Origin of the sequence: Serratia sp. Res13-Sevr-LER1-36-b (genome assembly GCF_015673035.1) — a bacterium.
GTDB classification, from domain to species: domain Bacteria; phylum Pseudomonadota; class Gammaproteobacteria; order Enterobacterales; family Enterobacteriaceae; genus Chania; species Chania fonticola_C.
Genome location: NZ_JADACK010000018.1, coordinates 1 through 57671 on the forward strand (window position 1 = coordinate 1; position 57671 = coordinate 57671).

The following is a 57671-nucleotide window of genomic DNA, read 5'->3' on the forward strand; positions in this document are numbered from 1 at the left end:
CTCTCTGCCATCACCGTCAAGCTTGTCGTGATGGAGGCGACTGGCCGATATCACTCATTGCTGGCCGCCACGCTTGAGTTGGCCGGGTTACCCGTGGCCGTGGTCAATCCACGCCAGGTGAAAAACTTCGCTCGTGCGTTAGGGACTCTGTACAAAACCGACCCGAATGATGCCCGTGTCATCTGCGAGTTTGGCCGGAGAATGGAGCCCGAAGCCCGTCCCACACCGGACGAACAGACGCAGCGTCTGGCCGGGATGGTGACCCGCCGTCGCCAACTGGTCGATAACAGGACCATGGAGATAAACCGCTACAAAAGCTGCGATGATGTGGTGGTCTCAGTGGGCATCAAGCGACATATCGACTGGTTGACGGCTGAAATCCGGGATGCAGATGACGACATCGACAGGCAAATAAAAGTGATGCCGCTGTGGCGGGAAAAGGCGACGTTGTTGGAGGAAGTCAAAGGTATCGGGCCGACAACGATGGCGGTGCTTCTGGCGATGTTGCCGGAGCTGGGGACACTGAATCGGCACAAGATAAGTGCGCTGGTTGGTGTGTGTCCTTACGCCAATGACAGTGGAAAAATGAAAGGGAAGCGAAGTATCTGGGGAGGGCGAAGCGCAGTGCGTTCAGCGTTGTACATGGCGACCTTGTCAGCAGTGCGGTACAACCCGACAATCCGGGCGTTCTACGAACGCCTGATAGGGCGTGGGAAAGCGTTCAAGGTGGCGGTGACGGCTTGTGTGAGAAAGCTGCTAACTATCCTGAATGCGATGCTGCGGGATAATAAAAAATGGGTGACAAATTAATCATCACCCGTTGACTTTAAACACAGCTGCTCTCCCTGTGGGAGAGGGCTAGGGTGAAGGGCATCACTCTGCGATAAAGCGCTCAAGACGATGGCGTAGCTGAGCGTTCTCCCTGCGCAGCTGTTCAATCTCATCGAGCAACGTCAGCGCTACCGCAATGCCGGGCCAATCCAGAGCCAGTTCACGTTGCAGACGCTGGGCGCGATTAAACGCCGCCACCGCCCCATCATCAAACAGCCAATCATCCACCGTCAGATCGCGAGGCTGGATCACTCCCAACCCCACCACCTCGGCCAGTTCACTTTCCGTTACGCCGGTATGCAGGCAAAACTCGGTAATGGTGAGGGTTATCTGTAGCTTGGCCATTATGCTTTACTCCATTGCGTACGAGGATCGAAGGCCTGATTCGCCTCGGCCAGTCGTTGCCAGAGTGCGGCGCTGTCTGCATCAGGTTTGGCAGGCATGACAATCTTGATCACCGCATACAAATTACCGGTCTCTTTCTTACTGACCAGCCCTTTCCCTTTGACGCGAAGACGCTGCCCGGTCTGACTCCCCGCAGGGATGGTCAACAGGATATTGTCCGCCAGCGTGGGGACAGAAACCTTGGTGCCTAACGCCGCCTCCCAAGGTGCCAAGGGCAGAACGATTTCCAGATCGTGCCCGATCACCTCAAACAACGGATGCGGTGCCAACTGAATAATCAGGTACAAATCGCCATTGGCTCCGCCAGCCATACCCGGCACACCTTGGCCTTTCACGCGGATACGCTCCCCGTCTGCCACGCCCGCCGGGATTTTCACGTTCAGCGTTTTAGCGATCTCTTTCTCTGTCTGACCAAAGGCGTTGTACACCGGCACCTTATAGCTCAGGGTGCGAGTTTGCTCAGTGAGGGTTTCCTCCAGGAACAGCGCCACGCCGATCTCAACATCCTGCCCACGGGCCGCACGCGGTTGGCCCTGCTGGCGGCCACGCGCACGCTGGCCAAACATCGAGGAGAAGATGTCGGAGAAATCCTCGGCACCACCATACTCTTCACGCCGGGTCTGGCGGCCAAAGTTAGGCTCGTTATGATGCAGCCGCATTTGGTCATATTCCGCGCGGCGTTCGCTGTCTTTCAGCACTTCATAGGCTTCTGCGACTTCTTTGAAGCGCGTTTCGGCATCGGGCTCGGTACTGACATCGGGGTGATATTTGCGTGCCAGGCGGCGGTAGGCAGTTTTGATAGCCTTGATATCATCTGAGGGTTTAACCTCTAGAATGGCGTAGTAATCCTTGATTTCCATAATGCTATGGTCTCTTTACTGTGGCCGGAAAGGTGGATAGCGCGTTGATACGTGAGCAAGTTGAGGAGATAAGACTCATTGTAGCGCCATCAAGCAGTTAGTGCAGTATGCGCATCACTTCACGCGGTGATTTAGCGTTTCGGGCTGATTTGTTGCGGAACGTGCGGGAATTACCGTGCTGACAAAGTGTTGATGACTCGGCCCATATCTGAGCCGGTCAACAGGTTGCGAGTGAATTTCGAGTTAACATTGCAGGTTCCGGTTGCTAGCCAGTTTCACGGTTCTTCACCTCCCACGCCTTGTGTGTTATTGACCATCATCACTGGCATTGCCAGAAAAGCGGCGACGCCCACGATCACAAAAAGAGTAATAATCACTGTCATTAACATGCGATCACCCCATCAACGTAGCGTTGTTACGGCTGACTCTCTGTTTTGGTTAATTACATTGCTGGCCTAGACTACTTGGCATTTGCGGTAGCGGGCAAGTTCAGATTAGCTGGTTTTTCCGAATGCTGGCAAGCCCTGTATTGAAGCTTTTTTCTGCTGGATGTTGGGTCGGCCCGCCGTTCAGCGGTGGCACGGCTGGACCGACCTCAGTTTATTGCATCAGAACCAGGGGAATTGGCCCATGACGTTATGATAAAACAGCATACGCCCGACAATTTCCCCCGACACCATTGCCGCCCCGGCTATCACGGCCATCGATGGGGTCAAACGCGGGCGCAGGCTCAGCACCGCGAACAGCACACCACCCACCAACATGCTGCCAACCAGTTGCCACCAAAGCATGATCCCTTGAGCGCTGGCCCCGGCAATCTGGTAACGCCCCATCAACGTCGCCAGCAGCAACAGACAACCAGCCAGCAGGCCATAGCGAACCGTTCGCGTAACGGGCAAACCGCAGCAACTCAAATAGATCCCCAAGGTGGCGAATCCCAATAGTAACGCGGTACTCAGAAACGCCAATTGGGTCAGTGGCGTATGCCACAGCGGATGGCTGGCCATTTGGTAGTAGATTTGCGCCGAGACCAGAATGGCGGCAATCCCCACGACCGATGTGACGAGCCCTAATGCGGTGATCCAAGCCGACTTCTGCGGCCGCAGCCAGCAAGTTGCCAATAGCAGGAACAGGCTGATATTCACCAGGATAAAGGCGATCACCTCTCGGCTTAACCAAGAGTGCGGCAGGCCCAGCACCGCGCGATAGGCCCCAAACGGGCTCCCTAGGTGCAGCAGTGATAAACTGGAGCCAACTACCTCCACCAGCCACAATCCCAGGACCAGATATTTCAGTTGCTTAACGGACATCTGGGATGTTGGTCGCAACCGATAGAGCGTCAAGGCGATAACACCGCCAATGCCCCATTGGCAAAGCACGGTAAAAAACACCAACGGCAGTTCATATTCGTTCATGGCAGCACCTTTTTATTTGTCCGCTGGAATAATGACCACGTTCGGGCCGCTGATGCGATGGTCAGGCAAATGATATCTAGCCTCCAGTACCGCCCAATCCGTTGAGTGGATCTTCCTTAACTCCTCGATATCACCAAACTTCAATACGCCCGCCGGGCAAGACGCTACGCAACGCGGCGGTAATCCTTCATCCAAACGCTCGGCACACATATTGCACTTGCTGGTTTTACCTTCTTGCGGATCGAAGACCGGGGCGTTGTACGGACAAGCCATAATGCACATGCGGCAGCCGATGCATTTCTCGTGATCCTGCACCACAATGCCGTCCGGGCGCTTATGGTAAGTATCCGCCGGGCAAACCTTCATGCATTGCGGATCGTCACAATGGTTGCAGGACATCGAAATAAACCCTTCCGAGTTCGGGCCATCGGTTTCATACTCCCGCACACGCCGCCAAAGCACGCCGGGTGGCGTCTGATTCTCTGACTTACAGGCCATGGAACAGGTTTTACAGCCGTAACAACGCTTAATATCAATCAGAAAGCCATATTGTTTGGTCATGGGTTATCCCTCCGCCCGTACATCAACTAGTGTACTGTTACAGCAATGCCCGGTACCCAACGCCTCTACGGCGTCATTGGTGACGTGGCTGCTGCTGCCTCCCTGCTGTTCCCACCAGCCGTTATCCAGAGAAACTACGCCTCGTTTGATATGCGTCGTCACTACGGCAATCGCACGATGCTCTCCTCGCTGGTTAAATACGGTGGCCCAGTCGCCGTGTTTGATCCGGCGCTGTTGTGCATCCTGCGGATGGATCATCACATTAGGCTTATTGCGCTGCACCTCAAGGATCCATTCGTTCATGCCGTGGCTTGAGTGAATGCTGCGGGCCAGCTTGCGTTGTACCGCCATCAGCGGGTACTTGGCGGCCAATTCCGGCGAGCCTTGCGGCGATTCATTCACTCGCAGGTAAGTGACGACCGGCGAGAACGCCTTCTTCTGCCACTCTTCAATAAAGAAGTGGGCTTTACGAGTCGGTGTGCGGAACACCCCATTTTCAAATGGGATCCAGTCGCCGCTCACCGGTAGCACCGGCCCTTTTTTCAGCTGTTCCAGGGTGATACCGGAACCTTGCAGGCACGCATTGATGTAATGCTCAATTGGCTGATTAAACACGTCGCCAAAGCCAAAGCGTTCCGCCAGACGCGCAAAGATCCAATAATCCGGCTTGGCTTCACCCGGTGGCTCAACCGCTTGTTCCATCAGTTGCACATAGTGGCTACGCACACCCGCCATCAGGCTGACATCTTCAAAAATGGTCGTCACCGGCAGCACCAGGTCGGCATACAGCGCGGTAGAGCTCATCAGGTTATCGGCCACCACCACGAAGGGGACCTTTTCCAACGCCTTTCTGACCATATTTGTGTTAGGCAACTGGGTCATGACCCCCATGGTCATAATCCACCAGAATTTGATCGGGTAAGGCCGGTCATTGGCCACCCACTCACCTACCTTGGAAACCGGTATCGGTGTGATTTTCTTCACCGCAGGAGCTGGTGGAATGATCGGGCTGAACTTCGCCATTTGGCGTGCTCCGCCCGCGTCACAGATCCCCGCTCCCCGCTTGCCGATATTACCGGTGAGCAAGGCCAGGTAGAATTGGCTGGCGGCAACGTAGGTACCAAATTCGGTGCGCTGAGCGCCTGACATATTTTGCACAATCATCGCCGGAGCGGTGGTGGCATAGTCGCGGGCCAAACGCAAAATAGTGTGGGCGGGAATGTCGGTTTCAGCCGCAACCCGATCGAGGGTCCATGGCGCAGCCTGCTGGTACACGGTTTCGAACACGGTACGGTAGCCGCTGTCGGTTGGCAGTTGATGCTGGAACAGCGCCGGGGTGATACCCGCCTGGTCATGCCGCGCCAAGCTTTGGCTGGTGCAGTCATAAACCAGATAGCTTTCACTGTCGGTGGCATCGGCCCGCACCAATTGATCTTTGGCATCCACCAGATACACCGCGCCGGTATGCTGGCGCAGGAAATCCGCGTCAATATGCTGCTCTTCGATAATGATCTTCATCATCCCGAGCGCCAACGCCGTATCGGTGCCCGGCACAATCGGGATCCATTCGTCCGCTTTGGCGGCCGTTTCGTTGAAACGTGGGTCGATAACCACGATGCGTGCGCCCTGCTCTTGTGCACGCAGATAGTTTTTAAAATAGGCCTGCATGGTTACCGCTGGGTTGTTACCCCAGCAGATGATCAAACGGCTGTCGGCAATGGTGTCACGGGTATCGGCATAGCGTAGCCCCACCATTGGCATCATCGCCGCCGTCACAGCCGAGCAGCAGAGCGATCCGGCCTGTTTCACAGAACCGCCCAGATAGTCGAAGAACGCCTTGCCCATATCGTTCTTTATCGAGTCCATGTTGCCAGCATGGGTGGACAGCAGCAGCCCTTCGTTGCCCTGTTCCTTGATGGTGGTACGGATGTTCTTTTCGATTAAATCCAGTGCCTGTTGCCAGGTAATAGGCTCGAATTTGCCCTCACCTTTCTTGCCTACCCGCAGCAGAGGCGTCGTGACGCGCTGCTGGTGATAAACCCATTTGGTACGGCTGATGCCCCGCAGGCAACATTTCACATTAAAGCCTTCCGTCGCTTCAATCTTCATCAGCTTTTTCTGATAGACGTAAGCGGTCAGGTTGCAGTGCAGGCACTCCATCGCACAGGTTGAGCGAAAAGTTTGATAATCCGTCAGCTTTAGATGGATACGGCGTAAGGGTTCTTTTTGTTCGGATGTTAAGGAGAAAGCGCAAGGGGATATTGACGCCAGACCAATAACGCCCAGCCCTTTTAGCAAAGTACGCCGTTTGAGTCGGAGTGAAGAAAGTTCGTTCATAGTTTTTATCTCGGTAATTACACGCCCTGGTGTTCACTATAAATAAACCGAGTTAACCAATGGTATATTGAAGCAGATCAATCCACCTCAAAATAGTTAGTCCTTACGCGCTGAAAATGCTCCCGCTGAGGATGCCAGGATCTGGTTAACTGGGGCATTCACCGCCTTAAACTGGTAAAGTGATCGGATCGAGGTAATAGCAAGTAAGGTAAGCAGAATGTCGGAAGTTCAAGGCGTAAATTCGGTCGATATTGCCGTGTCGGTGTTAGAGAGTGTCACCGCATTGGGGGGAAACGCCCGCGCTTCGGATATCGCCAAACACAGTGGGCTTTCGAAAAGCCGGCTGCATAAATATCTGGTTTCGCTGTGCCGTAGCCAGATGTTGTATCAGGAGCAGGAAACCAGCCGCTACTCGCTTGGCAGCAAGCTGTTGGCGCTGGCCGCGGCGGCAGGCAAACAGCAGACGCTGGCGACAATCATCAATAATGCGCTATGTGAGCTGCGCGATGAGTTGAACTACTCCACTGGGTGGGCGGTGCGCCAAGGGGGTAACATCTTGCTGACGCGCTACAATCGCAGCCATAAAAATATTGATATCGATTACCTTGAAAACACCCTCATCCCCATGAATGCCAGTGCGGCAGGCTATGCCTATCAGGCGTTTGATAGCTCTATTACGCCACTGCTCGAGGCTAAAGAGCTCGAAAAGATCCGCCAGCAGGGCTATGCGGTACGTTACAATGTTACCGAAGGCATCCCTGGGGCGCGAGCGATAGCCTGCCCGATTATCAGCCAGGATAACGTCCTGTTGGGGATGGCGATCACTATGGGGTTTATTCCAGACGACCCGGCAGAGATTGTCCGTCTGGCAGATCGCCTGATGGCGAAGGTCAAAACGATCCCGCTTTAACCGGCACGAAGGTGACAACCCGGGGCCTGTAAGGTACGCTAAGTGAGCCTGCCGTAAGCTCTGCGCTGCGGTTAAACGACAAAATCAATTGGGTAAAGTTATTGATACAAGAACATCACCTCGCACTAGTCTGCGCACTCAGTAAATGGGTCGAAACCCACTTGGGACGAGTGATCCACCTTGAAGAGCTGGCCGAGTATTCCGGCTATTCGCTGTGGCATATGCAGAAGCTGTTCAAAGAAGCGACGGGGATCTCGCTGGGCAAGTACATTCGCGAGCGCCGCCTTGCCGGAGCGGTGTACCAGTTGCGCAGCAGCGAGGCTTCCATTTTCGATATCGCCTTGGATTTTGGTTTCGGCTCCCAATCACACTTCACCTACATGTTCAGAAAGCGTTTCAACATTACGCCCTATGACTTCCGCCAGGATCTAAATGTCGATCTGCATATAGAGCCTCCGCTACATATTATTCACCAGAAGATGGCGTGAGCAGCAGCGGGCTGTTTAAATGACGACAAAAGAAACGGCCCCAGAAAGGAGCCGTTGGCTGAGTATGCTAGCTATGTCAGGGTTGTTGATTAGTCATCCAGCGTTACTTTAGTGCTACCGCCACGAGTACAGCAATGCAAACCCAAAACACCGCCGTGGCGATCACAACATGGGATAATCTTGCATGGGAGAGTAATTGACTCATAAACACCTCGCTTACATCGGCAATAGAACTGACAGAGACTTCCGTACAGATTAGTCTTAGCTTAGCAGGGCTGGATTATTTACGACAGCCTGCTAATTCGGGGTAAATAACAATATTTGATTAACATCACAAACACATTTAAGAAATACATTCACTTTAATCATTAATTACGACTTAAATATAATTAAAGTGAATTTATTTAGAAAAGTTAACCAACCAAGTCCGCAGAACATGCTGCCTGACCATCATAAGCAAAGACCGTCAAAAAATGTGTCACCCCCTGCTACGCCTGAGCTGTAGCGGCTCTGCCATGGCGGGAAAAACGCTATCCAACGATCGTTGCCGAGTTAACGACACGCTGCCGACGAATAATTCGCCACAACCTTTATTAGTGGTTAAATCGCAGCTAGTGCGTTAAATCCCAAATAAACCAAGGCATATGGCAAAAATTTTTCATCGTCGAATCAAGGATTGCGGATAAACGCAGCTCTGGCCTCAGCCGCCTTTGATGTAACAGCTTTTGGCATCGACCTCTTGATCGATATGCCGCAGATCGGATAAATACGTGATGCCAAACAGGATCGACACGACAAGCAACACTGAGACCAATAAGGCAATGACCGCAATAAGCTTGGTTTCATCATGCGGATTGTGTTCCATTTTATCTCCTAAAAACAGTAAGTTATTCCCACCCACTGTGTGATCGTCAACGTAAAAATGATCAATATGCAGCAACTACCGTCAACATTGTGATAACGCGTTGCGCATTGTCCATGGTTTTCCTGATGTTTGTTGTCTAATGGGGTGTTCACACCCTCTACTCTCTTATCGCCTGCCATAACGCCTTGATGCTAAAAAGGGGGGTAACTCCAGGCTCATGTAACAGCCAAATTTACGCTGGCGATAACTAAGATTTTTCTTGCATGCAGACGCTACCAATTTTCTGCAACAGGGTCAAGATTCTCAGGGGTAGTCACCCGCATGCAGACTGGAAACATTCGTTGGATTTATCGAATTGCGGTTGGGAAACGTATAGGGGTGAACATCTGTATGAACGTACGCATTGGTTGAGGAATTTCAGCACAGCGCCCCAGATGGGGCGCCGGATTACGCAGCTCTAAGCTCGCGCTTCGATTACCCAGGCCTTCGGCATCATTGTGGGATGCGCAATACCTGGCCCGGATAGATTTTATCTGGGTGGCTTAGCATCGGTTTGTTGGCTTCAAAGATCTTATTGTACAGGTTGGCATTGCCATACATCTCTTTGGCAACGGCGCTCAGAGTATCGCCCTTCTTGACGGTGTAAAAGCGGCTTTCTGCTTCTGGTTGTGCTACTGCAACATTATCCTCTACGCCGCTGATACCTGCCACGTTACCTACAGCAACCAGAATTTTTTCTTTCAGTTCCTGGCTGATACCGTCCCCGGTGACCACAGCCTTGCCATCAACGACCTGAACATCCACCTTATCCGTATCGGGCAGGCCACTGTTATCAAGGTGCGCTTTCAGCTTGGCGCTTTGATCCTCAGCGTTACCACTCACCGTATCCCACAGTTTTGCGCCAGCTTCTTTGACGAAGTTAAACAATCCCATATTCGCTCCCGTTAATGATTGGATAGTTAAGAAATTTTAAAACTCATTAAGCTTAGCAGTACAGAGCGGAACTTCAATCCTCTTAAGGATGATTAAACGCTGCCATAATTCTGAAAATACCGTTTTTGTCTGGTCAATTATTATTTTTTTGTATTAATTAGCTAAATTCAGCCAAATTTTACCTACAATGGGGGTTGGAGCCTTAATGGGGGACGCGATAGGTTATGTACGCATTGGTGATGTTCGTTTGCTATCTGGATGGCGGCTGTGCCGACATCGTCGTCGACGTGCTGCGTGATGAGCATCAATGCCTGGTAGCAATGAAAGAACAACGGTTACGCCATGCCGGCTGTTTTCCGATCGAGGACTTTATCGACGGCTTCTGGCTGCCTGCCAGCGAGTACGCTCCTTTCTGATCCCTCAAGCCAAACCGAAAAAGGCAGAGCTTGCGCTCTGCCTTTTGGACCACGTTCCGACACAGGAATGAGGTTTGAATACAACTTAGAAACGGTAGGTCAAACTGGCTGCCACGATGTTGTCAGTATTCAGTTTCAGCTTGTTATCGTCATTCAGCTGGTTGATTTTGTAATCAACGTAGGTGTACATGTTTTTGTTGAAGTAGTAAGTCGCGCCGATATCGATATATTTCACCAGATCGACATCACCGATGGTTTCAATATCTTTACCCTTGGACTGCAGGTAAGCCAGTGATGGGCGCAGGCCATTTTCGAACTGGTATTGCGCGACCACTTCAAAGTTTTGCGTCTTGTTGGCAAAGCCAGCAACGCCGTTAACCGTGATCGGGGTCATGTTGCGGGTTTCAGCGTACATAGCCGCCAGATACACCTGGTTGGCGTCATACTTGAGCGCTGTGGTCCAGGCCGTTGCGCTGTCACCTTTGCCGTAGGTAGCGCCGTAGGCAGCGTCCTTCTGATATTTAGTACGGTTAGAATCAGAGAAGGCTACCGCAGCACCAATGCCGCTACCGCCGATGTCCTGATAGTCCACAGACATACCATAGCCATCACCGTTCTGCTTGTGGATGTTGCTGCGGTCATTCTCGTTCTTACCCTGATACTGCAAGGCGATATTCAGACCATCAACCAGACCGAAGAAGCTGCGGTTACGGTAGGTAGCCAGGCCAGTAGAACGGCCATTCATGAAGTTATCTGTGTAGGTATAGGTATCGCCGCCAAACTCCGGCAGCATATCGGTATACGACTCTACATCGTAAACCACACCGTAGTTACGGCCATAGTCAAAGGAACCGTAGTTGGCGAATTTCAGGCCAGCGAAGCCCAGACGAGTTTTGGTGCCTTCGGTACCCGCTGACTCAGCGTGGTTAGCCTGGACGTTGTATTCCCACTGACCGTAACCCGTCAAATCGCTGTTAATCTGCGTTTCGCCTTTAAACCCAAAACGCACATAGGTCGCATCGCCATCGGCAGATTTGTTATCGCTGAACAAGTGCTTGGCGTTAACACGACCGTACAGGTCGAGCTTATTGCCATCTTTGTTGTAGATTTCGGCCGCATTGGCCATTGAGGCGGCGGTGGCAAGAACAACCGCCAGGGCTACTACACTGCGTTTCATCATTTATTTTCCTAGATTTTATTAAAAGCTGCCCGTCACGCCCAATTTATGCTTTGGGCTGTGATTTTTATCATTTTGTTTTTTTATCTACGCCCCTTAATAAAGCGCCATGTGACATTAGCATCATGAATAAAAACTTAAAATAAAAAAGTTCATGAAACAGCGCGCATAAAGCATGTTTATTTGTAACTAAATATTACATAAAAGTGCTATTCTAATATAATGATTTAAATAGATATTTAATGCATAAGCCATAACACTCACGTTGAAAAGCACCAAAATGGTGCAACCACGTTTCATTTTGTGTGATTAACCTACGATTTTGAATAACCACAAAATTAGCATGCTAATCAATAACGTTACTTATTTCACACTTTTAACTTATATCAATCTGATTAGCGGAAATGGTGCGAATAACTCTATCTTTAATCTGTTTTTTACTCATTGGGGTAAATCATAGCGAGTAATGGTACGTAACAGGCAAAATACCCTATCAACTGATTAAATAAATTACGCTATTAAGGTTTGAAAGGAAAAATGTCGCCACAGGTCACCTACCTGTGGCGTAATAAACGGGTGAGATTAAAACAGGGTACTACGCGGGACTTCGGTCAACATCATGCCTGCACGTAACCCCAATGCCACCTTGGGGTTGGGAAACAGGACCCACTCCTTTTCATGCTGCACCCGATAGCTTTCCCCCGGCTGCTCATACAGTAAAGTGCCCTGCGGCAGAGCGGTAAAATTGGCAGTATCTTCACTTAAATAGAGTTTGAACGATTCACTGCGTTTAATCAGCGACCGCTCGACACGGAACACCCGAATCGGAGCCTCCCCCCGTAAAGGGAGAGATTGCCCGCAGACCAGCGCCTGCAGCGCTTTATTGATAGCGGAAAACTGCTGCAGATCGTTGCTGCCAAAGGGACGCGCCTTGCCCAATTCGAGGGTACAGCTGGCCGCCTGCGCATGCTCGCTGGAAAAGTGGCTGAACGTGCCGCCGGGCGCCTGGTGTATCACCAGAGCATCCAACTCGGCGGCGTCTAGTAACGCCAACATCTCGGGGCTGTAACTTTGTGGTTGATAGGGCAGGATACCAAAGCGTGGCAGCAACGATCCGCGGATCGCCGTGTGCAGATCGTAATGAAAGCGGGTGGCCTGCTCCCCGGCAAAGAAATTGCTGACCGCTTGTTCTAACTGCTGCGCCCGCGCCGTTTCGCCAGAGGGCTCAAACTGCCGATAGCGCCCACCAAACATGCGATTCATATCACTTGCCAGATAACGTTGATTGGTTCGCATCGCCGGTGGATTGCCCAACACCACCAGCAAGCGCACCGCCAATGGCCGCACGCCTGCGAAGATCTCGTTCACTAGCCGGTCAAGCAGTTCGATCGGCGCCGTTTCATTGCCGTGAATACCGGCAGAAAGCACCACAGCTTGCCGATAGCCTTGCTGTGGGCTGAGCTCCAATAGCCCTTCCCCCAGCCACTTCCAGCGCAGTGCAGCGTTTTCACCCTGGGTGGTGGCGGGTTGCTTTCCTGCCAACGTCAGAGCCAATAAATTGTTCACTATTGCCTCCGGTTACTGTTGGAACGGGTAAACATTACCCAGCCCAAGGATAGAAGTCAGGGCATCCAGCGCCGCACGCCCTTCATGCAGCAGTTGCGGGTCTGCCAGATCCTCCTGTACCAAGCGATCGCGATAATAGCGGTCTACCCAGTCGTTCAGGGTGGCGAAAAGCGTATCGTTCATCATCACCCGTGGGTTCACCGCCCTCAACTCGGCACCGTTCAGCGCCACGCGTAAACGCAGGCAAGCCGGGCCACCGCCGTTGCGCATACTTTCGCGCAGGTCGAACACCTTGATCTCGTCGATTGGCCCACCGCTGGCCACCATCTCCGACAGATAATGCCAAACGCCCGGATGCTGGCGGGACTCTTCCGGCACCACGATCATCATCTTGCCATCGGCTTTGGTCAGGATCTGGCTGTTAAACAGGTAGGTCGCCACCGCATCCCCTACGCTGACACGGGAGGTTGGCACTTCTATCGCCACCAGATCCGTCTCCAGCGACGCCATCTTACGGCGGATTTGATCCAGCCCCTGCTGCTGGTGCAGGAACGCCTGCTGATGATGGAACAGCACCTGCTGATTGCTGACGGCGATCACGTCGTTATGAAAAACGCCCTGGTCGATCACCGCCGGATTTTGTTGCAGAAATACCGTGTGTTGCTCGTGCAACTGATGCAGGCGGGCGATCGCCTCACTGGCCTCGCGCGTCTGGCGAGCCGGGTAACGCGTGGGAGCACTTTCCCCGCCAAACTCCTGCTTGCCATACACAAAGACCTGCACCCCGCGTTTGGCATAGTCGCCCCCAAGGCGGTTATGGTTGGCGGCGCCCTCATCCCCAAAGAGTGTCACCTGCGGTAAGGCATCATGGTGAGCAAAGTATTGCTCATCTTTAAAGATGGCACGCAGCACGCTGGAGGTGGTTTCGGCCTCAATCGCGCGATGGAATTTGTTATTCAGGTTGGCGGCGGTGAAATGCACTTTACCATCCTGACTGTCTGGCGAAGGTGAAACCGTCGCGGCATTGGCCGTCCACATGGATGAAGCCGAACTAAGCGCCGAGAGCAGGCGCGGTGAGGTGCGCATCGCCTGGGCCAGTACGCTTTCGTCGCTGCCGCTGAAGCCCAATTTACGTAGCGTAGGGAGATGAGGCCGTTCCTGCGGTGGCAACACGCCCTGCTGGAAGCCCATATCTGCCAGCGCTTTCATTTTCAGCAGCCCCTGCTTTGCCGCCAGCTTGGGGTTCGATACGCTGTTACGGTGCTGTGTCGAAGCCTCGTTGCCAAACGACAGCCCGGCATAGTGGTGCGTCAAGCCAACCAACCCATCAAAATTGACTTCATATCCGGACATTTTGCTCTCCTGTAGACTGCGAACGGTAATGCCTGGGGCAGATCAGTTAAATATCAGGCCCGGTGACAGGCTGGTTGGCAGCGTCAGACTGGCACTTTCCAGCGAAGCCATCGGCCAAGCGCAGTAATCTGCCGCATAGAACGCACTTGGACGATGGTTGCCGGAAGCTCCTACACCACCGAAAGGTGCCGCACTAGAAGCCCCGGTCAGCGGCTTGTTCCAGTTGACAATACCGGCTCGCGCCTCCAGCAACAGCCGTTCGAACTGCTCCCGCTGCGGGGACACCAGACCAACGGACAGGCCATAGCGCGTGTTATTAGCCATGCGCAGCGCCTGGTCGAAATGGTCGTAACGAATGATCGTGGTCAGCGGGCCAAAATATTCTTCGTCTGGCACGTCCGCCACGCCGGTCACATCGATAATGCCAGGGCTTAATAATGCGCTGCCGCTCTCCAGCGATTTCATGGTCAACAAAGCTTTGCCGCCCAATGCCAACAGATGGTGCTGAGCTGCCAGCATGTTCTCTGCCGCAGCGGAGGAAATCACCCCGCCCATAAACGGCTGAGGTTCAGCATCCCAACGGCCGATACGCAGCGTAGATGCCACCTGAACCAGGCGTGTAATAAAGGCATCGCCCTGCGGCCCGTTTTTCACCAAAATACGACGAGCACAGGTACAGCGCTGTCCGGCAGAAATAAACGCCGATTGAATGGCCAGATTCACCGCCGCGTCACAATCTTCTACCTGTTCGACGATCAGCGCGTTGTTGCCACCCATCTCCAACGCCAGGATCTTTTCTGGCTGACCGGCCAATTGGCGATGCAGGTGATAGCCGGTGCCAGCACTGCCGGTAAACAGCAGCCCATCAATATCGGCACAGCTTGCCAAGGCCTCACCGGTTTCACGTCCACCTTGCACCAGATTGATCACTCCATTCGGCAAACCCGCCTGCAGCCACAGCTGTAACGTCACCTCCGCCGTCAACGGCGTCAATTCGCTGGGTTTGAACACCACGCAGTTGCCCGCCAGCAGCGCCGGAACGATATGCCCATTCGGTAAGTGACCAGGGAAGTTATACGGGCCAAATACCGCCAGCACGCCATGCGGCCGATGGCGTAACACCGAGGCTCCGTCGGCCATCGCCGTTTCCGTCACCCCAGTACGCGCCTGATAGGCCTCTAATGAAATGCCCACCTTGCCAATCATCGCCTGGACTTCGGTCAAGGTTTCCCAGCGAGGTTTACTGGTTTCACGGCTGATGGTCTCGGCCAGATGTTGTTTATGCTCTTCCAGCAACGCCGCGAAGCGTTTTACCAACTGTTCGCGCTTTGCAAACGGCGTGCGCGCCCAAGTAGGGAAAGCCTCGCGTGCAGCTGTGCAGGCCGCAGTCACGTCGTCAATATTAGCCGAGTTGGCTTGCCACAGCGGCAGGTTATCCAACGGATCGGTTTTGCTGAATTCAGCGCCCCGGCCAGCCAGCCAGACGCCATTAATTAACAATGCAGGATGCGACATTACACTTTCTCCTGAGCGATAAGCTTGATGACCCGTACCGGGCTCCCCTGTTCGACGCCCAGCGCCGCAGCCGTCTCGGCGTTGATACGCAAGCGGTCATCATGCAGTTGGGCATGCACCAACAGGGCGCGATAATTCTGATAGTGGTCGTTGGCCACCAGGTAGGCCGGTGCCTCGCTGAATACCTGTGCATCATCCAGCACAACCTTCACCAGTTTGCTGCGCTTGACCGCGCGGATCTCGTCGATCTCGGCTTCCAGCGTCGGGCCCCCGTCAAAGATATCGACGTAGCCCTGATAGCGCAGCCCTTCAGCTTCCAGCAGCTTGCGCGCTGGTGCGGTTTGCGGGTGAACTTCGCCGATCACCTTCTGCGCATCTTCGGCCAGAAAGTCGACGTACAGCGGGTGTTTCGGCATCAGTTCGGCGATAAACGCCTTTTGCCCGGTGCCGCTGAGATAATCCGCCTTGGCGAACTCGATAGAAAAGAAGTGGCGGCCAACGCTTTCCCAGAAGGGGGAACGGCCATTCTCATCGGAATAACCTCGCATTTCCGCGATCACTTTGCGGGAGAATTGATTACGAAATGCGGCCATAAACAGGAAGCGGACCTTTGACAGCAGTTTGCCATTCTCGCCATGGCGGTAGTCCGGATCGAGGAACAGCGTACAGAGCTCCGAATGGCCGGTATGATCGTTGCTTAAAAACAGCGTTGGCACCGATTTATAGACATTAAGCTGCTTTGAGGCATGCACCTGGGTACCCACGCGGAAGCTGTACCAGGGTTCAGTCAGCCCAACCGCGACTTCGATCGCGCTGACGCCAACGACCTGTTGCCGTTCGGTATCCTCCATCACAAACAGATAGCAGCGATCGCTTTGGGGAAGTTCGCCTTGCCAGGTTTTTAACGCCCGCTCAATACGTGCCGACAGCGTCTCTTCATTCTGCGGCAAAGAGGTGAGGCCAATACCGGATTTACCGGCGAGCGTCAGCAGGTCAGCCAGGTCACGACGCTCTATGGGGCGGATAATCATCATAATGCGAACCTCGGAAGTCATCGGCTGCGCACCGGGCGCAGCCGCCTTGATTAGCTGCAAATCCGCGCCACAGCACGCGCGAATCGCGCCAGCCCCTCTTTCACATCCTGTTCAGGGATGATCAGCGAAGGCGTAAAGCGCACCACGTCCGGGCCTGCGATCAGGGCTATCACCCCCTCCTCGTTAGCCAGCTGAGTGATCTGCTTGGCTCTACCGGCATATTCCGGGTTCAGAGCGCAACCAATTAACAGACCCGCCCCGCGGATTTCGCTAAAGATCGGATACTGTAGGTTGATTTCCGTCAGCCCGGCGATAAACCACTCGAGACGCTGCTTCACCCCATCAAGTACTTCCGGAGTGTTAATCAGCGAGAACACCACCCCAGCTACCGCCGCCGCCAGCGGGTTACCGCCGTAGGTGGTGCCATGAGTGCCAACGCCCAGGGTTTTCGCCAGTTTGTCGGTGGTGATCATCGCCCCAATCGGGAAACCGCCGCCCAACGCCTTGGCAGTGGTCAACACGTCTGGCACCACCCCGTAATTCATATAGGCATACAGCGAGCCAGTACGGCCCACGCCGGTTTGCACCTCATCAAAGATCAGCAGTGCGCCGTGGCGATCGCACAGTTCACGCAACCCTTGCAGGAATTGCGCTTGTGCCGGTACCACACCGCCCTCGCCCTGAATCGGCTCAACGATCACCGCACAGGTACGGTCGTTAATCACCTGCGCAGCCGCCCCCAGATCGTTAAACGGCGTGTGCGTTATCCCGCCAGGCAGTGGCGCAAAATCCTGTGAATATTTTGGTTGGCCCCCGGCAGACACGGTAAACAGGGTGCGGCCATGAAACGCGTTATTGAACGCGACGATCTGGTTCTTTTCTCTGTTGCCACTATCCAGCGCATATTTGCGCGCCAGCTTCAGCGCGGCTTCGTTAGCTTCCGCGCCGGAGTTGCAGAAAAATACTTTGTCGGCAAAGGTGGCATCAATCAGCTGTTTGGCCAGGCGCAACACCGGCTCGTTGGTATAACCGTTGCCCAGATGCCAAAGCTTGCCTGCCTGTTCGACCAGCGCCGCTAACACCTGCGGATGGGCGTGGCCCAGAGCATTGACGGCAATGCCTCCGGCGAAATCAATATAGGATTTCCCCTGCTGATCCCAAACCTGTGAGCCTTCTCCCCGCACCAAAATAAAATCCGCAGGGGCATAAACCGGGATCATCCAGTCGTCGAAAGACTGGCGGGTAACTGCGATTGGCTGTTCCATAATGACCTCATAACGTCAGCAAAGGCTGAATTTTGGCGGTAAGGACCGCTCTGGCGGCGCAAGACCGGCGAAAAAGCAAATTAACCCTATTATTCGGTGTCTTTTCCGGCCGACGATAATGCTGCTCACCGCCGCCTATTCAGATACAAACCTGTTACATAAAATTGGTTATTCACTATTAATGCCGCATTTAGCGCCCCGGAGCGGGGAATAAATGTTAATGAGTAGTTAAAATACAGCCCATTTGATAAATAGTGTAGAGCAGCTATCGTGCCAGAACGGGCTTTTTGACGGATTTACTAATTTTTTTCGTTAAAACAAGGAGTTATATTGCATAAATATTCAATAATTATGCATTTGTAATGATTAAAGGCAAAAATAGGGCCTAAAATCATCAGCGACGGAGAAATCCTATTCAATCGCAAAATTCTTCTGCTTTTCTGATCCTGCTCGCAAAAATAATTACGTTAGATGGCGGTAACAGCGCCCTTTTGCACCGCGATCGTGCAATGTGCCCTCATTTAGCGCAGCAAAATGCCCCTCTCCCACAGGGAGAGGGAACAGTTCGTGCCACAATTTATCTAGGTATTCGTCCTTTGGGAGGGGACCGATCGAGTAGATCTGAAACTGCGGTGATTCACTTATGCATGAGGAGGTGAGTTTGCTGAGAGGGCCTCTTCACTTCCACCAGAGCAGGAGCTATCAGCTCCCTCTCCTTTGGGAGTGGGTTGGGGTGAGAGCACCATATTACGGGTTAACCTCCAGTCTTTGACTACACTGTTAAGCTACCCCCTACTCAATGTTCCTCCTCAACCTTAAGGATCCCAACATGAGCAAGAAAACCTTTGATGCCACCCAGCCCGCAGCGGTTAAAGACGTAGCCGCCTTTCTGGCGGAGTTGAATGCCAGCGGCGGCAAACCGATGGAACAGATGAAGCCGAAGGAGGCACGTAAGGTGTTGGAAGGCGCGCAACGCAGCGTGGAGGTGGTACAGCGTGAGGTCGAGATCGAAGAGAAAACCATTCACGTGGCCGATCAGGACATCCTGTTGCACATCGTGCGCCCGCCACGAGTGAAAGGTAAATTGCCGGTATTTATGTTTTTCCACGGCGGTGGCTGGGTATTGGGTGACTTCCCGACCCACGAACGATTGGTGCGCGATCTGGTTTACAGTTCCGGTGCGGTAGCGGTATTTGTCAATTACACACCGTCACCAGAAGCCCACTATCCCACCGCCATCGAGCAAGCCTACGCGGCCACGGAATGGGTGGCGGAATACGGAGAGAAAATCAACGTCGATGGCAGCCGACTGGCGGTAGTGGGCAATAGCGTTGGCGGTAACATGGCGACGGTGGTCAGCCTGATGGCTAAAGAGCGAGGCACACCGGCACTGCGCTGCCAAATCCTGCTGTGGCCGGTCACCCACGCCAGTTTTGATCGCGATTCCTATCATCAGTTTGCCGAAGGCCATTTCCTGACGCGCAATATGATGAAGTGGTTTTGGGACAACTACACCACCGACAAGGCCCAGCGTAAGGAGATCTACGCCTCACCGCTCAATGCGAGCCTGGAACAGCTGCAAGGGCTGCCACCTGCGCTGATCCAAACCGCCGAGCTGGACGTACTGCGGGATGAGGGGGAAGCCTACGCCCGCCTGCTAAACGCGGCTGGCGTCGAGGTGACCGCCACCCGCTACAATGGGCTGATCCACGATTACGGCCTGTTAAACCCGCTCGCCCAGGTTCCGGCGGTCCATTCGGCTATTCATCAGGCCGGACGCGCATTGAAGCATTATCTGGCCTAGCCCAGGTTACGGATCAGCCTGGCCAAGGTCTTGATGGCGGTTTCAAGCCTGTCGCTCCACTCGAAAGAGGCGTTCAGGCGAAAACAGTGGTTGAAACGATCGCCGGTAGTGAACATTCGCCCCGGCGCAATACTGATGCCCTCAGCCAGCGCACGCTGGTAAAGCTCCATGGAAGACTGTGTCGCCTCCAGCTCCAGCCACAGGAAATAGCCTCCGTCCGGCTGGCTGACCTTCACCGTTGGCGGGAAGTGATGGGCGATCGCCTGATGCATGGCGCTTTGGCGCTGGGCCAATAAACGCCGCAGGCGACGCAGATGGGTATCATAGCCGCCATGCAGCAGATAATCGGCGATCGCCATCTGGGTCGGCACGCTGGTTGAAACGGTACTCATCAGTTGCAAGCGCTGGATCTGCGGCGCATAACGCCCTGCCGCCACCCAGCCCACACGGAACCCTGGAGCCAGACATTTTGAGAACGACGAGCAGTGCAAAATCTGCCCGCCCTGATCCAACGCTTTGGCAGGCAAGGGCCGCTCGGCGCTGAAATAGAGTTCGCCGTACACATCGTCCTCCAGCAACGAGATCTGATGTTCGCGCAGCATCGTCACCAGCCGTTTTTTATTCTCGTCCGACATGCTCGACCCTTGCGGGTTCTGGAAATGGGTCATCAGCCAGCAGGCCTTGATCGGATACTGCTCAATCGCCTGCTGTAACGAATCCAGATCGATCCCGTGCTGCGGGTGGGTAGCAATCGCCACCGCTTTCAGCTTCAGGCGTTCCAGCGCCTGCAACGCGCCGTAAAATGCCGGGGATTCAATCGCCACCGTGTCGCCCGGCTGCGTCACCGCTTGCAGGCTGAGGCTTAACGACTCCATCGCCCCGGCGGTGATCACAATCTCATCAGGGGATACCTGCATCCCATTCAGCGCATAGCGTTGAGCAATATGGCGACGCAATGCCTCGTTGCCGGGCGGCAGATTAGCAAGCGAACTGTGAGGCGTGAATTTCCGGGCTACGCTGCTCAGCGCCCTGGCCAACTTGGGTTGCATAAACAGGGTGGCATCCGGGAAAGCCGAGCCGAAGGGGACAATTTCTGGATCCTTACAGGCTTGCAGCACGTCAAAGATAAAGGCGTTGATATCCACCTGTTCGCTCACCAGCAATTTCTCACCCCGGATGGGCTGTGGTAACGCCTGTGAACGGGCCGCCACATAGTAACCAGACTGCGGCCGCGCTACGATCCAACCCTGGCTTTCCAGTAGCTGGTATGACTGCACCACCGTCATCAGGCTCAGCCCGGCACGTTTACCGCTTTCCCGCAGCGAGGGCAGTTTGTCCCCGGCACGCCATACCCGGTTCTGGATCTGTTCGCGGATCTGCTTGGCAAGCTGTTCATATCTGGTCATACAATTCCAACTGTTATAGGAAAAAGTAAAATAACTGTCACTGTTATCGTTACTCTACTCCATGCTCTACTTAGCGCAAGTTTTAATAAGCAAGCTTTCGCTTTCCTAAGAGGCCGATTATGAACAAATCAAGGAGGCTCCATGTTCGGACTTGATGCATTGGAGCTGGCACGGATCCAGTTCGCCTTTACCGTTTCCTTCCATATTATCTTCCCGGCGATCACCATCGGCATGGCCAGCTATCTGGCGGTGCTCGAAGGCCTATGGCTGAAAACCGGCAATCAGGCTTACCGAGACCTGTACCACTTCTGGTCCAAAATCTTCGCCGTCAACTTCGGCATGGGCGTGGTTTCCGGCCTGGTAATGGCCTATCAGTTCGGCACCAACTGGAGCTTTTTCTCCGAATTTGCCGGCAGTATCACCGGCCCATTGCTGACCTATGAAGTGCTGACCGCCTTCTTCCTCGAAGCCGGATTCCTGGGCGTGATGCTGTTTGGCTGGAATCGTGTTGGCCCCGGCCTGCACTTCTTTGCCACCTGTATGGTAGCACTCGGCACGCTGATCTCCACCTTCTGGATCCTGGCTTCCAACAGCTGGATGCAGACCCCGCAGGGGCACGAGATCATCAATGGAGTCGTCGTACCGGTTGACTGGTTCAAAGTGATCTTCAACCCGTCCTTCCCTTACCGCCTGCTGCATATGACCACTGCGGCATTCCTGTCGTCGGCCTTCTTTATCGGTGCCTCGGCGGCCTGGCACCTGCTGCGTGGCCGTGATACGCCAGCCATGCGCAAGATGCTGTCGATGGCCATGTGGATGGCACTGATCGTCGCCCCTATTCAGGCGGTGATCGGCGACGCACACGGCCTCAATACGCTGAAATATCAACCGGCCAAAATCGCCGCCATCGAAGGCCACTGGGAGAACCCGCCAGGAGAGGCCACGCCGTTGATCCTGTTCGGATGGCCGGATATGGAGCGTGAAGAAACCCGTTTCAAGGTGGAAATTCCTTACCTAGGCAGCCTAATCCTCACCCACAGCCTCACCGAGCAGGTTCCGGCGTTGAAATCCTTCGCACCGGAAGATCGCCCGAATTCCACCGTGGTGTTCTGGTCGTTCCGCATCATGGTGGCGCTGGGCATGCTGATGATCCTGGCTGGCGTGTGGAGCCTGTGGCTACGCTGGCGCGGCGGACTGTATCAGTCCAAACCCTTCCTGTACTTCATTCTGTGGATGGGGCCTTCAGGGCTGATTGCCTTGCTGGCGGGGTGGTTCACCACCGAGATTGGCCGCCAGCCGTGGGTCGTCTACGGGCTGCAACGCACCGCCGATGCCGTCTCTGCCCATGGCGACATCCATATGAGCGTGAGCCTGCTGGCCTTTATCGCCGTCTACTGCTCGGTGTTTGGCGTCGGTTACTCCTACATGATGCGCCTGATCCGCAAAGGCCCGCTGGCCCATGAAGGTGACGAGCCAAGCGGCCACGGCACACCGGCACGCCCGCTCTCAGCGGTACACGAAACTTTGGACGACAGGAGCTGAACATGGGTATCGATCTTCCGCTGATTTGGTTTGTGATCATCGTGTTCAGCACCATGATGTATGTGGTCATGGACGGCTTTGATCTGGGCATCGGAATTCTGTTCCCGTGGGTGAAAGACAGCCACGATCGCGACGTAATGATGAATACCGTGGCACCGGTATGGGACGGCAACGAAACCTGGCTGGTGCTTGGCGGGGCCGCCCTGTTTGGGGCTTTCCCACTGGCGTATGCGGTGATCCTGGATGCGTTGGCCATTCCCCTCACGCTAATGCTGTTTGGCCTGATCTTCCGCGGCGTGGCCTTTGAGTTCCGCTTCAAGGCCAAACCGGAGAAACGCCATATTTGGGACAAGGCGTTTATCGGCGGTTCAATCCTGGCCACCTTCTGCCAGGGCCTGGTCGTCGGGGCGATTATCGACGGCTTCCCGGTGGAAGGCCGCGCCTATGTTGGCGGCCCCTTCGACTGGTTCACTCCGTTCGCCCTGTTCTGCGGTTTGGGCCTGGTAGTGACCTATGCGTTACTTGGCTGTACCTGGTTGGTCATGAAAACAGCGGGAAGCCTGCAGGCCCGGATGCATCGTCTGACCACACCGCTGTTGGTTAGCCTGCTGCTAATCCTGCTGGCCGTCAGCGTCTGGACGCCAATCGCTCACCCTGAAATTGCGACCCGCTGGTTCAGTCTGCCGAACCTGTTCTGGCTGCTGCCGGTGCCGCTGCTGGTACTGCTCAGCGCCTGGGGGATCTGGCACGGCGTACGCCACGATGCCCACTATTCGCCATTCCTGCTGACGCTGTTGCTGGTATTTCTGGGGCTAAGCGGCCTGGGTATCAGCATCTGGCCGCTGCTGATCCCGCCGACTATCACCCTGTGGCAAGCCGCTGCACCGCTACAAAGTCTGGGCTTCATGCTGGTGGGCGCACTGTTTATTATTCCGATTATTTTGGTCTACACCTTCTGGAGCTACTACGTGTTCCGCGGCAAGGTGAGCCATGAGGATGGGTATCATTGATGAATAAGACGATGAATGAGAACACCGCCACCATTCCCTGGTGGAAACGCGTCGGCTGGTTGGTGATTATCTGGAGTGCCAGCGTTCTGGGGCTGTTTTTGGTCGCTTCGCTATTCCGCCTGCTGATGACCGCCGCCGGGATGAAGCCGGAATAACTTTACGGCTTCCCCATCGCCCCCAAAAAACGCTGTTGCATCTGCAACAGCGTTTTCAGATCCAGGCACTGATAATCCAGCCCGTGCTGGGCAGCGACTTCGGCAATAATCTTCGCCAGAGCCGGGTAATGCCGATGGCTCCAATGCGGGAACAGATGGTGAGTCAGGTGCAGGTTGGCACCGCCCAGCCAGTAGCCAACCCAGCGTGGCGTGGCCTGCCAGTCGAAGGTGGTGGAAAACAGATGTTGATACCAGCCATGCACCATCTTGCCCTGCTCGGGAACCTGATAAAAATTGGCTTTGGCCCAATGGGTACCGACAATCAACATCACAAACACCAACGACGACAGCATCTGGCTCAGCAGGTAAGTCAACCAGATCGCCGTAGCACTGACCTCAGGCGGCATCAGCCATAGCGGGATTGCCAACGCCAACGTGAAGTGCGCCAGCTTGCTCAGCAAGAAAACGCCCCAGCCTTTGCGCCCCTGCAACATCATCTTGGGCGTCATGCGCGTTTTGCCAGCCCGATCCAACCAGTCAAACAGCCAGATGTAATACGGGAAAGTCAGTGCCGCCACTATCGGCCAGTAGTATTGCTGCAAACGCATAAAGGTTTTGCGCTGCTGGAACGGCGTTTGCCGCAGCACGCCGTTCGGCTCGATATCCGGATCGTAACCTTCAATGTTGTTGTAGGCATGGTGGAAAATGACGTGGCGCACCCGCCAACAGTCCGCATCCAGCCCCAACGGGATGCTCACAATAAAATTAAGCCAGTGGTTCAGCCGTGCCTGTTTGAAAAAGGCATTGTGTGAGGCGTCGTGCACCACGTTCACCGTCAACATCATGGCGGAGAAAATAAAGCCGACGTAGCAGCCGAAATAGGCCCAGGCGTTTTGCTGTTGCAAACTGAGTGCATAAAAGCCCGCGCACACCAGGATCAGCAGCAACACTTTGGCGAACATTCCGCGGTCGGCAAAGCGGTGGTCGCCCCGCTCCGCCAGATAAGCCTGGCTGCCACGCATCAGCGCCAGATGAATGTCGCGGTTCTCCCGTTGGAACGCCAAGGGCCGCAACGGCGTGGTGTCTGGCATTTTCATCGCGGCTGTTGCCCCATCGTGCGTAGGAAGCGTTGCTGCTGTTGCAACAGTTCGCGATAGCCGATGCAGCGATAATCCATGGCATAGCGTGGCGCGAGTTCAGCCAGGATGGCGGCCAACGCGGGATAATGGCGGTGATTCCAGCCGGGGAACAGATGGTGGGTGAGATGATAATTCAACCCGCCGGTCAGGTGATGCAGCCACTTTGGCGAGGTTTCCCAGTCGCAGGCGGTGGCAAAGTTGTGCCGATACCAGCCCTGCGGCATTTGCCCCCCCTCTGGCACCGCGTAAAACTCGGCCTGCGCCCAGTGGGTACCCAACAGTAAGAACACCACCAGCAGCGAGGCCAGCATCTGGCTCAACAGATAAGCGATCAGCACCGTTTGCCAGCCGATACCGTGTTGCTGGCAAACCACCAACGGGATCACCAGCACCACCACTATGTGGCACAGTTTGCTGGCAATAAACACCGCCCAGCCCTTGCGCCCGGCCAGTACACCCTCGGTGGCCAACGGGGTTTTGCCCAACCGGTCTGACCAATCAAACACCAGCGCAATATAGGGCAGCGACAAGGCAGCAATCAGCGGCCAGTAAAGGTGCTGATAGCGCATGTGCGCTCGCCATTGCTGGAACGGTGTCTGGCGGAAAAAGCCGTTCTCTTCGGTGTCCAGATCGTAATGTTCGACGTTGGCATACACATGGTGATAGCTGACGTGCCGTGTCCGCCAATAGTCCGGATCGACCCCCAGCGGGATCGTCACCAAACGCCCCGCCAGGCGATTCACCCAAGGAGTGCGGGCGAACGCGTTATGCGATGCGTCATGATTGACGTTAACGTTCAGCAACATGCCCATCATGACAAAGGCAAAGTAACACAGCATAAACGCCAGCCCCTGCTGCTGCATCAGGCTGAGCAGGTAAAACCCCACGCACAACAACAGCAGGACGATAGCCTTGACCCAACGGGCCACATCGGCAAAGCGGTGATCGTCACGGCCGCTCAGATAAGCATGGGCCCGACGTTTCAGTTCACGATGAAACGCCTGTTCCCCATCCGCAGGGAAAGAGAGTGGCGGCAGAGAGTCAGCCATGGGCCGCTTCCTCCTGGCGTCCCCAGCCCGCGGCGACGGCGCAGCCATGCACCGCAATGCCGCAAGTCATCAGCCACCAGTAAGGTTGGTGCCACCCCAGCGCCAACAGCAACAGCAGTGGAGCGGCCAACGCCACCAGTAACCAAACCTTGACGCCCCAGCTACGGCCTTCGGCAATCCCCCCCAGCGCTACCGCGCCTACCGCCAACAGCATAAACAGTACCGCCTGCTCGCCGGTCAGGCCGTTGTAGCCATATCCAAAGCGATACACATAACCCAGCACCAGGGCGAACAGCAGCAACGCACCACTCACCATACACCACGCGGAGCTGCGGAAACGGGCGCTATTGGCCGAAGGTTTGTAAGGCAGCTTGAAGTAGCGCAAAAACGGCTGATTGCTGGCCCAGAACGGATTAACCGAAGATTTCTCCCCGCGTACGCCATAGGCAAAAGGCTCGGTTGGCAGCGACGGGCCAAAGGTGCCAAACAGCTTGTCCCAGAAGATAAAGCTGCCGCCAAAATTACGGTTGGAATAGGCCAGATCGTTGACGTGATGCACCCGATGGTGCGCCGGGGTAACAAAGATTTTTTCCAGCCAGCCCAGTTTTGGGGTCAGCGCATTATGGTTAAACAGCTGAATGCCGTAGTGCAGGATCGAAACGGTGATAAACACCGAAAGCGGCACACCGGCCAACGCCAGCAGCATAAAGAACGGGATCGACGTTAATGACGAATACCACGAGTTACGCACGCCCAACGAAAGGTTGAAATGCTCGCCCTGGTGATGCACCACATGCACCGCCCACAGTAAACGGAAACGGTGATGCAGACGGTGTAACCAGTAAAAACCAAAGTCCCACGCCAGCAGGGCAAACAGCCACACCAGCGCAACCGGCCAGCTATCGACCAGGCCCAGGCTGAAATGGGTCGCCACATAGCCATAGCAGAAGATCTCCAGCCCCCGGAACAGCCACAGCATGATATGCCCGGAGTTGAGGTTGAAGATCACATCGTGCCAATCAACGCTGCCCCGGTTGCGCTTTTGCAGCCATAGGGCTTCGCCCAGCACCACGCACAGCATAAAGACTATCGGTATTACCAGATCGGTCATGGTCGTTCTCCCTGACGAAAATCACTGACAATCCATCGAACATGCTGGCAGGCATAGCCGACGGCCATGGCCAACACCGCTCCACTGAACAAATCCACCAGCAGGTGACGGCGCAGTTGCAGAATAGAGAAGGCAATCGCCAGTCCCCAAACCGACAACAGTACACTGCGCCATTTTTTCCGACTGTCCGCCACGGCCCACACCGCCAGGGCCGTCAAGGCTATATGCAAAGAGGGTAAGCAGTTTTGTTTTGAATCAATCCCGATCAATGCCGCCAGCATGGTGGAGCTGAGTGAACTACCGTGATCGACCGGGTAGTCCATCGTCGTCGGCCACAGCAGATAGATGGCCCCCGCAACAATAGCGGCAAGCTGCATCGAGCTTCTAAGCCATTTGATCCGGCTCAGCGGGCACAACAGATAGCATAGCGGAACGATCAGGAAAAAAGACAGGTATAACCAGATAGCGTGCGGGCTAAAGGGAATTGCGCGATCCAGCCAACTCGGCGTCAGCTGATAACCCGCTCCTTGCCATCGGTCAGTGCTGTTATAAATCAGGCCAACAAAGCCCCAGCCCAGCAGCATTTGCCATAGGCGATAGATCACCTCTTTCATGATGCCTCCGGCAAACGCACGATGCGACGGCGTTTGGCATCGAACTGCGGCATGATGCTCTGTGCGGTCAGTTGCCACTCCAGTTGCTGCACCGCGATACCTTGCTGGGTAAACAGCACCATCAGGTGCTGCTGACAATGTTCCAGCTCGGCAGGGCTACAGTCGGCCATCAGATGCAGCCGCTGGCTAGACAACTGGGTTAGGCGATAATCCGCCACGGCGGGTAACGCGTTGGCAATCACACGGCGGCATAGATCGGCAAAGACTCGCTGCGCTGTGCCCTGCAATCCTGGCAGCAAGAGTTGATCGTCACAGCGCCCTTCAATCCGCTCCAACGCCATGCTGGCCTGGCCGCATGGGCAAGGCTCCGCACGCCGCACCAGAATATCATCCAGCCGATAACGCACGATCGGCTGCGTACGGCGCGTAAAATCGGTGATCAGCGGGGTAAATCGCTGCTCATCGATCCACTGCGGTTCCACGTGAATAAACTCTTCGTTCAGATGTAAGGTGCCGTGGCTACAGGTGGCTGCCAGAAAACCTTCGGTGGCCTGATAGACTTCACCTACGTCGGCAAATACCCGCTTTAGCAGTTGGCGATCCTGCGGCTCCAGCACCTCGGCCACCGAGATCACTTTCTTCACCCGCAATTGCAGTTCGCCCCGTTCAACTGCGTTAGCCAACGCGCACAATACCTGCGCAGGTGCGACCACGATGGTGGGTTGCTCCCGCTCAATCTGCGGTAAGTGCTCGGCAAAGGGAGCAAACAGATCGTAAAACGTCAGGCTCAACCAGCGGTTGTTGACGCTGTGATACAGATTGTTGTCCGCACGCAGAAACAGCGCGACCCGCTCACCGGCAAACACCCCTTGCGGCAACATTTTGGCCAGCATCCCGCCAGCCCAGATCTGCTGTTCCTGCGGGCTGACCACAAACACGCCTCGTCGCCCGGAGGTACCGGTCGATAAACCTACGCTGTATTTGCCCACTTTGGGGGTAAAGTCACGATCGGTTTCGTTGCGCCGGGCACAGGCCAACATCGCCTCCAGTTGCAGCCCAGCGGTATTCATCCGATCAAAATGCGTCATCATGATCGCTTTGTCCATTTCTGGCCATTCGCTCACGGGTAACAGACAGTATGGCCGGAAATAGGGGCTATACGCCAATACCCGACGGGCGAAGCGTTTTAACTGACGCGCCTGGTAAGCCTCCAGTTCTGCCCGTTCGGTGAAATGCAGCCTGCGCGCTCGCAGATAGTGCCACAGCGTCATCAGCGGGATCATAAATCCCCCTCATGGCACAGCAGGATCTCCGCCGCGCCGCCGTGATGCAGTTGGTTAAGCGCCTCAAGGGTTTGGTAGTAGCTACGCGGATTATCCATGATCAGGTTCGCCAGCCGTGAAGGACCACGCAGTTGCTGGTAGTTCAGCGGCGACCAGGCGGCATCGCTTGCCAGCAGCGTCCAGCCCGCGTCGGTTTGGACAAAGGCACCAAGATGGCCCGCCGCATGGCCTGGCAGAGGCACAATGAGGATTTGCCCTTCGCTGCCTGGTAGTGCATACCCCTGCTGGAACGGTGCCAGTTCGGCTGGCAGACTCTGTAGCGGGAATGACTCCACAAACTGCAATGCGGATTCAAACTCCTCGGGGATCAACCCCGGTATAAAAGCCCGCTTCAGGGCGGCAAAGCCACGCAGCTCACGAGTTTGCTGCCAGCCCTCACCGGAACAAATCATCTTGAGGCGGCTGAAATCACGCAGGCCAGCGATATGGTCAGCATGAAAATGGGAAATAATCACCGCCTCAATATCACCCACGCCTACCCCCCGGCTACGCAACTGCTCAAGCAGCGCCTGCTGTGGGCTGAAATAGACCGGGGTAATCTGGCTATACAACCGGAAAATACCGCTGGCGGTGTACTGTTGGAAATAGCTGGCATAGCCGGTATCCCATAGCCAGCGACGTTCGCCCACCTCCAACAGGTAGGCACGGGAGGGGAATTTGCAGCTACGCATCGGCGAGCCACGCAGCGCCATGCAGCCAAGGTGGGTGCAATAGCCGATTTCGAAGGTGGTGATGTTAGCCATGCGCCGCCATCCCCTGCTGTTTCATCCATTGCCCGGTCAGCTCAATCCCCTGCTCCAGGCTATAACGTGGCCGGTAGCCCAGATCTTCAATCGCGCGGCTGTTATCCAACGTCATATCAAAATAGGCCGCCGCCGCGCTGTAGCGCGTCAGCATAGGCTCTTTGCCGGTAAAATGGGCTATCAATTCCATCCCCCCTGCCACCGCCCACAGCAGCCGGTAAGGCAATGCCTGCACCCTATATTGCCAGCCTAGCTGCTGGGCCAGCAGTTGGTGCAGCATATCCTCCAGCCGCTGTGGCTGTTGGTTGGTGATGTTATAAATGCCGCCGGAAGGCAAATTCGCCCGGTTGCTGGCCAGATCCATCGCATGCACTACGTTGAGCACAAAGGTCAGGTCCAGATAGGCTTTACCGCCGCCGGGCAGGCGCAGAGTACCTTTATCACGCTGCATCTGGGCCAGGATCCTGGGTACGATCACTCGGTCATGCGGGCCAAACAGGCCGCGCGGGCGCAGGATCAGGTAGGTGGTTTGCGGATAGCGATGCAGCAGCGCGCTGATGCTCTGTTCGGCAGCATACTTGCTGGCAGCGTAATGATTGGCAAACCGGCGGGCAGGTTCACCTTCGGTGATGTTGTGATGATGCCTGAAATCAAAATAGATCGCCGGCGTCGAGATATGGATAAAGCGTTTCACCCCGCAGCGCCCGGCAGCTTTGGCGAGCTTTTCCGTAACATAGGTGTTGGCCTGGAAAAACGCCTTGCGATCGCCCCACGGGGAAGATTTGGCGGCACAATGCCAGACGATATCATACCCCCTCATCAGCTGTTCGCACTGTTCCATCCCGGCACGGGTCAGATCCAACGGGGTAAACTTTGCCCCCAGTGCCACCAACTCACGGCCAACGGCCTCATCACGCCCGGTAGCATGCACCTGATGCCCGGCAGCCAACAGCCACTCGGCCGCATTGCGCCCTAACCCACTGGTCGCCCCGGTTACCAAGACTTTCATGGCAGCAGAACCATGCCGCCCAGGGTCAGCCCAGCAGCGGTACCGATCAACATTACCGGCTGATTGGCATTCAGCCTGTCGGTGATCGCCGCCTCGTGCAGCGCGGAAGGAATTGACGCCGCCACCTGGTTGCCCCGGTAACGATAGATATCCACCAACGCCTCTGGCGCTACATGCAGCCTTTTGCGCATATGTTCCAGCGAGAGATGACTGGCCTGGTGCGGGACCACGGTGGCGATTTGTGTCAAGGTGAGCCCTGCGGCGCTCAGCAAGCGCTCAAGGTAGCCTTCTATCAGCGCCGAAGCCTGGCGGAACAGCTGCTTGCCCTTCATATGGAACAGGAAATCGCTGTCGTTCATCCCGGCGCGCGGGTTACAGCGCGTGCCACCGGCGCGGATTTCACACAAATCGCTGCCTTCCGGGTAGGTTTCCATCAGGTAGGACAAAATACCGCTGCGCCCATCGCCGCGCTCCACAATGGCACAGGCGGCGCCATCGCCAAAAATCAGTGAGGACTCTTCATCTTCCCAGTCGATACCGCGCGAGGCGATATCGGCGGAGACAATGGCAATTCGCCGGTAAACGCCTGTGTTGAGAAGCCCAGCCGCCACCTGCAATGCGCTAATGAAGCTGACGCAGCTGGTATTGATATCAAAACCTGCGGTACCTGAGGGTAAGCCAGCGATTTTAAGAATATGCGCGGCACTAAAGGGTAATGCCTGTACGGAAATAGCCGAAGCCGAGATCAACAGATCGATGGAGTCACGCGGGATAGCATGGCGAGCCAACGCATCATCCAATGCGGCGACGGCCAGTTCGGCCTGGCTGGCCTGATTGCTGGCATGAAAGCGATGAATAATCCCCGAGCGTTTTTCTACATAGCCGACGTGTTTGTTCAATTGTCGATCCAACGCCGAAGATTCGATGCAGCCAGGAGGCAACGCCGCACCGGTCGCGATGATTTTCAGCGGCAGGACGGGGTGGGACAGGTTATCAATGGTCATAGGTGTTCAGTCTGCTTATCCCTAACTCGTTTGGCTTAGCATCCAGCGTAATTAATCAAACCATTTACGCTCTTTTGATCTAGCCCTTATTTAACATCAGCATAATGAAAATCCTAACAGGAAATTTTACTGATTGATTCCGTTCGCTTAACTAACCTGGTAAACCATGCCGTTAACCTAATGGCACAGCCTAGATCAACGCCGAAAAGAGATCTATAAGAATAAGCTGTTTGGCCTGGTTCGGGGAGGCTAAGGCAGGCCAGAATCAAAGACTGAGTCAACGATAAAAGGGTATTGGTTAAGCGGCAATACGAGGGAAATAGAACAGCGGCAACGTCCAAAGACCTTGCCGCTGGATAACGTGGGGAATTAACGGCGGTTACGTACCAACTGGTAGCGGCGAGTCAGATATTCCACCGGCACGCTCCAGATATGCACCAGACGGCAGAACGGGAATATCAGGAACAGGGTCATGCCCAGCACGATATGGATCTTGAATATCAGAGCAACCCCTTCCAGGTGTTGAGCTGCACCGCCATGGAAGGTCACCACCGCTTGCGCCCAGGCGACCAACTTCAGCATCTCGCTACCGTCCATGTGTTGAGCAGAGAACGGAATGGTCAACAGCCCCAGGCACACCTGCACGACCAGCAACGTCAGGATCAGGATATCCCCCACGCTACTGGTGGCGCGGATACGTGGGTTGGTCAAACGGCGCTTTAATAACAGCACACCGCCCACCAACATCATCACGCCACAGGCCCCACCGGCAAACATCGCCATTTTCTGTTTCACGGCGATCGGCAGGAAAGATTCATACATCCAGTGCGGCGTCAGCATGCCAAGGAAGTGCCCGGCAAAAATGCCCAGAATGCCAATATGAAACAGGTTAGAGGCCAGCCGCATGCCCTTTTTATCCAGCATCTGGCTGGAGCCAGCACGCCAGGTGTATTGCCCGTAGTCGTAACGCAGCCAACTGCCGATCAGGAAGATCGCCCCGGCGATATACGGATAGATATCGAAGAAGAAAAGCGTCAGAAAGTGCATGATTAGCGTCCTTTGGTTGCCGTGGTCATTGAACCCACATCCAGATACTGTGGCGCCACCGCCCCAGCAAAGCGCCGCTGGTGGGTGGCCTGCTGCGCCGAAGCACAGCCTTGCTCACCCAAAAACTTGATCTGTTCTTCTTCCCAGACGGCATCCAGAGCCTGTGGCGTGTCGTCACGTGTTTCACCAGCAACTTGTGGCTGTAAACTTTTGGCTGCAACGCCACTAGCAGACAACACCAGCAGCAGATCGAACAGCACCGCATACGGGCTGTGACGCTGCTGCAAACGAGCACCCAGCAGAGCCAGAATGGGGGCGATATCCTGCAATCCGCCCTGAGCTTCCTCTTTGTTGCGGCTAGCCAGATACTCCAGATACAGCGGCAGGAAGTCCGGCAGTTCGCGGCTGTCGATCTCCAGCCCGGCTTCGCGGTATTGCGCCATCAGATCGACCATAGCCTGGCCGCGATCGCGGGATTCACCGTGAACATGCTCAAACAACAACAGTGAAGTCGCACGGCCGCGATCGAACAGCTCGCAATACTCCGCCTGCACATCCAGCAACGGACGGGCACAGAAGCGGCGGATAAACAGAATCAACTGGGCGCTGTGATGCAAGTCCAGTTCACAGGCCGGTTCCAGGGCTTCCACCAGCTCTTGCTGATGGTCAAACAATTCCTGCTCAGGATAATCCAGCAGGCGGGCAATAATTCGCAGAGCGATCATGAGGCATCCTCCTTGCGCGGGGTTTTCTGCGTCACGTCGATGGCATCGATGCGGCGGCTGTTGAACAGGTTGAATTTGCTGTCACTGCCGTGGCAACCGTCGCCAAAGCTGAAGCCACAGCCTTTGCTTTCCGGGAAGGCTTCGCGCGCCAGTTCACGGTGGCTGGAAGGCACGACGAAACGATCTTCGTAGTTCGCGATCGCCAGATAGCGATACATCTCTTGCGCCTGCGCCTCTGTCAGCCCCACCTGCTCCAGCGCACTGGTGTCCACAACGCCGTCCACGGTTTCTGCCCGCTTGTAGTGGCGCATCGCCAACATCCGTTTCAGCGCCAACAGCACCGGAGCGGTATCCCCGGCGGTCAACAGATTCGCCAGATATTGCACCGGGATGCGCAGGCTTTCGACATCAGGCAATACGCCGCTGTGGGCCAACTCACCGGCATCCGCAGCCGACTGGATCGGAGACAACGGCGGTACATACCACACCATCGGCAAAGTGCGATATTCCGGATGCAACGGCAGCGCCAGCTTCCAGTCCATCGCCATCTTGTAAACCGGCGACTGCTGCGCAGCCTCAATCACCCCTTGCGGGATACCGTCTTTCAACGCTTGCTCAATCACCGCCGGGTCGTGCGGATCGAGGAAGATATCCATTTGGCTCTGATACAGGTCTTTATCGTTCTCTGTCGCGGCCGCTTGTTCAATGCGGTCGGCATCGTACAGCAGCACGCCGAGATAGCGGATACGCCCCACGCAGGTTTCCGAACAAACGGTCGGCTGGCCAGCCTCAATCCTTGGGTAGCAGAAGATGCACTTCTCGGATTTGCCGCTTTTCCAGTTGAAGTAGATTTTCTTGTACGGGCAGCCGGTCAGGCACATCCGCCAGCCGCGGCACTTATCCTGATCGATCAGCACAATGCCGTCTTCGCCGCGTTTATAAATCGCACCGCTCGGACAAGTCGCCACACAGGCCGGGTTCAGGCAGTGCTCGCACAGGCGTGGCAGATACATCATGAAGGTGTTTTCGAACTGGCCGTACATCGCCTTCTGCATGTTGTCGAAGTTTTTGTCTTTGGCACGTTTGTCGAACTCACCGCCGAGGATCTCTTCCCAGTTTGGGCCGCTTTCGATCTTGTTCATCCGCTGGCCGGTGATCAGCGAGCGCGGACGGGCGATCGGCTGATGCTTGCCCTGCGGGGCGGTATGCAGGTTCTGGTAGTCGTAATCGAACGGCTCGTAATAATCGTCCAGCGCGGGAACATCCGGGTTGGCAAAGATCTTCGACAGCAGGCCAATGCGGTTACCCATGCGCGGCTCCAGCTTGCCGTTGATTTTGCGTATCCAGCCGCCCTTCCATTTGTCCTGATCTTCCCAGGCGTTGGGATAGCCGATGCCCGGCTTGCTTTCCACGTTGTTGAACCAGGCATATTCCATGCCTTCGCGGCTGGTCCAGACGTTCTTACAGGTCACCGAACAGGTATGGCAACCGATGCACTTGTCCAGGTTGAGTACCATGCCAACTTGCGAACGAATTTTCATTTGGCTTTCTCCTGCTGGCTGCCCTGCGCGTAGTCGTTACCTTCGCCGTCTAACCAGTCGATATGGTCCATTTTGCGCACCACCACAAACTCATCGCGATTCGAGCCTACGGTGCCGTAGTAGTTAAAACCGTAGGCCAGCTGCGCATAGCCGCCGATCATATGGGTCGGTTTAGGGCACACGCGGGTCACCGAGTTGTGGATCCCGCCGCGCTGGCTGGTGATTTCCGAGCCTGGAATGTTCACGATACGTTCCTGCGCGTGATACATCATGGTCATCCCCGAAGGAATACGCTGGCTGACCACCGCACGGGCGGTAAGCGCTCCGTTGGCGTTGAAGGCCTCGATCCAGTCGTTATCTTCAATGCCCAGATCTTTGGCATCGTCCTCACTCAGCCAGACGATTGGCCCGCCGCGTGACAGGGTCAGCATCAGCAGGTTGTCGCTGTAGGTGGAGTGGATGCCCCACTTCTGGTGCGGCGTCAGGAAGTTCAGCGCCTTCTCTTTGTTACCGTTTGGCTTTTTATTCAGCAACGGCTGCGCGGCACGGGTATCGATCGGCGGGCGATAGACCAGCAGGCTTTCCCCGAAGGCACGCATCCACTCGTGATCCTGATAAAGCTGCTGGCGGCCACTCAGGGTGCGCCATGGGATCAGCTCATGCACGTTGGTGTAGCAGGCGTTGTAAGAGACGTGTTCATCCTCCAGACCAGACCAGGTAGGGCTGGAGATGATCTTGCGCGGCTGGGCCTGTATATCGCGGAAACGGATCTTTTCGTCTTCCTTGTTCAGCGCCAGATGGGTGTGATCGCGCCCGGTGATGTTGCTCAGCGCCTGCCAGGCTTTCACCGCCACCTGCCCATTGGTTTCCGGTGCCAGCGAGAGGATCACTTCCGCCGCATCGATAGCACTTTCGATCTTAGGCCGCCCAACTGCCGGGCCTTCGGTCTTCACGTAGTTGAGCTTTTTCAGGAAGTCGACTTCAGTCTGGGTGTTCCAACTGATTCCCTTCCCCCCGTTGCCAAGCTTGTCCAGCAGCGGACCGAGCGAGGTAAAGCGCTCGTAGGTCGCGGGATAATCGCGTTCGACCACCATGATGTGTGGCGCGGTTTTACCCGGGATCAGCTCGCACTCGCCTTTCTTCCAGTCTTTCACGCCGTAGGGCTGTGCCAGTTCGGCGGCGGAGTCATGCTGGATCGGCAGCGTAACAATGTCGGTTTCCTGGCCCAGATGGCCAACGCACACCTCGGAGAACGCTTTGGCGATACCCTTGTAGATCTCCCAGTCGCTCTTGGAATCCCAGGCAGGATCGACAGCCGCAGACAGCGGATGAATAAACGGATGCATGTCCGAGGTATTCATATCGTCTTTCTCGTACCAGGTGGCGGTAGGCAGCACGATGTCGGAATACAGGCAGGTGCTGGACATGCGGAAATCAAGCGTCACGACCAGATCCAACTTGCCTTCGCCGCCGTTATCCAACCACTCGACTTCCTGCGGTTTTACGCCGCCCTGCTGGCCCAAATCCTGGCCCTGGATGCCATTCTCGGTCCCCAGCAGGTATTTGAGCATGTATTCATGCCCCTTGCCGGAGGAGCCCAGCAGGTTGGAGCGCCAGACGAACAGGTTACGCGGGAAGTTTTGCGGGTTATCCGGCTGTTCGGCAGCAAAGCGAACGCTGCCCTGTTTGAGGCTCTCCACGGTGAAATCCAGCGGCGTCTGACCGGCCGCTTTGGCCTGAGCGGCCAGATGCAGCGGGTTAGTGTCCAGTTGCGGTGCCGATGGCAACCAACCCATGCGTTCAGCACGCACGTTAAGATCGATCAGGCTGCCAGCAAACTGACTCTTGTCCGCCATCGGTGACAACAGCTCTTCGGTGCCGACCGTTTCGTAACGCCATTGGCTAGAGTGGTTGTAGAAGAACGAGGTGCTGTTCATATGGCGAGCCGGCCGTTGCCAATCCAGGCCAAAGGCCAGCGGCATCCAACCGGTTTGTGGGCGCAGCTTTTCCTGACCGACATAGTGCGCCCAGCCGCCGCCGCTTTGGCCAACGCAACCGCAGAAGATCAACATGTTGATCAGCCCGCGATAGGTCATGTCCATGTGATACCAGTGGTTGACACCGGCACCAACGATAATCATCGAGCGGCCGTGGGTTTTCTCGGCGTTTTCGGCAAACTCCCGCGCAATGCGGATGATGTTATGGCGTGAGACGCCGGTGATCTGTTCTGCCCAGGCTGGTGTATAGGCTTTGACTTCATCATAACCGTTGGCGCAGTTGGCATCATTCAGGCCACGATCCAGGCCGTAGTTAGCCAGCGTCAGGTCGTAGACGCTGGTCACCAATGCCTGGCTGCCGTCCGCCAGTTGCAGGCGTTTTACCGGCAGTTTGTGCAGCAGGATGTCGTCCAACGCCACGCTGTTGAAATGCTCACTCTCGGCACCGCCAAAGTATGGGAAGCCAACGTCAACCACCTCATCATGGCTACCTAGCAGGCTGAGTTGCAGCTCCACATCCTGCTGGGCTTTACCCTCACGCTGTTCCAGGTTCCATTTGCCCTTCTCACCCCAACGGAAACCGATAGAGCCCTGCGGCGCCACCAGTTCACCGCTGGTCTGATCCAGCGCGACGGTTTTCCACTCGGGGTTGTTTTCCTGGCCAAGGCCATCCACCAGATCGGCGGCGCGCAGCAGGCGGCCAGCGGCGTAATAACCTTCGGTACGCGGCTCCAGCAACACCAGCATCGGCATATCGGTATAGCGACGGACATAGTCGCGGAAATAACCAACTTCACGATCCAGATGGAACTCTTTGAGCATCACGTGGCCCATCGCCAGCGCCATTGCGCTATCGGTACCCTGTTTCGGGTTCAGCCACTGGTCGCATAGCTTGGCCACTTCCGCGTAGTCTGGCGTCACTGCGACGGTTTTGGTGCCCTTGTAGCGAACCTCGGTGAAGAAGTGGGCATCCGGGGTGCGCGTTTGCGGCACGTTGGAGCCCCAGGCAATGATGTACGAGGAGTTGTACCAGTCGGCGGATTCCGGCACGTCGGTCTGCTCGCCCCAGGTCATCGGCGAGGCCGGTGGCAAATCGCAGTACCAGTCGTAGAAGCTCAAGCAGGTACCACCAATCAGCGATAGGTAACGGGCCCCCGCCGCGTAAGACACCATCGACATCGCCGGGATCGGCGAGAAGCCGATAATACGGTCCGGGCCAAAGGTCTTGGCGGTATAGACGTTGGAGGCAGCGATCAGTTCATTGACTTCCTGCCAGCTGGAGCGGACAAAACCACCGCGGCCACGAGCCACTTTGTAGCTTTTGGCTTTTTCCGGGTCGGAAACGATCGAACCCCAGGCATCAACCGGATCGCTATGCAAGGCTTTAGCCTCGCGCCATAGCTTGATTAGGCGTTTGCGCATCAGCGGATATTTCAGGCGGTTGGCGCTGTAGAGATACCAGGAATAGCTGGCACCGCGTGGGCAGCCACGGGGCTCATGGTTGGGCAAATCTGGACGGGTACGTGGATAATCAGTCTGCTGGGTTTCCCAGGTGACCAGGCCGTTTTTCACATAAATTTTCCAGCTACAGGAGCCGGTGCAGTTAACACCATGGGTGGAGCGCACCACTTTGTCGTGCTGCCAGCGGCTGCGGTAACCGTCTTCCCAATCGCGGTTGGTGTTTAGCGTTTGGCCATGGCCGCCAGAGAAAGGTTCGGCCAACTGCTTGAAGTAGCGGAACCGATCTAGAAATTTGCTCATCCGGAGTTCTCCTGAAGGCTCGTTACACTCGAATTTCAAGCCGCAGCTTGAAAGACGACGGGTATGTTGTTGTAAGAAGTTGCCAAGTGACATTGCTCAATCTGCGGCCAAGGCTACTGATGCTCTGCCGGGCGTAACTTGATTGCGATCAAGGGAATCAGTGAGGGAAAACGTGGGGAAAGGTGAAAATACCACTAAAGGATGATCGTTAAAAATAACGCTATCCAACTGTAATAAAACAAGAATAATAGATTTACAGGGATAAGCACCTGGCGAACCTCCTGAAACGGAAATTTGGGGGTAGTGGCGGTAAAACGGATGTGTGAGCGAGCTTAATCGGGATAATCTTGCGCAGTTTAATACTTCTATCTTAAACAGCTTGAAGGGGGATCCCTGCTAACGAGTGCGGCATTCAACCCGCATTTCCTTTTCATTCCCTGCCAGATACACGCAGTTCAGCGCCTGGGGATTAACACCAGGGGAGGTGTCTAATGAAAAAGAAAGGACCATACGAGGGCTGTTGGGCTGCTCATACTGTATTGCAGGCTTGGTTCGGCTGCCCAATGCATAGGATAAAAGTGAAACCGTCAACAATGCAATAAACGCCGCCAGATACTTCAATATTCTGCCCCACGGCGTTAACGTGTTTCGCCTGGAATCAACCAAAGCCGTTTCGCTTAATATCGGACTCATGAGGGAATAACCTTCCGACACCGTTGCATCTTCAATAATTTCATCGGCCATATGATTTAATTTACCCTCAGACAGATCACGATTGAAAGTTTCAGCATCATCATTCCCAGGAATAATCTCCGTAGCGACGGCAGATTCCCCTGTCGATATAAAGTTAAAAATCGTTTTATCTTCCACCTTATAACCAAGACGAGGAATGGTTCTGATGAGAGCATGTTCCGTGTCGCCAATTTTCTGGCGAATGGACTTAATCGTCTGATTTATTGTCGAGTCTGAGCAATAGGTGCCTTTCCAGATAGTCTCAATGATTTCTGAGCGGCTCACCAACTCAGGCGACCGGTTAACCAGCAGGGAAAGGATCTGAAGCTCTTTCCAACGCAGGCGTGAACGCTGCCTGGAGGGGAGCAAAACATCAAAATTTATGATTTTTATTTCCTTTTCAGCGTCCACTTTTCATTTCCCTTATGAGTTCACAGCGTCCTCATTTGTATAGACATATGAAAAAATGTTCAAGAATTTAAATATAAAGTCAGTGAAATAGACTTAATTTATATTTCACCTGTTTTTCACAACTTTGTGAAATCATGCAACTCAACGAGAAAAACTCACTTCTCTCCTGGTCCATGGGCAATTCAGATATTAATACCTCGCACCAAGGATTTGGGGCTTTCTTTTCTGATGACACCGTGGACATCAAGATTTAACAACAGATAAGCATGGAATCATCTTATAACAACTCAACAAAATAAAGGCGGCATTAATATATACCCGAGAAATGCCAAGTGTCGGTAATATTACACAGTGTGGTTCTGGCAAGATAGCGATGAATTCACCGATTGGCTATCAGTGAAACAACGTGTAGGAATTGAGAAGCAAAACACTCCCCGGCAAGCGGGGAGTGTCAGATTACTGACAGGCAAATGGGTAGGCGTCCATATGTTCGACCGAAGGGATGCCGCAGGCTGCCTCCGCTTAACTAAACTAGCGTGAAACCTTTTTACGGCCGTAAACACCCCAGGTCACCACGACACACAGAATATAAAACACCAGGAAGATCTTCATCGCCCCAGCCGGTGAGCCAGTCAACGCCAGCGAAGTACCAAATGCCTTGGGAATAAAGAACCCCCCCGCTGCACCAATCGCCGAGATAAAGCCCAAAGCCGCAGCCGAATCGGTTACTGCCTCGCGCTGTGCCAACTCATCGCTTCCTCCTTCGGCTTTCACTCTGTCCACGGTGATTTTACGGAATATCACGGCGATCATCTGGAAGGTCGAGCCGCTGCCCAACCCGGCGGTGAGGAACAGCACCATAAACACGCCATAGAAAGCCATGAATGAACCCTGATGATCGCTACCCGGCAAGGTCATGAACAGCAAGGCAGCGAAAATAGCCATGACTATAAAGTTCAGCAGCGTCACACGAATACCGCCAAAACGATCGGAAAGCGCCCCACCCACGGGACGAGCCAGCGCCCCAAGGAACGGCCCGAAGAAGGCATAATGCAGGATCACCACGTCCGGAAACTGGGTTTTCGCCAGCATGGCAAAACCGGCAGAGAAACCAATGAAGGAACCAAAAGTTGCCAGATACAGCAGGCTCAAAACCCACAGATGCCCCCGTTTGAGTACCGGCAACTGTTGGCGCAAAGAAGCCTTTGAGGCGGCCAAATCGTTCATACCGAACCAGGCCGCCAGCGTTGCCACCAGCAGGAAAGGCACCCAAATCCAGGCGGCGTTTTCCAACCACAGCTGGCTGCCGTCTGGCTGTGTCTGCCCAGTGCCACCCAGGAAGCCAAACATGGCGAGCGAGATGGCTAACGGAGCCACCAGTTGCATCACGCTAACACCCAGATTTCCCAGACCACCATTCAGCCCCAACGCGCCACCCTGCTTCGCCTTCGGGAAGAAGAAGCTGATGTTCGCCATGCTGGAGGCAAAGTTGGCCCCAGCAAACCCACACAACAGCGCAATAATGATAAATACGTTGAATGAGGTGGTCGGATCCTGCACCGCATAACCCAGCCACAGGCAAGGTACCAGCAGGAAACAGGTGCTGATAGCCGTCCAACGGCGGCCACCAAACATCGGGATCACGAAGGAATACGGCACGCGCAGGATCGCGCCGGAAACCGAAGGTAATGCGGTCAACAGAAACAGCTGATCGGTGGTGAAGTTAAAACCCACCTTGTTCAGATTAACCGCCACGGCGCTGAACAGCATCCATACGCAGAAGGCGAGCAACAGGCAGGGTATGGAGATCCACAGGTTGCGGCGGGCAATGCGGTGCCCACTCTGCTGCCAGAATTCGCTGTTCTCAGGTTGCCAGTCCTGAATAACCGCACCCGTTTTTTTTGCTAAAGGCGTTGCAGATTGCGACATAATAACCTCAGAAACACGGTGATAACTGCGCACACCCTAGTTGATCCCCTCAAGCGGTAAAGTTGACGCAAATCAATGAGCAAGCAGGTAGCTCATGGCGGAAAAACCGCATACATCCCTTAGTGAGTAGCCAATCAAGGTTAGCTAATCTATTGGTATTCAGCAGGTTATACCACAGTAGTGAGAAAGGTTTGGCAATGGCCCAGGCTGCAGGAAACTAAGGGGTACTTCGTTAGGGGTATGGGGTTACGCCGGGGGATGAGGAAAAATGGCTGCTATTGACGTAATTTGGCGGCCGGAGTTGCAGGTATCTCCTCTCTGGTTTCTGCTGCTCTATGGGAGATGCGTATTCGATGAAACGCTTGCTGGCCCCGCTTTCCATCGTTAACCAGGTTGCCCTGTTAATGCTACTGTTGGGAGTGCTGGGTATCGCCGGAATGAGTATTTCCGCCTGGATGTCGCAAAGCATTCAGGGCAATGCTCATGCCATCAACAAAGCAGGCTCCCTAAGGATGCAGAGCTACCGTCTGCTCTCCCAGGTTCCTCTGGATGCCCACAGTGACATACTCATGCAGGGATTGGATCAGGATGAAACCAGCCGCGACTTGCAGCAGGCGCTGGAGCGCGAAGGACTAACCACGCAGTTACTGACGCTACGTGACTATTGGCTAAACCAGCTGCAACCACGGCTGCGTCAGGCGCAACGCCCCGCCGATGCGGCCCCCCAAGTGGCCCATTTTGTCAGCCTGTTGGACAAGCTGGTTTCCGATATCGATCATCAAACCGAACGGCGCTTGTTGATGGTGACGCTGGTTCAGGGGGGATTTATCGCCCTGACGCTGTTGCTGCTGGTCGGCACCATCTGTTATCTACGCCGCCGTTTGCTGCACCCTTGGCGTCAATTGGTGGCATTGGCACTGGCGGTTGGCCGCGGTGATTTCAGCCACCGCTTTGCCCAACGTGGGCATCAGGACGAGATGTCTTCCCTCGGCGCTGCGCTCAACACCATGTCCGACGAGCTTGCAACCATCTATGCCAGGCTGGAGCAACGTGTCGCAGAAAAGACCGCCGACCTGCAACAGAAAAACCAGGTGCTGGGCTTTCTGTATCGCACCAGCCGCCAGTTACACACCAGCGAACCGATCTGTAGCCGCCTGACGCCGATCCTCAACCAGTTGCAAACGCTGACGCCGCTACACAGCATCCAGGTACGGCTGTATGAAAACAACAGTCAGGACCAGTTTCTGCAATTAAGCGGGAACCAGCCGTTGAGGCCTGAGTATTGCCATAATCCGGTCTGTAGCGCCTGCTTAAGCGAACATCAGCCGCATAGTCAGGGCCATCCTTCTCTTAGCTGGAGCCTGAGTGACCAACTGGGCAATTATGGCATCGTCGTCGCTCAACATGCTCCAGAACAACGGCTAAGCGATGAGCAATGTCAGTTGATGAATACCCTGATGGAGCAGTTGACCAGCGTATTGGCAATAGAGCGCCAGGTTGACCACCAGCAGCAGTTGATGTTGATGGAAGAGCGGGCCGCGATTGCCCGCGAGTTACACGACTCCATCGCTCAATCCCTCACCTGCCTGAAAATGCAGACCAGCTGCCTGCAAATGCAGGGGGGCGAACTCCCTCCGGCCAGCCTGGCGCTGGTGCAACAGATGCGTGAAGAGATCAGTGCCGCCTATCGCCAGTTACGCGAGCTGTTAACCACCTTCCGCCTGCGATTGACCGAACCTGGCCTGCTGGCGGCACTACAGTCTACGGTGCAAGAATTCAATCAGCGGCTGGGGATCACCATCGAACTGGATTATCAGTTAGGCCCACGTAGCGTACCGGCCTACCAGGCGATCCACCTGCTGCAGATCGCGCGTGAGGCATTGAGTAACATTCACCAACACGCGCAGGCCAGCCAGGTCGCGATTCGGGTGACAAACCTGCAGGGCGAAGTCACCTTGAGCGTCAGCGATAATGGCCGTGGCCTGCCAGATATCTGCGAACGGCCCGATCACTACGGCCTGATCATCATGCGCGATCGCGCCAAAAGCCTGCGGGGCCAGTGCGAAATCTTGCCGTGCAGCGGCGGCGGCACCGAAGTACGGGTAACGTTCCGGCCGGATAACTCTGCTATCGAATAAGGAAATATTATGACAACCGAAGAAGCTGCCACCATACTGCTGATTGACGATCACCCCATGTTGCGTAACGGCGTCAAGCAGTTGATTAGCATGGATCCGCGGCTACAAGTCATCGCCGAAGCCAGCAATGGCGAACAAGGGGTGGAACTGGCGGAGCTGCACGATCCCGACCTGATCCTATTGGATCTGAACATGCCCGGAATGAACGGTCTGGCAACGCTGGATCGCCTGCGCCAAACCGCCCTTTCCGGCCGCGTGGTGGTGTTCAGCGTCTCCAACCATGAAGACGATGTGGTGAGCGCGCTAAAACGCGGTGCTGATGGCTATCTCTTGAAAGATATGGAACCAGAGGAACTGCTCAAGGCGCTGCATCAGGCGGCGGCAGGGCAAATGGTACTGAGCGAGGCATTGACGCCAGTGCTGGCGGCCAGCCTGCGGGAAAACCGCCCGGCGGTAGAACGCGACATCCAGCAGTTAACCCCGCGCGAGCGCGATATCCTCAAGCTGATCGCGCAGGGGCTGCCAAACAAGCTGATCGCCCGTAAACTGACCATCACCGAGAGTACCGTCAAGGTGCACGTGAAACACCTGCTGAAGAAGATGAAACTGAAATCCCGCGTAGAAGCCGCCGTTTGGGTGTTGGGCAATAAGAAAGATTAGTTACCCTGTGGGTGCAACGGCCCGGTAACCGCAGGGATTGCCGGTGGCTGCAGGGTTTGCGGCGGCGGTAGCCCAGGCTCCCCTTCGATAGACAAGCTCAGGGGAGCGGTAACCTGAAGCGTGATCCAGTTCGAGGTGGCTTTCTGCTGCTTTTCATCCTCAAGGGTGACGGACAGTTGGTAGTGATTGCTGGCCCCTAGCGTCTCATCCCACTCAGGCACCGTCAAGGTCCACCCCTGCGGATCGTTGGTATTCGCCGGCGGCGTCAGGCTGACTGCCTGAGTGTCCCCTTGCCAGTTGACCGCAGTGATCTTATTGGCCGCTTTGATTTCCAGCACCAACGGCAGCGTTTCCCCTGGATTCAGGCTCCATGACGGCGTTGCCAGAAACACCTGCAACGTTTTACTTTCACGGAACTCCAGCACCGGCACATTATTACGTTCAATGCTGTCATAGCGGCTACCGCGCAAAGATTTGGCCTGTTCCACGTAGTACGGAGAAATCTGTTTGAGCAGCGGCACCCCAAGGCGGTAGGTCATGGCCAGCTCGACCTTGTCCTGGGTTTCGCCCACATTATCCAGTTTGTGCAAGGCTTTGACCGTGACCAACGGGACCGGCGTATAGTTGAGCCCCACCTGCATAGCGCTAGGATCCGTTTGTTTGTTGCCATTGCCTAGCAGATCGACACTGGCGCCGCGATACTGTTCAAAGCTGAGTGAGGCCCCAAGCTGGTGGTAAAACGGCAGATAACCTTGGGTGGTAATGTCGTAGCCACGCGCCGGACGGCCGAGAAAGACGGCATTATTTGCTTGTGGAGAATATGACGACAGCGGGTGGTAATAGTTGGCCGATAAGCGTAGATAGTCACCCCAGGCTTCGGCACCGATGCTGCCACGGTTGCGCTGATTCTGGAAATCAGTGTCGAGCACGGAGTTGTAGCCCAGCAGCCAATCCCCCACCATCCAGCGCTGCCCCAGGCCAAAATTACCCTGTGAACCGTTAGCCTTTTGCAGATAACCCACCTGGCTGTAGGTCAACAAGCCATCCACGTCATAGAGCGGGCTGAACAATTGACCGCTGCTGCCGGTGAAATCCCCTTCAGGTGTAACCGCAAGCGACAGTTTAGCGGTGCCGAGTGGTGAAAGTAGCTCCTCGGTCTCCTGCTGTAGGACAGAGCTGGCCTGGTTGGTCAGGTAATCTTTGGTATCGGCGCGCGCCCGCTCGCTGGATATCTGGTTAAGATTCTGCTCTGCCAGCTTTTTCGCCCGCGTAGCCCACTCTTTTTCTTTTTCGGCATCGTTGACGCCAGCGCTGCCCAGTTCCGGCAGCTCTTGCGCCGGAGATGCCTGCGCCTTGACCTCACTGACCACTGCCGCTGGCTTTTCTATCGGGGTCACGGCCGCAGGCACTTGCGCAGGGATGTCCGCCGCATTTGCCACCGCCGGTGGGGCAATGGTCTGAGCCTCTGCGGGTGGTGGTGCTACTGCCTGGGCTTCTGCTGCAGGTGTTACTGCCTGAACTTCTGCTACCGCCGCCGGTGGTACTACCGTCTGGGTTTCTACTGTTGCTGTCGGTGGCGCTTTAGCCAGATCGTCAATCACGCTCGTCCCGATAGAGGGAGCTTCCACCGTGGACTCAGCTTCGCTTTTCGCTGCAACGGGTGCCTCTGCCTGGGCGCCAGGCACGCCAGCTCCTGCCGGGGGAGCTTCCGCCTGGGCGTTAAACATCATCACCGGTAAAGCTAATAACCCGAGTAAGCGCGTGCTGGATAACAACTGTGACATCTTTTGCTGAATAACCTTGGTCATAACCACGTTTGCCCTTCGTCTTCCTTGCCGCATGGCAAACTCACCTCGTTGGCGCTACCGTTCCGGCCGGTAGAAAAAAACTGTCGCACAGCATAATGCAACCTGAGGCCATAGGGTAAGCGATCGGCAAAAAGAAGCCATCGGAAAAAGCTGTAATCGAGGCTTTCAACCAAGGGGTATTACCCGCGATAAAAAAGACGTCCGAACAGCACATTCCACCATTGGGGCAAACGTGCTGCACGGACGCCTGTTGAAATTCATCGCGGATATTCAATGTTTCCGCGTTTTAAAGTAAGCAGTTGGCATGCCAGTTTGCCAAGCTACAGATTTTAGAAGGTTATGGCCGTGCAATCTGTAATCCACCCCTCACTATTGCACAGTCATATGGCGCGTTTGCACCATTCCAGCGCATTACAGCCTCAGATCTGATAGTCGATAACCGGTTCCAACTGATCGGAGAACACTTTCTCTTTAATTTCCGTGAGCGACAAAGTGGGATTACATAGCTGGATAAACTGCCAGGTATAGTTACGTTGTAACTGACCGCGTTTCAGGCCCAACCAGACGGTATTAGGCTCAAACAAATGTTCGGCATTGAGGCTCACCAACCCACGATCGCGCTCTTTTTCAAACGACATATCTGCCAGAATGCCCACACCCAGCCCCAACTCAACATAGGTTTTGATAACGTCAGAATCCTGGGCGCTTAGCGCGATATCCGGCGTCAGCCCCGCAGCTTTAAATGCCGCATCCAGCCGTGAGCGCCCGGTGATCCCCTGGCGGTAGGTAATCAATGGTAACGTACTGAGCATTTCCAACGTGACCAGCGGCTGGCGTGTCAACTCGTGGCCTTCCGGAACCAGGATCGCATGGTTCCAGCGGTAATAGGGAAAAGCAGCCAACGACTCTTCGCTCATCAGGCGTTCACTGGCGATACCGATATCCGCTTCGCCGCAGGCCAGCATGGCGGCTATCTCCTCCGGGCTCCCCTGATTAAGCACCACTCGCACCTGCGGATACAGCGCCCGAAACTCCTTAATCACCCCCGGTAGGCTGTAGCGGGCCTGGGTATGTGTAGTGGCAATATGGAGTTGCCCCGCATCTTTACTGCTGAACACATCGGCCAGACGGCGGATATTATTGGCATCATTGAGGATACGCTCCGCAACCACCAACAGCTCTTTGCCTGGTTCAGTCATGCCTAATAACCGTTTGCCACGGCGGATAAATATCTCTATCCCCAGCTCTTCTTCCAGCTCACGAATATGACGGCTAACCCCAGACTGTGAGGTAAATAACGCATTCGCGACGTCAGTCAGGTTGTAGTTGCAACGCGCTGACTCACGAATGATTTTTAATTGCTGAAAATTCATTCCGTCTCCTTCTCTCCCCAAAACCGTTAACAATATTGATACGGAGTCTGCGCAGACAGAACAAATAAGGAATAATCTTTACTTATAGCTTTTCATGCTAAGTGCATTTTTTATCATTAAAAATTCATCGCTGCTTTTCTTAAAATTATAAATGGCTTTAAAATTAACAAGATAAATAACCATCTTGTTATTATGGTTAAATAACTTATGCAGCAAAAAGTTATTACCTAGAGAGATAAGATATATCAACGCGAGAGTTGTTGAAGCCTTTGGGGCGCGCAATACGACGCCCCGACGGTGTCTGAGGGTTAGGCCGTGGCTTCGCCACCTATTGGCCCTGAGGTGTTTTGTTGCAGCCACTGACGGACATAGCCGACCAGATCGCCGATGCAGTCATCCTTCATGCCGTGATTTTTCAACTCGTTGTCCAAGGCAAACAGATACTGCGCATTGGTGCCCAACGGGCCGCTGGCGCTGGCGATCAGCGGAGCGATCACCTGATGGCTGGTATCCGCTTCAAATAGCGGATGCTGCGGGTTCATCACAAACACCAAGGCGGTAACGACGCTGCCGTCGTCCAGCGTCAGCTCACACCAGGTTGGCAGATAACAACCGGTGATCATCTCACGCTTCCACAGTAGTTCCAGCTCTTCACGCAGCTTATCTTCCGGCAAGCGGAAAGCCAGACCGGTGGTTTGCCCCCCTTCCTGCAGAGCAAGCATGCGCCCTGGTTGATGTAGCGTGCCACGCCCGGCGGTCAAACGCAGGCAAAATGCCCGATGCCAGCCTTGCAGCGTCGCCGGGCGCACCTCTTCGGATTCAAATACCGGGTTCCACATCAGTGAACCATAGCCGAAAACCCATACCGGGCTATTATCCGGCCGTCTGGAGAGCGTACATGTCAGTGAGGCCGAGCGCTGTTCCGGTGTCAGCAACAGCGACTCTTCGATCGTGCCGAATGCCGTTTTGCAGTCTGCTTTTTGCAGAAAATCTCGAGTTAACACCTAATACAACCTCCTGAGAATAGGATTGCCCTAAACCCTTCGCCACTGTGTATGCAATTTCTTTTTTGGGATTCGGGGCGGGTTTATTTCCACCGCCCAGCAAAAATATATACCCTATGGATTTCAAGTTGCAGCTAGGCAACAAGCTTACTCATCCTCAGGAGCTTACTTTTGGGTAAGTGACTGGGGTGGGTAAGTGCAGATAACAACGCTGCAACTTGAAAGACGACGGGTATAAATGACCATATTCTTTTCTGACCATTCAATCAAGTTTCCAGGCATATTTAATGTGAAAAAGTATTTGTACCCAGAAGCAATAATAATTATAGACGTAAAACTTTACTCTTCCCCTGCGTTTTGTTAACAGAGCTCAGCGTTTTAACCGCAAAAAAATACAATCCGGGCGGATCACGCCGCTTGGCCTGATGCGCCATACCAACCAGCAAACAATTCTCATTATCAAATGGCGTGATATACTAGCCGCAGAATGATAAAGGAGAGTCCTGTGACAACCGAAACCCCACGCAGCCGCGCCCCCTATTTGATCGAAGTTGCCCGTTTACGCGACATCACGCCGCACCTGCGCCGTATCACCTTCAGCGCGCCAGACCTGCGTTTTTACCCTGCTGAAGCCGCCGCCGCACATATCAAGGTGTTCTTACCGCTCGCAGGCCAACCGCAGCCAGACCTGCCCACGCTCACCGAGAAGGGCCCGGTGTGGGCCGCCGATGCCGTGCGTCCACTCATTCGCACCTACTCTATTCGAGCCGTTCGCCCGCAACAGGGTGAGATTGATATTGAGTTTGCCCTGCACGACCACAGCGGGCCAGCGGTGAACTTTGCACGTCAGGCCAAGCCGGGGGATAAAATTGGTATCAGCAACCCTGGCGGCCCCAAGCCAATGTTGCCAGAAGCCGACTTTTACTGCCTGGCAGGCGATCCTTCATCGTTACCGGCCATCGCCGCACTGCTGGAAAACCTGCCTGCACGTAGCGAAGGCCACGCTTTTATCCGTGTCGATACCCAAGCGGACGTTATTGATCTGCAAAAACCTGCCGGTGTTGAACTAAGCTGGATCATTGGTGGCACGGAGAAAACGGCCGATCTCATCACGCAATTCTGCGCCTTGCCGCTGCCACAAAGCGGCACCCAGTTCTGGCTGGCAGGTGAGGATCGCCTGGTGGTCGAACTGCGTCGTTACCTGCGTCGGGAGCGCCAATGTGAGCGTAATCAGCTTTATGCGGTGCCTTACTGGCGTGAAGGGTTAAATGAGGAGGGTTACCACCAGAAAAGGCACGATATCATGGATAACATTGACTCCTGATCGCCATTATCTGCCTTATTTTCCGTTGAAAATGCCGGTTAAGCCCCATTTATAGGCGTTTAACAAGTAATGTCTGGTGTTTAACGTAAAAGTAAGTAAAAAAAACCGCATCAAATGCGGTTTTTTTGTTACTCTTATCGCATAAAGCATAGTTTTGCTTTCTAAAAACTAAACACAACATCACATTATTACTCAGCGTCATGCGCAGAGTGTATCCTATTATTATTAACAACTTTCTGGATACGCTGACCCTAACTGCAGGTGAACAGCGATGACGGGCCACGCAGTTTGAGAAGGAGATGTACCGTAATGAAGTCGCACAACGATCCTGGCCGATCCAAATCTCGCCACACAGAGTATTCCCTGATTTTCCCTATCGCCGCGCTGGTTGTGCTCAACTTGTGGAGCGGTACCAGTAGTTTCCCACTGATCGTAGCCATCAACATTATTGCCCTGGTCGGTATCCTCAGCAGTGCTTTCAGCGTGGTACGCCATGCAGACGTACTGGCCCACCGCTTGGGTGAACCCTACGGATCGCTGATCCTCAGCCTTTCAGTAGTGATCCTGGAAGTGAGCTTGATTTCTGCCCTGATGGCAACCGGCGACGCGGCCCCGGCCCTGATGCGTGACACACTGTATTCAATCATCATGATTGTGACTGCCGGACTGGTTGGGGTTGCCCTGCTGCTCGGCGGGCGCAAGTTTGCTACCCAGTACGTTAACCTGGGCGGTATCAAACAGTACCTGATGGCGATCCTCCCACTGGCGGTCATCGTGCTGGTGTTGCCAAGCGCCTTGCCTGGGGGCAACTTCAGCGTGGGCCAGTCACTGCTGGTTGCGGCCATCTCAGCGGCAATGTACGGCGTGTTTCTGCTGATCCAGACCAAGACCCACCAGAGCCTGTTTGTTTATGAACATGAAGATGACGATGGCGACCCGCACCACGGTAAACCCTCATCCCACAGCAGCCTGTGGCATGCCGCCTGGTTGATCGTGCATCTGGTCGCGGTAATTGCCGTAACCAAATTCAACGCCAACCCGCTGGAGGGCTTGCTCACCAAACTGAACGCACCAACCCAGTTCACCGGTTTCCTGGTTGCATTGCTGATCCTGTCCCCGGAAGGGTTGGGCGCTCTGCGCGCGGTGTTGAACAATCAGGTGCAGCGCGCCATGAACCTGTTCTTCGGCTCGGTGCTGGCCACCATTTCACTGACGGTGCCAGCGGTAACGATTATCGCCACCCTGACTGGCCAGACGCTAATCTTCGGCCTGCAGCCACCGCATATGGTCGTAATGCTGACGGTGTTGATATTGTGCCATATCTCGTTCTCTACCGGCAGAACCAACGTGTTGAACGGCACCGCGCACCTGGCGCTGTTTGCCGCTTATATGATGACGATATTTGCCTGATACCAAGCGGTTGCAAAACATCAGCGGGGCGCATTATTTGCGCCCCGTTCTATTTAAAATGCGAAGAAAATCAGTGCGGCGATCCCGCCAAACAGCAGCCATTTGATAATGTAATAGCCCGTCTTGTTCCAGGCTTTTAATCGCTTGCCAACCTTACGCACGGCATAGATATATTTGAACAGCCGATTAACGCCGCCGGTACGATCGCCCTCTTCATTCGGTGCTGTCGCAGCACTCATCAAATTACGCCCCAACCAGTGATTCACCGCCTGAGCCCAACGGTAACGCATTGGCCGTTCGATGTCGCAAAACAGGATTAAACGGTTTTCCCCGCTCTGATTTTCGGCATAGTGCAGATAGGTTTCATCGAACATCACCCCTTCGCCGTCACGCCAGCTGTAACGTTCGCCATCCACTTCGATAAAGCAGCGGTCGTCATTTGGGGTGATCAACCCCAGGTGATAGCGCAGCGAACCGGCATAAGGGTCGCGGTGGCGTGGCAAGCGGCTGCCATGGGGTAATTCGGCAAACATCGCGGCCTTCACCGAAGGCAGGCTGCGTAACAGCGCAGTGGTTTGCGGGCATAACGCCATTGCCGAAGGATGGTTATCCTCATACCACTTCAGGTAAAAGCGCTTCCAGCCGGTTTTGAAGAAGGAGTTGAATCCGGCGTCGTTAAACTTGTCCGACGCTTTGATTTGCTGGATCTCCATCAATTGCTTCCCTTCTTCCCGAATGGTCTGCCAGTTGTCACGCAGGATAATAAGATCGGGAAACTGCTCCGGTTGCAGGTAAGGCGTGGTCGGCACCCGTGAGAACAGGTACATAAACACGTTCAGCGGCGCGGTAAAGGTGGAATGGTCGGAAAGCTGACGCCAGAAAGGATAGCGAACACGGCCACGAAAATGAATGTAAATAACGCACAAAATCAATAAGATCAGAATGATATATTTCATGATGACTTCAGAACCCCAAAATACGACCATCAGTATGCCAAGCACGGCACACAACCCAACGATTTCCCTAGCTCCGTTAAGATCGGTTTAACGGCCGCAAGACACCAATAATTAACGTTATTGAAACCAAAATTCTATACAAAAAGCCGCAAAAATTTACACAAAGCTTAAACGAGAATGGGATTTACGCTAGGGAGGGAGCTAACGATTTAGCAGAGTCGGATTGGGGGGAGTAAATTAACACACGGGGAGAGATACTGGATTGCTGGTCAGGCAATCAGGTCCCCCCTCACCCCAACCCTCTCCCGCAGGGCGAGGGAGCTGCAACGGTGCTGTGTTTTGGCATTTTGACTAGGTCAGAACGGGGGGCGTTAAGCGAGTGCGGAGGTGGGAGGCAAGAGCTAATCCGTGGCACGGTAGGTCCCCTCTTCCTGTGGGAGAGGAATTGATACGGCCCTGTATTTAGTTATAGGAAGCAATCTGCAGCTTATTCACGAAGGAAATCGATACGGTGTTGTAAACCGATAAAGAGACCAATTGGTAGCACGGCCAGTCCCCTCTCCCTGTGGGAGAGGGTTAGGGTGAGGGGACGGTCGCCATAGCCAATCTCCCCCCTTTTCTAGCAAATCACTTCCCCTTGCCAAGGTTATCGGCAAAAACCCGCTGCCGTATCTTGCTGACATCGACATCACCAATATAGTGCGCAATCCCGGCATAATATTTTTCATGATAGCCATGCTCCGGCTTTCTCAATTCGGCCAGCACCGCAGGCTTATCCGCATTTTCAAACACCAGGCGATACATTGCCACCACTAGCCCGGTACGATCGCTGCCGTGCCAGCAGTGAACCAACACCGGTTTCAGGGCAAAACGAATTTCTCTGAGCGCCGTCACCACGATGTCGTCATTAATTACGGCGGCATTGATCGCCACCCGGCGCAGAAGCAAGCCTGTGCCTCTCGCTTCGCTGTCGTCGTCATGCCACTGGCGTAAACTGAGTACGGTTTTGATGCCCTGCTGCTCGAGCGTTTGCATCTGGGCAGCGGAGGGCTGAGAGGAGCGGTAGAGTTCTGGAGAGACCTGATGGTAGTTCTCTGGGGTCGTGGCATTTACCGAGGCAGTAAAACTCCCCACCAGCAGCATCGCGCCCAGTAACCACGTTTTCCCTACGCTGGACCGCCAGCGCTGAATATCGTCCATAATAGTATTCCTTAGTGATCCTGCGATTTATTGTACTCAAATTGGCCGCAATGGCGCAGCTTTATTGGTATCATCCCATTTACTGTTGGCCACCAGCACACCATAGTTTCTACCACATATACAAAGAGTTAGTAATGGATATTGTATTTAAACGCCTTAGCGATATCGATCGAAGCGAAATTATTGCCCTCAACACTAACCCAATGGTTTTACGCCAGATGCCCTTGGGTGATTCGAGTTTTGGCGATGCTGAATGTCTGGAATGGGTAACAAGCAAAGAATCCCAATGGGATGAATACGGATATGGGCCTTGGGCTTTTACAGTAAGCGACAAGTTTGTCGGTTGGGGAGGCCTGCAATACGAAAACGGAGATGCTGACTTGGCTTTAGTGCTCCACCCTGACCATTGGGGGCTCGGAAAAAAAATCTATGACAAAATTTTATCTTATGCTTTCAGTGAGATGGGGTTCAAGTCAATCACAATCCTGCTGCCCCCAACACGATTGAAAATTAAAGCAATATTTCGGCTGGGATTTCAGTTTGATGGTGACATTGAATATGACGGCGTTCATTTTATTCGCTATCGATTACACGCCCCTAAACGGTAAAAATCCACACTGGCGGACGATACGCTAATGGTGGCATGGCAAGCCTTTGGCTGAAGGTTAGAGTGACGGGACGATAGCCGTAGCCAATCCCCCCTTTGTCTCGCAAATTACTCAGCCTTCACCGCAGGCCAGTACCTCTGGCTTCACTGTCATCATCATGCCACTTTCGCAAACTGATCGAGTCATGGTTCAGATGGCACTCTCAATAAACATTGTCTGCCCAGATGCTATAACCTGAGGTGCCTGCTGCATGATGCTTCCAAGTAACACTTTGATACTTTACCGACACCGACTCATAGGGTTGAGCATCATTATGGGTTAGCGAATTTGGATAATGGCTAGAAAAACCAACGATTGTCGCACCCGTGATTTCTATGGAGTAATACAGTTCTAAAGTGCCATCTGCCGCTGTGCGATAAAAATCAAAACGAAGCGTCAGCAACTCATTATTAGTTATTGCGATTCCAAACAGAGGCGATGACTTATCAATCGCTTTGACAAAATCGATAGGCTGATGGTTTACATGCTGTTCGCGTGTGAGATCATGATCAAATGAAAAGATAGGAATTTCATCTTCATGCCCGACTTGATACCTATTTCCTATCGAGGCATATGTTGAGCAACCAGCGGAAATCAAACCCTGCGTACGCCCTTTTGCTGTCAAATAAATCAGATTTGCCATAATTATTCCCTTAAAGTTGATTGTTGCAATACTCCTTACCCGGAGTCATTCATCAATTTATTTCCTTAGAGAAGGATAACATTAGGCACTTCTCACCACCTCGGAGACTCGTCTCGCTCAGAAAAAAATACTCATCACCACGTTTCGGAGGATTCCCCCATGAATATCCAGCACTTAGATCCTTTCCCGTACTTTTTATATATGAAAGTAACTTCCCATAGCTCTCATCGATATTGCTTAGCCCACAGGTATACATGATGCTAGTCTGAGGATCGGACTCATCACTGGGCCCATACTCAAAGTAATAATCCTCTGATAGCCTCGGGGCATTTCTTATCTCCGCATACGTCAGAAGATAGTATTTTAAGAATTCTTTATCAGTGTAAGTAACATTAGGCATAGTCCATAACCACACCAAATAAAAAAAAACAAAAAACACCGCTATAATAAAAGCCATCATTGTTTTCAATTAGCGCACACCTAAGAATACGTTAGCATCAAGCGTATTTATTACTAAATCACTCTCATAGGAGGAGAATGGCTTGATAGACGACAGATAAGATGGAAGCCCTTTTTTATAAGGGTATGCATTATTGGGAAATCTTTCAGGATCGGGGAAAACAATCGCTTTTAACTCATTATTTTTATACCGACCAACAGGGCCATAATAGTCCCATATTTTCTGTGCATATTCCTTTGGCTTTGGCCTAATGAGTGCCATGTAGTTACGGGGAAGAACTACGGAGTAAAATCCCAAAAGGTTTGATACCAGATCCTCACAGCTAAAACCACTGTCCGTCACGCGGGAAAACAAAGCGTTCGATTGCAGCCCTTCAAATTTTAGCGAAACATAAAACATTATTGAAAGTGCTATGGATCGTTTGGTTTCTATCGACAATCCCTTCTTGACTTTCCATTGTGCCCGAACGCCAGTGCGAATACTGACACCAGCAAATGCTTTGCCCATGGCCTGGGAGTAATTAACCAAAAAATAATTCTTTAGCAAGGGATTGTGTGGCTCACTAAGCAACTGCCCCCATAATGCTCTGGCATCATCCCCTTTAGCATGCCCTTTATCAATCCACCCAAGATGCTCGGTGTAGATTAATCGGCCTTTTTCTATGTCTGCCCTGGTTGTCATATCCCTAACTCCTGTCAGGTCCCTTATTAATATCAGTATTACTATATATTAACAATTATGTCCATACACTAAAACTCGTCCCCCATACTTAATTGGCAAAACCCTATTAAAATCAACCAACTAAATAAAATTAGCGTGATATAACTAGGTTATTGATTTAATAAATAAACTTGCAATCATTAATGCTTAATATTTATTGCTTATTTGACTTAACTTACAAGATCAAAAACTCCGCAACCTAAACCCACCACTCCTGCTCGCTTCATGGTTCGGTTTTCATGCAGATGCATGCGCCGACGCAACCCGAGCCAAAGCTTGCGCTGCTTGGATAGAAGTTACGTGGAATCTGCATGCAAATTCATGCAGTCTAAATGCAAGTAAAAAACACATTACAATAAATCAGCCCCTTTATTTAGCCCACTGAAAGGAAATGGGTAAGTTATTATTTTTACTAGATTTTTAATTGAGCACTTCCATCATTCCATGCAAAACCACCCGATTTACTTAACATACTCAAGTGTGGGAAATTTCTCACAGTAATATTATAAAGGTAGAACCTCCTCACAAACACTCTTATGTGACATCATAGACAATCTAAAGATATCGTATATCATTACATGGTAGCATCTCGCAAAGTCATACCAGTGCAAACCGAGACATTATATTGATTTAATAAAGGAATATCATGGACAACAATGTAAAATTCATAAGTACAATAGCTATCGAGAAAGACTTTGAAGAGTTAGTCAGAAAGTATGTTGAGTGTTCATTTGGCGTTAACGCCTACCTAATCGGCGGCCCTTGGGATAATGGCAAGGATCTAGTATACAAAGTCAGAAACAAAGAAATAAAAGAAGCAGCACAAATAAGCATTGAAGAAAAAAACATTAATAAAAAAATTGATACTGATTTAAAAAAAGTATCAAAATTAATCGAAGACCATGGTTACCCACCAACTTTGAATTTCTTCTGGAGTCGTTCCATATCAGAATACACGCTAGATGATATCAGAACATCTGCAAAAAGAGATTATGGTATAACCATAGAGTTTTTTGATGCAAAAAGAATATCTCAAGACTTGACCAATAAATACCCAGAGCTATTGACCTTTGTTATTAGAGACATACATAAATTAACAATTGAAAAAGAAAACACCGTTGATGTAAAACAAAGAACCTTCTACGAATACTTGGTTTTAAGTAAGGATAGCGCTGATTTAAAAAATGCAATTGCCGACTCCAACATAATTTCAGTTTTATATGAAAAACCTAAAGATTTAGACTCCATCCATGCGGAAATGAAAGTAATGGGAATAAGAAAAGGAACCATCGCGGGAAGGTTGCAAAAACTAGCATCTAACAAAA

The 57671-nt window shown here is 53.8% G+C and carries 49 protein-coding genes (1 of these 49 running past the window's edge); 14 read left to right on the forward strand and 35 right to left on the reverse strand.

Translation table 11 applies throughout. The annotated features are described in order from the left end of the window. The coding region (locus tag IMQ33_RS11730) for an IS110 family transposase (RefSeq protein WP_196067757.1) at window positions 1-810 on the forward strand (810 nt) is incomplete at its 5' end. A gap of 63 nt (window positions 811-873) precedes the next feature. Here IMQ33_RS11730 and cbpM read toward each other — a convergent pair. From cbpM to IMQ33_RS11755, 5 genes are all read right to left on the reverse strand, one after another. Beyond that, window positions 874-1176 carry a chaperone modulator CbpM gene (cbpM, locus tag IMQ33_RS11735; RefSeq protein ID WP_021181020.1) on the reverse strand — a complete coding sequence of 101 codons (303 nt, stop codon included), beginning with the start codon at window positions 1174-1176 and terminating at the stop codon, window positions 874-876. After that, window positions 1176-2096: a curved DNA-binding protein gene (gene cbpA, locus IMQ33_RS11740; RefSeq protein WP_196061486.1), complete on the reverse strand. Its 921-nt coding sequence runs from the start codon at window positions 2094-2096 to the stop codon at window positions 1176-1178. Before cbpA ends, cbpM begins: the two co-directional genes overlap by 1 nt. A 608-nt stretch (window positions 2097-2704) precedes the next feature. Further along, window positions 2705-3511: a DmsC/YnfH family molybdoenzyme membrane anchor subunit gene (locus tag IMQ33_RS11745; RefSeq protein ID WP_161738443.1), complete on the reverse strand. Its 807-nt coding sequence runs from the start codon at window positions 3509-3511 to the stop codon at window positions 2705-2707. A gap of 12 nt (window positions 3512-3523) precedes the next feature. Then, window positions 3524-4072, reverse strand: coding sequence for a 4Fe-4S dicluster domain-containing protein (locus IMQ33_RS11750; RefSeq protein WP_024529732.1), 549 nt, complete (start codon window positions 4070-4072; stop codon window positions 3524-3526). 3 nt (window positions 4073-4075) lie between these two features. Beyond that, on the reverse strand, window positions 4076-6409 hold the full coding sequence (locus IMQ33_RS11755) for a molybdopterin-dependent oxidoreductase (RefSeq protein WP_196061485.1): 2334 nt from the start codon (window positions 6407-6409) through the stop codon (window positions 4076-4078). Between the two features lie 217 nt (window positions 6410-6626). Here IMQ33_RS11755 and IMQ33_RS11760 point away from each other — a divergent pair, with 217 nt between their 5' ends. Both IMQ33_RS11760 and IMQ33_RS11765 read left to right on the forward strand, forming a co-directional pair. Further along, window positions 6627-7319: an IclR family transcriptional regulator gene (locus IMQ33_RS11760; protein WP_065684256.1), complete on the forward strand. Its 693-nt coding sequence runs from the start codon at window positions 6627-6629 to the stop codon at window positions 7317-7319. Window positions 7320-7420: 101 nt separating this feature from the next. Continuing rightward, a complete protein-coding gene (locus tag IMQ33_RS11765) occupies window positions 7421-7807 on the forward strand; it encodes a helix-turn-helix domain-containing protein (protein WP_196061484.1) in 387 nt (128 codons plus the stop codon). Window positions 7808-8507: 700 nt separating this feature from the next. Here IMQ33_RS11765 and IMQ33_RS11770 read toward each other — a convergent pair. Together IMQ33_RS11770 and lysM are read right to left on the reverse strand one after the other, a co-directional pair. Then, on the reverse strand, window positions 8508-8672 hold the full coding sequence (locus tag IMQ33_RS11770; RefSeq protein ID WP_166732779.1) for a hypothetical protein: 165 nt from the start codon (window positions 8670-8672) through the stop codon (window positions 8508-8510). A gap of 492 nt (window positions 8673-9164) precedes the next feature. Then, window positions 9165-9605, reverse strand: a complete 441-nt coding sequence (gene lysM / locus IMQ33_RS11775) for a peptidoglycan-binding protein LysM (protein WP_024486819.1) — start codon at window positions 9603-9605, stop codon at window positions 9165-9167. 224 nt (window positions 9606-9829) lie between these two features. Here lysM and IMQ33_RS11780 point away from each other — a divergent pair, with 224 nt between their 5' ends. After that, a complete protein-coding gene (locus IMQ33_RS11780) occupies window positions 9830-10021 on the forward strand; it encodes a YebW family protein (RefSeq protein WP_021181014.1) in 192 nt (63 codons plus the stop codon). An 85-nt stretch (window positions 10022-10106) separates the two neighbouring features. On the opposite strand, the gene IMQ33_RS11785 is transcribed toward IMQ33_RS11780, so the two are convergent. The 6 genes from IMQ33_RS11785 to IMQ33_RS11810 all read right to left on the reverse strand — a co-directional run bounded on the left by IMQ33_RS11785 (window position 10107) and on the right by IMQ33_RS11810 (window position 17931). After that, window positions 10107-11201 carry a porin gene (locus tag IMQ33_RS11785; RefSeq protein WP_304621662.1) on the reverse strand — a complete coding sequence of 365 codons (1095 nt, stop codon included), beginning with the start codon at window positions 11199-11201 and terminating at the stop codon, window positions 10107-10109. Window positions 11202-11780: 579 nt separating this feature from the next. Further along, complete coding sequence (gene astE, locus IMQ33_RS11790; protein WP_196061483.1) at window positions 11781-12764, reverse strand: succinylglutamate desuccinylase; 984 nt, start codon at window positions 12762-12764, stop codon at window positions 11781-11783. Window positions 12765-12776: 12 nt separating this feature from the next. Beyond that, window positions 12777-14117: an N-succinylarginine dihydrolase gene (gene astB, locus IMQ33_RS11795; protein WP_196061482.1), complete on the reverse strand. Its 1341-nt coding sequence runs from the start codon at window positions 14115-14117 to the stop codon at window positions 12777-12779. A 42-nt stretch (window positions 14118-14159) separates the two neighbouring features. Further along, the gene (gene astD, locus IMQ33_RS11800; RefSeq protein ID WP_196061481.1) at window positions 14160-15632 is read right to left on the reverse strand and encodes a succinylglutamate-semialdehyde dehydrogenase; all 1473 of its coding nucleotides are present in this window, start codon (window positions 15630-15632) and stop codon (window positions 14160-14162) included. Then, window positions 15632-16666, reverse strand: coding sequence for an arginine N-succinyltransferase (gene astA, locus IMQ33_RS11805; RefSeq protein WP_196061480.1), 1035 nt, complete (start codon window positions 16664-16666; stop codon window positions 15632-15634). Before astA ends, astD begins: the two co-directional genes overlap by 1 nt. A 50-nt stretch (window positions 16667-16716) precedes the next feature. Continuing rightward, window positions 16717-17931, reverse strand: a complete 1215-nt coding sequence (locus tag IMQ33_RS11810; protein ID WP_065684251.1) for an aspartate aminotransferase family protein — start codon at window positions 17929-17931, stop codon at window positions 16717-16719. Between the two features lie 829 nt (window positions 17932-18760). Between IMQ33_RS11810 and IMQ33_RS11815 the strand changes: the two genes are divergently transcribed. Beyond that, complete coding sequence (locus IMQ33_RS11815) at window positions 18761-19735, forward strand: alpha/beta hydrolase (protein ID WP_098930743.1); 975 nt, start codon at window positions 18761-18763, stop codon at window positions 19733-19735. Here IMQ33_RS11815 and IMQ33_RS11820 read toward each other — a convergent pair. Next, on the reverse strand, window positions 19732-21141 hold the full coding sequence (locus IMQ33_RS11820; RefSeq protein ID WP_186580903.1) for a PLP-dependent aminotransferase family protein: 1410 nt from the start codon (window positions 21139-21141) through the stop codon (window positions 19732-19734). The genes IMQ33_RS11815 and IMQ33_RS11820 overlap by 4 nt on opposite strands. A 141-nt stretch (window positions 21142-21282) precedes the next feature. On the opposite strand from IMQ33_RS11820, the gene IMQ33_RS11825 reads away from it, so the two are divergent. The 3 genes from IMQ33_RS11825 to IMQ33_RS11835 are packed head-to-tail and all read left to right on the forward strand — an operon-like array spanning window position 21283 to window position 23848. Next, complete coding sequence (locus tag IMQ33_RS11825; protein WP_196061479.1) at window positions 21283-22683, forward strand: cytochrome ubiquinol oxidase subunit I; 1401 nt, start codon at window positions 21283-21285, stop codon at window positions 22681-22683. A 2-nt stretch (window positions 22684-22685) separates the two neighbouring features. Further along, on the forward strand, window positions 22686-23693 hold the full coding sequence (gene cydB, locus IMQ33_RS11830) for a cytochrome d ubiquinol oxidase subunit II (protein WP_196061478.1): 1008 nt from the start codon (window positions 22686-22688) through the stop codon (window positions 23691-23693). Window positions 23694-23704: 11 nt separating this feature from the next. Continuing rightward, window positions 23705-23848, forward strand: a complete 144-nt coding sequence (locus IMQ33_RS11835; RefSeq protein WP_074028769.1) for a DUF2474 domain-containing protein — start codon at window positions 23705-23707, stop codon at window positions 23846-23848. A 2-nt stretch (window positions 23849-23850) separates the two neighbouring features. Here the strand turns inward: IMQ33_RS11835 and IMQ33_RS11840 are convergent, their stop codons facing one another. From IMQ33_RS11840 to IMQ33_RS11905, 14 genes are all read right to left on the reverse strand, one after another. Beyond that, complete coding sequence (locus IMQ33_RS11840; protein ID WP_098931915.1) at window positions 23851-24939, reverse strand: acyl-CoA desaturase; 1089 nt, start codon at window positions 24937-24939, stop codon at window positions 23851-23853. Between the two features lie 2 nt (window positions 24940-24941). Continuing rightward, the gene (locus IMQ33_RS11845; RefSeq protein ID WP_196061477.1) at window positions 24942-26036 is read right to left on the reverse strand and encodes an acyl-CoA desaturase; all 1095 of its coding nucleotides are present in this window, start codon (window positions 26034-26036) and stop codon (window positions 24942-24944) included. Further along, the gene (locus tag IMQ33_RS11850) at window positions 26029-27147 is read right to left on the reverse strand and encodes a sterol desaturase family protein (protein WP_065684247.1); all 1119 of its coding nucleotides are present in this window, start codon (window positions 27145-27147) and stop codon (window positions 26029-26031) included. Before IMQ33_RS11850 ends, IMQ33_RS11845 begins: the two co-directional genes overlap by 8 nt. Continuing rightward, complete coding sequence (locus IMQ33_RS11855) at window positions 27144-27761, reverse strand: phosphatase PAP2 family protein (RefSeq protein ID WP_196061476.1); 618 nt, start codon at window positions 27759-27761, stop codon at window positions 27144-27146. Before IMQ33_RS11855 ends, IMQ33_RS11850 begins: the two co-directional genes overlap by 4 nt. After that, window positions 27758-29044 (reverse strand): F390 synthetase-related protein, encoded by a 1287-nt coding sequence (locus IMQ33_RS11860; protein ID WP_196061475.1) that lies wholly within the window; start codon window positions 29042-29044, stop codon window positions 27758-27760. The genes IMQ33_RS11855 and IMQ33_RS11860 overlap by 4 nt, the downstream gene beginning before the upstream one ends. Beyond that, window positions 29041-29847, reverse strand: a complete 807-nt coding sequence (locus IMQ33_RS11865) for an MBL fold metallo-hydrolase (RefSeq protein WP_196061474.1) — start codon at window positions 29845-29847, stop codon at window positions 29041-29043. The genes IMQ33_RS11860 and IMQ33_RS11865 overlap by 4 nt, the downstream gene beginning before the upstream one ends. Next, complete coding sequence (locus IMQ33_RS11870; protein ID WP_161712433.1) at window positions 29840-30856, reverse strand: NAD(P)-dependent oxidoreductase; 1017 nt, start codon at window positions 30854-30856, stop codon at window positions 29840-29842. Before IMQ33_RS11870 ends, IMQ33_RS11865 begins: the two co-directional genes overlap by 8 nt. Then, a complete protein-coding gene (locus IMQ33_RS11875) occupies window positions 30853-31860 on the reverse strand; it encodes a 3-oxoacyl-[acyl-carrier-protein] synthase III C-terminal domain-containing protein (RefSeq protein WP_161712432.1) in 1008 nt (335 codons plus the stop codon). Before IMQ33_RS11875 ends, IMQ33_RS11870 begins: the two co-directional genes overlap by 4 nt. A 369-nt stretch (window positions 31861-32229) precedes the next feature. Then, window positions 32230-32907 carry a respiratory nitrate reductase subunit gamma gene (gene narI / locus IMQ33_RS11880; RefSeq protein WP_024485415.1) on the reverse strand — a complete coding sequence of 226 codons (678 nt, stop codon included), beginning with the start codon at window positions 32905-32907 and terminating at the stop codon, window positions 32230-32232. A 2-nt stretch (window positions 32908-32909) separates the two neighbouring features. Next, window positions 32910-33632 carry a nitrate reductase molybdenum cofactor assembly chaperone gene (narJ, locus tag IMQ33_RS11885; RefSeq protein ID WP_065684241.1) on the reverse strand — a complete coding sequence of 241 codons (723 nt, stop codon included), beginning with the start codon at window positions 33630-33632 and terminating at the stop codon, window positions 32910-32912. Then, window positions 33629-35173, reverse strand: coding sequence for a nitrate reductase subunit beta (narH, locus tag IMQ33_RS11890; protein ID WP_065684240.1), 1545 nt, complete (start codon window positions 35171-35173; stop codon window positions 33629-33631). Before narH ends, narJ begins: the two co-directional genes overlap by 4 nt. Continuing rightward, window positions 35170-38931 carry a nitrate reductase subunit alpha gene (locus IMQ33_RS11895; protein ID WP_098930724.1) on the reverse strand — a complete coding sequence of 1254 codons (3762 nt, stop codon included), beginning with the start codon at window positions 38929-38931 and terminating at the stop codon, window positions 35170-35172. Before IMQ33_RS11895 ends, narH begins: the two co-directional genes overlap by 4 nt. 396 nt (window positions 38932-39327) lie before the next feature. Next, a complete protein-coding gene (locus IMQ33_RS11900; protein WP_196061473.1) occupies window positions 39328-40074 on the reverse strand; it encodes a winged helix-turn-helix domain-containing protein in 747 nt (248 codons plus the stop codon). Window positions 40075-40605: 531 nt separating this feature from the next. Then, the gene (locus tag IMQ33_RS11905; RefSeq protein WP_024529759.1) at window positions 40606-42003 is read right to left on the reverse strand and encodes a NarK family nitrate/nitrite MFS transporter; all 1398 of its coding nucleotides are present in this window, start codon (window positions 42001-42003) and stop codon (window positions 40606-40608) included. 353 nt (window positions 42004-42356) lie between these two features. On the opposite strand from IMQ33_RS11905, the gene narX reads away from it, so the two are divergent. Together narX and narL are read left to right on the forward strand one after the other, a co-directional pair. After that, complete coding sequence (gene narX / locus IMQ33_RS11910; protein WP_196062991.1) at window positions 42357-44141, forward strand: nitrate/nitrite two-component system sensor histidine kinase NarX; 1785 nt, start codon at window positions 42357-42359, stop codon at window positions 44139-44141. Between the two features lie 9 nt (window positions 44142-44150). Further along, entirely contained in the window at window positions 44151-44801 is a 651-nt protein-coding gene (gene narL / locus IMQ33_RS11915; protein ID WP_024485411.1) for a two-component system response regulator NarL, read from the forward strand. On the opposite strand, the gene IMQ33_RS11920 is transcribed toward narL, so the two are convergent. The 3 genes from IMQ33_RS11920 to IMQ33_RS11930 all read right to left on the reverse strand — a co-directional run bounded on the left by IMQ33_RS11920 (window position 44798) and on the right by IMQ33_RS11930 (window position 48986). Then, the gene (locus IMQ33_RS11920) at window positions 44798-46609 is read right to left on the reverse strand and encodes a YchO/YchP family invasin (RefSeq protein ID WP_230326861.1); all 1812 of its coding nucleotides are present in this window, start codon (window positions 46607-46609) and stop codon (window positions 44798-44800) included. The two genes, narL and IMQ33_RS11920, sit on opposite strands and share 4 nt — an antisense overlap. Window positions 46610-47028: 419 nt before the next feature. Further along, window positions 47029-47982, reverse strand: a complete 954-nt coding sequence (cbl, locus tag IMQ33_RS11925) for an HTH-type transcriptional regulator Cbl (RefSeq protein WP_065684236.1) — start codon at window positions 47980-47982, stop codon at window positions 47029-47031. A 308-nt stretch (window positions 47983-48290) separates the two neighbouring features. Further along, on the reverse strand, window positions 48291-48986 hold the full coding sequence (locus IMQ33_RS11930) for a gamma-glutamylcyclotransferase (RefSeq protein WP_024529763.1): 696 nt from the start codon (window positions 48984-48986) through the stop codon (window positions 48291-48293). A gap of 505 nt (window positions 48987-49491) precedes the next feature. Between IMQ33_RS11930 and IMQ33_RS11935 the strand changes: the two genes are divergently transcribed. Beyond that, on the forward strand, window positions 49492-50310 hold the full coding sequence (locus IMQ33_RS11935) for a siderophore-interacting protein (RefSeq protein ID WP_196062992.1): 819 nt from the start codon (window positions 49492-49494) through the stop codon (window positions 50308-50310). Window positions 50311-50619: 309 nt separating this feature from the next. Further along, complete coding sequence (gene chaA, locus IMQ33_RS11940; protein WP_024529765.1) at window positions 50620-51720, forward strand: sodium-potassium/proton antiporter ChaA; 1101 nt, start codon at window positions 50620-50622, stop codon at window positions 51718-51720. Window positions 51721-51773: 53 nt separating this feature from the next. Here the strand turns inward: chaA and lpxO are convergent, their stop codons facing one another. Then, a complete protein-coding gene (lpxO, locus tag IMQ33_RS11945) occupies window positions 51774-52676 on the reverse strand; it encodes a lipid A hydroxylase LpxO (RefSeq protein ID WP_098931909.1) in 903 nt (300 codons plus the stop codon). A 627-nt stretch (window positions 52677-53303) separates the two neighbouring features. Continuing rightward, the gene (locus IMQ33_RS11950; protein WP_196062993.1) at window positions 53304-53876 is read right to left on the reverse strand and encodes a tyrosine-protein phosphatase; all 573 of its coding nucleotides are present in this window, start codon (window positions 53874-53876) and stop codon (window positions 53304-53306) included. A gap of 134 nt (window positions 53877-54010) precedes the next feature. Between IMQ33_RS11950 and IMQ33_RS11955 the strand changes: the two genes are divergently transcribed. Beyond that, window positions 54011-54484, forward strand: coding sequence for a GNAT family N-acetyltransferase (locus tag IMQ33_RS11955; protein WP_065684233.1), 474 nt, complete (start codon window positions 54011-54013; stop codon window positions 54482-54484). A gap of 202 nt (window positions 54485-54686) precedes the next feature. Here IMQ33_RS11955 and IMQ33_RS11960 read toward each other — a convergent pair whose 3' ends face one another. Together IMQ33_RS11960 and IMQ33_RS11965 are read right to left on the reverse strand one after the other, a co-directional pair. Continuing rightward, the gene (locus IMQ33_RS11960; protein WP_065684232.1) at window positions 54687-55166 is read right to left on the reverse strand and encodes an Hcp family type VI secretion system effector; all 480 of its coding nucleotides are present in this window, start codon (window positions 55164-55166) and stop codon (window positions 54687-54689) included. A gap of 469 nt (window positions 55167-55635) precedes the next feature. Further along, window positions 55636-56307, reverse strand: a complete 672-nt coding sequence (locus IMQ33_RS11965; RefSeq protein WP_065684230.1) for a hypothetical protein — start codon at window positions 56305-56307, stop codon at window positions 55636-55638. A gap of 685 nt (window positions 56308-56992) precedes the next feature. Between IMQ33_RS11965 and IMQ33_RS11970 the strand changes: the two genes are divergently transcribed. Next, window positions 56993-57671, forward strand: partial view of a hypothetical protein gene (locus IMQ33_RS11970; RefSeq protein ID WP_196067758.1) — the beginning only. 1586 nt of this gene lie beyond the right edge of the window; only the first 679 of its 2265 coding nucleotides appear in the window; the start codon lies at window positions 56993-56995; the stop codon falls past the right edge of the window.

Coding starts and splice junctions, on each gene's coding strand:
- cydB (WP_196061478.1), top strand. CDS start 22,686: ATGGGTATCGATCTTCCGCTGATTTGGTTTGTGATCATCGTGTTCAGC.
- narH (WP_065684240.1), bottom strand. CDS start 35,173: ATGAAAATTCGTTCGCAAGTTGGCATGGTACTCAACCTGGACAAGTGC.
- IMQ33_RS11820 (WP_186580903.1), bottom strand. CDS start 21,141: ATGACCAGATATGAACAGCTTGCCAAGCAGATCCGCGAACAGATCCAG.
- astD (WP_196061481.1), bottom strand. CDS start 15,632: ATGTCGCATCCTGCATTGTTAATTAATGGCGTCTGGCTGGCTGGCCGG.
- IMQ33_RS11870 (WP_161712433.1), bottom strand. CDS start 30,856: ATGAAAGTCTTGGTAACCGGGGCGACCAGTGGGTTAGGGCGCAATGCG.
- narJ (WP_065684241.1), bottom strand. CDS start 33,632: ATGATCGCTCTGCGAATTATTGCCCGCCTGCTGGATTATCCTGAGCAG.
- IMQ33_RS11960 (WP_065684232.1), bottom strand. CDS start 55,166: ATGGCAAATCTGATTTATTTGACAGCAAAAGGGCGTACGCAGGGTTTG.
- IMQ33_RS11950 (WP_196062993.1), bottom strand. CDS start 53,876: ATGGACGATATTCAGCGCTGGCGGTCCAGCGTAGGGAAAACGTGGTTA.
- IMQ33_RS11895 (WP_098930724.1), bottom strand. CDS start 38,931: ATGAGCAAATTTCTAGATCGGTTCCGCTACTTCAAGCAGTTGGCCGAA.
- lysM (WP_024486819.1), bottom strand. CDS start 9,605: ATGGGATTGTTTAACTTCGTCAAAGAAGCTGGCGCAAAACTGTGGGAT.
- IMQ33_RS11770 (WP_166732779.1), bottom strand. CDS start 8,672: ATGGAACACAATCCGCATGATGAAACCAAGCTTATTGCGGTCATTGCC.
- IMQ33_RS11750 (WP_024529732.1), bottom strand. CDS start 4,072: ATGACCAAACAATATGGCTTTCTGATTGATATTAAGCGTTGTTACGGC.
- IMQ33_RS11785 (WP_304621662.1), bottom strand. CDS start 11,201: ATGATGAAACGCAGTGTAGTAGCCCTGGCGGTTGTTCTTGCCACCGCC.
- IMQ33_RS11835 (WP_074028769.1), top strand. CDS start 23,705: ATGAATGAGAACACCGCCACCATTCCCTGGTGGAAACGCGTCGGCTGG.
- IMQ33_RS11845 (WP_196061477.1), bottom strand. CDS start 26,036: ATGGCTGACTCTCTGCCGCCACTCTCTTTCCCTGCGGATGGGGAACAG.
- IMQ33_RS11745 (WP_161738443.1), bottom strand. CDS start 3,511: ATGAACGAATATGAACTGCCGTTGGTGTTTTTTACCGTGCTTTGCCAA.
- IMQ33_RS11955 (WP_065684233.1), top strand. CDS start 54,011: ATGGATATTGTATTTAAACGCCTTAGCGATATCGATCGAAGCGAAATT.
- IMQ33_RS11855 (WP_196061476.1), bottom strand. CDS start 27,761: ATGAAAGAGGTGATCTATCGCCTATGGCAAATGCTGCTGGGCTGGGGC.
- chaA (WP_024529765.1), top strand. CDS start 50,620: ATGAAGTCGCACAACGATCCTGGCCGATCCAAATCTCGCCACACAGAG.
- IMQ33_RS11840 (WP_098931915.1), bottom strand. CDS start 24,939: ATGCCAGACACCACGCCGTTGCGGCCCTTGGCGTTCCAACGGGAGAAC.
- IMQ33_RS11860 (WP_196061475.1), bottom strand. CDS start 29,044: ATGATCCCGCTGATGACGCTGTGGCACTATCTGCGAGCGCGCAGGCTG.
- IMQ33_RS11815 (WP_098930743.1), top strand. CDS start 18,761: ATGAGCAAGAAAACCTTTGATGCCACCCAGCCCGCAGCGGTTAAAGAC.
- IMQ33_RS11920 (WP_230326861.1), bottom strand. CDS start 46,609: ATGACCAAGGTTATTCAGCAAAAGATGTCACAGTTGTTATCCAGCACG.
- narI (WP_024485415.1), bottom strand. CDS start 32,907: ATGCACTTTCTGACGCTTTTCTTCTTCGATATCTATCCGTATATCGCC.
- IMQ33_RS11865 (WP_196061474.1), bottom strand. CDS start 29,847: ATGGCTAACATCACCACCTTCGAAATCGGCTATTGCACCCACCTTGGC.
- narL (WP_024485411.1), top strand. CDS start 44,151: ATGACAACCGAAGAAGCTGCCACCATACTGCTGATTGACGATCACCCC.
- IMQ33_RS11760 (WP_065684256.1), top strand. CDS start 6,627: ATGTCGGAAGTTCAAGGCGTAAATTCGGTCGATATTGCCGTGTCGGTG.
- cbpA (WP_196061486.1), bottom strand. CDS start 2,096: ATGGAAATCAAGGATTACTACGCCATTCTAGAGGTTAAACCCTCAGAT.
- cbpM (WP_021181020.1), bottom strand. CDS start 1,176: ATGGCCAAGCTACAGATAACCCTCACCATTACCGAGTTTTGCCTGCAT.
- IMQ33_RS11905 (WP_024529759.1), bottom strand. CDS start 42,003: ATGTCGCAATCTGCAACGCCTTTAGCAAAAAAAACGGGTGCGGTTATT.
- IMQ33_RS11755 (WP_196061485.1), bottom strand. CDS start 6,409: ATGAACGAACTTTCTTCACTCCGACTCAAACGGCGTACTTTGCTAAAA.
- IMQ33_RS11850 (WP_065684247.1), bottom strand. CDS start 27,147: ATGACCGATCTGGTAATACCGATAGTCTTTATGCTGTGCGTGGTGCTG.
- cbl (WP_065684236.1), bottom strand. CDS start 47,982: ATGAATTTTCAGCAATTAAAAATCATTCGTGAGTCAGCGCGTTGCAAC.
- IMQ33_RS11810 (WP_065684251.1), bottom strand. CDS start 17,931: ATGGAACAGCCAATCGCAGTTACCCGCCAGTCTTTCGACGACTGGATG.
- narX (WP_196062991.1), top strand. CDS start 42,357: ATGAAACGCTTGCTGGCCCCGCTTTCCATCGTTAACCAGGTTGCCCTG.
- IMQ33_RS11875 (WP_161712432.1), bottom strand. CDS start 31,860: ATGACCATTGATAACCTGTCCCACCCCGTCCTGCCGCTGAAAATCATC.
- IMQ33_RS11965 (WP_065684230.1), bottom strand. CDS start 56,307: ATGACAACCAGGGCAGACATAGAAAAAGGCCGATTAATCTACACCGAG.
- astA (WP_196061480.1), bottom strand. CDS start 16,666: ATGATGATTATCCGCCCCATAGAGCGTCGTGACCTGGCTGACCTGCTG.
- IMQ33_RS11780 (WP_021181014.1), top strand. CDS start 9,830: ATGTACGCATTGGTGATGTTCGTTTGCTATCTGGATGGCGGCTGTGCC.
- IMQ33_RS11825 (WP_196061479.1), top strand. CDS start 21,283: ATGTTCGGACTTGATGCATTGGAGCTGGCACGGATCCAGTTCGCCTTT.
- astB (WP_196061482.1), bottom strand. CDS start 14,117: ATGTCCGGATATGAAGTCAATTTTGATGGGTTGGTTGGCTTGACGCAC.
- lpxO (WP_098931909.1), bottom strand. CDS start 52,676: ATGAAATATATCATTCTGATCTTATTGATTTTGTGCGTTATTTACATT.